Origin of the sequence: Priestia sp. SIMBA_032 (assembly GCF_046535215.1) — a bacterium.
In the GTDB taxonomy this organism is placed as follows: Bacteria; Bacillota; Bacilli; order Bacillales; family Bacillaceae_H; genus Priestia; species Priestia aryabhattai.
In genome coordinates, this window is the sequence record NZ_JAWRXD010000017.1 from 1 (window position 1) to 57,671 (window position 57,671).

59 protein-coding genes and 1 pseudogene (1 of these 60 running past the window's edge) are annotated in these 57,671 nt (G+C 33.9%); 25 read left to right on the forward strand and 35 right to left on the reverse strand.

What is annotated here, in order from left to right; genetic code table 11:
* Positions 1-992: 992 nt before the first annotated feature.
* The 10 genes from SB717_RS26980 to SB717_RS27025 form a co-directional block, all read right to left on the reverse strand.
* Complete coding sequence (locus SB717_RS26980) at positions 993-1,658, reverse strand: cyclase family protein (protein ID WP_410905561.1); 666 nt, start codon at positions 1,656-1,658, stop codon at positions 993-995.
* A 33-nt stretch (positions 1,659-1,691) separates the two neighbouring features.
* A complete protein-coding gene (locus SB717_RS26985; RefSeq protein WP_410905563.1) occupies positions 1,692-2,708 on the reverse strand; it encodes a zinc-dependent alcohol dehydrogenase in 1,017 nt (338 codons plus the stop codon).
* 199 nt (positions 2,709-2,907) lie between these two features.
* Positions 2,908-3,372, reverse strand: a complete 465-nt coding sequence (gene rpiB, locus SB717_RS26990) for a ribose 5-phosphate isomerase B (RefSeq protein ID WP_410905565.1) — start codon at positions 3,370-3,372, stop codon at positions 2,908-2,910.
* Positions 3,373-3,434: 62 nt separating this feature from the next.
* Positions 3,435-3,569, reverse strand: a complete 135-nt coding sequence (locus SB717_RS26995; RefSeq protein WP_410905567.1) for a GapA-binding peptide SR1P — start codon at positions 3,567-3,569, stop codon at positions 3,435-3,437.
* An 87-nt stretch (positions 3,570-3,656) separates the two neighbouring features.
* A complete protein-coding gene (gene pfkA, locus SB717_RS27000; protein WP_410905569.1) occupies positions 3,657-4,613 on the reverse strand; it encodes a 6-phosphofructokinase in 957 nt (318 codons plus the stop codon).
* A 107-nt stretch (positions 4,614-4,720) separates the two neighbouring features.
* Positions 4,721-6,052, reverse strand: coding sequence for an MFS transporter (locus tag SB717_RS27005; RefSeq protein WP_410905571.1), 1,332 nt, complete (start codon positions 6,050-6,052; stop codon positions 4,721-4,723).
* A 775-nt stretch (positions 6,053-6,827) separates the two neighbouring features.
* Positions 6,828-7,532: a FadR/GntR family transcriptional regulator gene (locus tag SB717_RS27010; RefSeq protein WP_410905573.1), complete on the reverse strand. Its 705-nt coding sequence runs from the start codon at positions 7,530-7,532 to the stop codon at positions 6,828-6,830.
* 220 nt (positions 7,533-7,752) lie between these two features.
* Positions 7,753-8,511 carry an SDR family NAD(P)-dependent oxidoreductase gene (locus tag SB717_RS27015; RefSeq protein WP_410905575.1) on the reverse strand — a complete coding sequence of 253 codons (759 nt, stop codon included), beginning with the start codon at positions 8,509-8,511 and terminating at the stop codon, positions 7,753-7,755.
* Positions 8,512-8,560: 49 nt separating this feature from the next.
* Entirely contained in the window at positions 8,561-9,508 is a 948-nt protein-coding gene (locus SB717_RS27020) for a transketolase family protein (RefSeq protein ID WP_071275826.1), read from the reverse strand.
* Positions 9,508-10,341, reverse strand: coding sequence for a transketolase (locus SB717_RS27025; protein WP_410905577.1), 834 nt, complete (start codon positions 10,339-10,341; stop codon positions 9,508-9,510). The genes SB717_RS27020 and SB717_RS27025 overlap by 1 nt, the downstream gene beginning before the upstream one ends.
* Before the next feature lie 500 nt (positions 10,342-10,841).
* Between SB717_RS27025 and tpx the strand changes: the two genes are divergently transcribed.
* Positions 10,842-11,339 carry a thiol peroxidase gene (tpx, locus tag SB717_RS27030; protein WP_410905579.1) on the forward strand — a complete coding sequence of 166 codons (498 nt, stop codon included), beginning with the start codon at positions 10,842-10,844 and terminating at the stop codon, positions 11,337-11,339.
* A gap of 125 nt (positions 11,340-11,464) precedes the next feature.
* Here tpx and SB717_RS27035 read toward each other — a convergent pair whose 3' ends face one another.
* Positions 11,465-11,794 (reverse strand): four-helix bundle copper-binding protein, encoded by a 330-nt coding sequence (locus SB717_RS27035; RefSeq protein WP_410905581.1) that lies wholly within the window; start codon positions 11,792-11,794, stop codon positions 11,465-11,467.
* A 375-nt stretch (positions 11,795-12,169) separates the two neighbouring features.
* On the opposite strand from SB717_RS27035, the gene SB717_RS27040 reads away from it, so the two are divergent.
* From SB717_RS27040 to SB717_RS27060, 5 genes are all read left to right on the forward strand, one after another.
* Entirely contained in the window at positions 12,170-12,451 is a 282-nt protein-coding gene (locus SB717_RS27040) for a YrhK family protein (protein ID WP_410905583.1), read from the forward strand.
* Between the two features lie 330 nt (positions 12,452-12,781).
* Positions 12,782-14,284, forward strand: a complete 1,503-nt coding sequence (locus SB717_RS27045) for a BCCT family transporter (protein ID WP_410905585.1) — start codon at positions 12,782-12,784, stop codon at positions 14,282-14,284.
* 437 nt (positions 14,285-14,721) lie between these two features.
* Positions 14,722-15,903, forward strand: a complete 1,182-nt coding sequence (locus SB717_RS27050) for a cation:proton antiporter (protein ID WP_410905587.1) — start codon at positions 14,722-14,724, stop codon at positions 15,901-15,903.
* A gap of 137 nt (positions 15,904-16,040) precedes the next feature.
* Positions 16,041-16,250, forward strand: coding sequence for a hypothetical protein (locus tag SB717_RS27055; RefSeq protein WP_410905589.1), 210 nt, complete (start codon positions 16,041-16,043; stop codon positions 16,248-16,250).
* A gap of 138 nt (positions 16,251-16,388) precedes the next feature.
* Entirely contained in the window at positions 16,389-16,862 is a 474-nt protein-coding gene (locus SB717_RS27060; protein ID WP_410905591.1) for a hypothetical protein, read from the forward strand.
* 103 nt (positions 16,863-16,965) lie between these two features.
* Here the strand turns inward: SB717_RS27060 and SB717_RS27065 are convergent, their stop codons facing one another.
* Positions 16,966-18,483: a glycine betaine uptake BCCT transporter gene (locus tag SB717_RS27065; protein ID WP_410905593.1), complete on the reverse strand. Its 1,518-nt coding sequence runs from the start codon at positions 18,481-18,483 to the stop codon at positions 16,966-16,968.
* A gap of 912 nt (positions 18,484-19,395) precedes the next feature.
* Between SB717_RS27065 and SB717_RS27070 the strand changes: the two genes are divergently transcribed.
* A complete protein-coding gene (locus tag SB717_RS27070) occupies positions 19,396-20,070 on the forward strand; it encodes a hypothetical protein (RefSeq protein WP_410905595.1) in 675 nt (224 codons plus the stop codon).
* Positions 20,071-20,239: 169 nt separating this feature from the next.
* Here the strand turns inward: SB717_RS27070 and SB717_RS27075 are convergent, their stop codons facing one another.
* From SB717_RS27075 to SB717_RS27110, 8 genes are all read right to left on the reverse strand, one after another.
* Complete coding sequence (locus SB717_RS27075) at positions 20,240-20,716, reverse strand: CBO0543 family protein (RefSeq protein WP_410905597.1); 477 nt, start codon at positions 20,714-20,716, stop codon at positions 20,240-20,242.
* 3 nt (positions 20,717-20,719) lie between these two features.
* Positions 20,720-21,202, reverse strand: a complete 483-nt coding sequence (locus tag SB717_RS27080) for a CBO0543 family protein (RefSeq protein ID WP_410905599.1) — start codon at positions 21,200-21,202, stop codon at positions 20,720-20,722.
* An 803-nt stretch (positions 21,203-22,005) separates the two neighbouring features.
* A complete protein-coding gene (locus SB717_RS27085) occupies positions 22,006-22,317 on the reverse strand; it encodes a hypothetical protein (RefSeq protein ID WP_410905601.1) in 312 nt (103 codons plus the stop codon).
* A gap of 381 nt (positions 22,318-22,698) precedes the next feature.
* Positions 22,699-23,169 carry a hypothetical protein gene (locus SB717_RS27090; protein ID WP_410905603.1) on the reverse strand — a complete coding sequence of 157 codons (471 nt, stop codon included), beginning with the start codon at positions 23,167-23,169 and terminating at the stop codon, positions 22,699-22,701.
* A 295-nt stretch (positions 23,170-23,464) separates the two neighbouring features.
* Entirely contained in the window at positions 23,465-24,310 is an 846-nt protein-coding gene (locus SB717_RS27095; RefSeq protein ID WP_410905605.1) for an STAS domain-containing protein, read from the reverse strand.
* A gap of 20 nt (positions 24,311-24,330) precedes the next feature.
* Positions 24,331-24,726 (reverse strand): SND2/TMEM208 family protein, encoded by a 396-nt coding sequence (locus SB717_RS27100; RefSeq protein ID WP_410905607.1) that lies wholly within the window; start codon positions 24,724-24,726, stop codon positions 24,331-24,333.
* 104 nt (positions 24,727-24,830) lie between these two features.
* Entirely contained in the window at positions 24,831-24,998 is a 168-nt protein-coding gene (locus SB717_RS27105; protein ID WP_410905609.1) for a hypothetical protein, read from the reverse strand.
* A 259-nt stretch (positions 24,999-25,257) separates the two neighbouring features.
* Entirely contained in the window at positions 25,258-25,452 is a 195-nt protein-coding gene (locus SB717_RS27110) for a hypothetical protein (RefSeq protein ID WP_410905611.1), read from the reverse strand.
* 1,215 nt (positions 25,453-26,667) lie between these two features.
* Between SB717_RS27110 and SB717_RS27115 the strand changes: the two genes are divergently transcribed.
* The 5 genes from SB717_RS27115 (at position 26,668) to SB717_RS27135 (ending at position 31,309) form a co-directional block, all read left to right on the forward strand.
* Positions 26,668-27,246, forward strand: coding sequence for a MerR family transcriptional regulator (locus tag SB717_RS27115; protein WP_253203276.1), 579 nt, complete (start codon positions 26,668-26,670; stop codon positions 27,244-27,246).
* Positions 27,247-27,753: 507 nt separating this feature from the next.
* Positions 27,754-29,055 (forward strand): replication protein, encoded by a 1,302-nt coding sequence (locus tag SB717_RS27120; protein WP_410905613.1) that lies wholly within the window; start codon positions 27,754-27,756, stop codon positions 29,053-29,055.
* Positions 29,056-29,164: 109 nt separating this feature from the next.
* Positions 29,165-29,953 (forward strand): ParB N-terminal domain-containing protein, encoded by a 789-nt coding sequence (locus SB717_RS27125; RefSeq protein WP_410905615.1) that lies wholly within the window; start codon positions 29,165-29,167, stop codon positions 29,951-29,953.
* A 19-nt stretch (positions 29,954-29,972) separates the two neighbouring features.
* Positions 29,973-30,269, forward strand: a complete 297-nt coding sequence (locus SB717_RS27130; protein WP_268587564.1) for a hypothetical protein — start codon at positions 29,973-29,975, stop codon at positions 30,267-30,269.
* An 815-nt stretch (positions 30,270-31,084) separates the two neighbouring features.
* Positions 31,085-31,309, forward strand: a complete 225-nt coding sequence (locus SB717_RS27135; RefSeq protein ID WP_410905617.1) for a helix-turn-helix domain-containing protein — start codon at positions 31,085-31,087, stop codon at positions 31,307-31,309.
* Between the two features lie 359 nt (positions 31,310-31,668).
* Here SB717_RS27135 and SB717_RS27140 read toward each other — a convergent pair whose 3' ends face one another.
* Entirely contained in the window at positions 31,669-32,505 is an 837-nt protein-coding gene (locus SB717_RS27140) for an STAS domain-containing protein (protein WP_410905619.1), read from the reverse strand.
* Positions 32,506-32,736: 231 nt separating this feature from the next.
* Complete coding sequence (locus SB717_RS27145) at positions 32,737-33,048, reverse strand: hypothetical protein (RefSeq protein WP_410905621.1); 312 nt, start codon at positions 33,046-33,048, stop codon at positions 32,737-32,739.
* Between the two features lie 315 nt (positions 33,049-33,363).
* Between SB717_RS27145 and SB717_RS27150 the strand changes: the two genes are divergently transcribed.
* A complete protein-coding gene (locus tag SB717_RS27150) occupies positions 33,364-33,603 on the forward strand; it encodes a hypothetical protein (protein WP_410905623.1) in 240 nt (79 codons plus the stop codon).
* A gap of 53 nt (positions 33,604-33,656) precedes the next feature.
* Here the strand turns inward: SB717_RS27150 and sinI are convergent, their stop codons facing one another.
* The 5 genes from sinI to SB717_RS27175 form a co-directional block, all read right to left on the reverse strand.
* On the reverse strand, positions 33,657-33,788 hold the full coding sequence (sinI, locus tag SB717_RS27155; protein WP_080743106.1) for a DNA-binding anti-repressor SinI: 132 nt from the start codon (positions 33,786-33,788) through the stop codon (positions 33,657-33,659).
* 413 nt (positions 33,789-34,201) lie between these two features.
* Positions 34,202-34,612: a YndM family protein gene (locus tag SB717_RS27160; protein WP_410905625.1), complete on the reverse strand. Its 411-nt coding sequence runs from the start codon at positions 34,610-34,612 to the stop codon at positions 34,202-34,204.
* A 273-nt stretch (positions 34,613-34,885) separates the two neighbouring features.
* Positions 34,886-35,887 (reverse strand): DUF3231 family protein, encoded by a 1,002-nt coding sequence (locus SB717_RS27165; RefSeq protein ID WP_410905627.1) that lies wholly within the window; start codon positions 35,885-35,887, stop codon positions 34,886-34,888.
* Between the two features lie 610 nt (positions 35,888-36,497).
* Positions 36,498-36,902, reverse strand: a complete 405-nt coding sequence (locus tag SB717_RS27170) for an NUDIX hydrolase (protein WP_410905629.1) — start codon at positions 36,900-36,902, stop codon at positions 36,498-36,500.
* Between the two features lie 133 nt (positions 36,903-37,035).
* Entirely contained in the window at positions 37,036-37,368 is a 333-nt protein-coding gene (locus SB717_RS27175; RefSeq protein ID WP_410905631.1) for a hypothetical protein, read from the reverse strand.
* Between the two features lie 590 nt (positions 37,369-37,958).
* Here SB717_RS27175 and SB717_RS27180 point away from each other — a divergent pair.
* The 3 genes and pseudogenes from SB717_RS27180 to SB717_RS27190 form a co-directional block, all read left to right on the forward strand.
* Positions 37,959-38,147, forward strand: coding sequence for a hypothetical protein (locus SB717_RS27180; RefSeq protein ID WP_410905633.1), 189 nt, complete (start codon positions 37,959-37,961; stop codon positions 38,145-38,147).
* A gap of 317 nt (positions 38,148-38,464) precedes the next feature.
* A complete protein-coding gene (locus SB717_RS27185) occupies positions 38,465-39,604 on the forward strand; it encodes an NADH:flavin oxidoreductase (RefSeq protein WP_410905635.1) in 1,140 nt (379 codons plus the stop codon).
* Between the two features lie 7 nt (positions 39,605-39,611).
* Positions 39,612-39,692: pseudogene (locus SB717_RS27190) on the forward strand (DinB family protein); the annotation flags it as partial.
* Positions 39,693-40,040: 348 nt separating this feature from the next.
* On the opposite strand, the gene SB717_RS27195 reads toward SB717_RS27190, so the two are convergent.
* From SB717_RS27195 to SB717_RS27220, 6 genes are all read right to left on the reverse strand, one after another.
* Positions 40,041-40,277: a hypothetical protein gene (locus tag SB717_RS27195; protein ID WP_410905637.1), complete on the reverse strand. Its 237-nt coding sequence runs from the start codon at positions 40,275-40,277 to the stop codon at positions 40,041-40,043.
* A gap of 92 nt (positions 40,278-40,369) precedes the next feature.
* Positions 40,370-41,065: a hypothetical protein gene (locus SB717_RS27200; RefSeq protein ID WP_410905639.1), complete on the reverse strand. Its 696-nt coding sequence runs from the start codon at positions 41,063-41,065 to the stop codon at positions 40,370-40,372.
* Entirely contained in the window at positions 41,062-42,195 is a 1,134-nt protein-coding gene (locus SB717_RS27205; RefSeq protein WP_410905641.1) for an FtsK/SpoIIIE domain-containing protein, read from the reverse strand. The genes SB717_RS27200 and SB717_RS27205 overlap by 4 nt, the downstream gene beginning before the upstream one ends.
* A 12-nt stretch (positions 42,196-42,207) precedes the next feature.
* Positions 42,208-42,495, reverse strand: coding sequence for a hypothetical protein (locus SB717_RS27210; protein ID WP_410905643.1), 288 nt, complete (start codon positions 42,493-42,495; stop codon positions 42,208-42,210).
* A gap of 619 nt (positions 42,496-43,114) precedes the next feature.
* Entirely contained in the window at positions 43,115-44,461 is a 1,347-nt protein-coding gene (locus SB717_RS27215; protein ID WP_410905682.1) for an oligosaccharide MFS transporter, read from the reverse strand.
* Between the two features lie 70 nt (positions 44,462-44,531).
* The gene (locus tag SB717_RS27220; protein ID WP_410905645.1) at positions 44,532-45,500 is read right to left on the reverse strand and encodes a glycoside hydrolase family 43 protein; all 969 of its coding nucleotides are present in this window, start codon (positions 45,498-45,500) and stop codon (positions 44,532-44,534) included.
* 724 nt (positions 45,501-46,224) lie between these two features.
* Here SB717_RS27220 and SB717_RS27225 point away from each other — a divergent pair.
* Complete coding sequence (locus tag SB717_RS27225) at positions 46,225-46,503, forward strand: MerR family transcriptional regulator (RefSeq protein ID WP_328251751.1); 279 nt, start codon at positions 46,225-46,227, stop codon at positions 46,501-46,503.
* Positions 46,504-47,047: 544 nt separating this feature from the next.
* Here SB717_RS27225 and SB717_RS27230 read toward each other — a convergent pair.
* Positions 47,048-47,200: a hypothetical protein gene (locus tag SB717_RS27230; protein WP_410905647.1), complete on the reverse strand. Its 153-nt coding sequence runs from the start codon at positions 47,198-47,200 to the stop codon at positions 47,048-47,050.
* Positions 47,201-47,351: 151 nt separating this feature from the next.
* Positions 47,352-48,794 carry a sigma-54 interaction domain-containing protein gene (locus SB717_RS27235; protein ID WP_410905649.1) on the reverse strand — a complete coding sequence of 481 codons (1,443 nt, stop codon included), beginning with the start codon at positions 48,792-48,794 and terminating at the stop codon, positions 47,352-47,354.
* A gap of 313 nt (positions 48,795-49,107) precedes the next feature.
* Between SB717_RS27235 and SB717_RS27240 the strand changes: the two genes are divergently transcribed.
* The 8 genes from SB717_RS27240 to lpdA form a co-directional block, all read left to right on the forward strand.
* Complete coding sequence (locus tag SB717_RS27240; RefSeq protein ID WP_410905651.1) at positions 49,108-49,893, forward strand: SDR family NAD(P)-dependent oxidoreductase; 786 nt, start codon at positions 49,108-49,110, stop codon at positions 49,891-49,893.
* A 15-nt stretch (positions 49,894-49,908) separates the two neighbouring features.
* The gene (locus tag SB717_RS27245) at positions 49,909-50,415 is read left to right on the forward strand and encodes a PPC domain-containing DNA-binding protein (protein ID WP_410905653.1); all 507 of its coding nucleotides are present in this window, start codon (positions 49,909-49,911) and stop codon (positions 50,413-50,415) included.
* Positions 50,416-50,442: 27 nt separating this feature from the next.
* Positions 50,443-51,411, forward strand: coding sequence for a bile acid:sodium symporter family protein (locus tag SB717_RS27250; protein ID WP_410905655.1), 969 nt, complete (start codon positions 50,443-50,445; stop codon positions 51,409-51,411).
* A 2-nt stretch (positions 51,412-51,413) separates the two neighbouring features.
* Positions 51,414-52,694 (forward strand): MFS transporter, encoded by a 1,281-nt coding sequence (locus tag SB717_RS27255; protein ID WP_410905657.1) that lies wholly within the window; start codon positions 51,414-51,416, stop codon positions 52,692-52,694.
* Between the two features lie 646 nt (positions 52,695-53,340).
* Positions 53,341-54,354, forward strand: coding sequence for a thiamine pyrophosphate-dependent dehydrogenase E1 component subunit alpha (locus SB717_RS27260; RefSeq protein ID WP_410905659.1), 1,014 nt, complete (start codon positions 53,341-53,343; stop codon positions 54,352-54,354).
* Positions 54,351-55,349, forward strand: coding sequence for an alpha-ketoacid dehydrogenase subunit beta (locus tag SB717_RS27265; RefSeq protein ID WP_410905661.1), 999 nt, complete (start codon positions 54,351-54,353; stop codon positions 55,347-55,349). Before SB717_RS27260 ends, SB717_RS27265 begins: the two co-directional genes overlap by 4 nt.
* 1 nt (position 55,350) lies before the next feature.
* Positions 55,351-56,574: a dihydrolipoamide acetyltransferase family protein gene (locus SB717_RS27270; protein ID WP_410905663.1), complete on the forward strand. Its 1,224-nt coding sequence runs from the start codon at positions 55,351-55,353 to the stop codon at positions 56,572-56,574.
* Positions 56,575-56,712: 138 nt separating this feature from the next.
* Positions 56,713-57,671 carry the 5' portion of a dihydrolipoyl dehydrogenase gene (gene lpdA / locus SB717_RS27275; protein ID WP_410905665.1) on the forward strand. Its footprint extends 454 nt past the window's final position, so only the first 959 of its 1,413 coding nucleotides appear in the window; its start codon is at positions 56,713-56,715; its stop codon lies beyond the right edge, outside the window.

Below are 57,671 nucleotides of genomic sequence, written 5' to 3' on the forward strand. Positions count from 1 at the left end.
ACCATATCCTGCTCGTACAACTATAGGCGTAGCATCCCTACCTCTAGGTGCACAGATTGAAATAGAAATGATAGCTAGAAGATCATAGAAATAACGAAGCAGCATCCCTTGATAAAGCAAGGAACGCTGCTTCGTATTAATTGTTTTTCTACAAGGTAAGTAACAGTAAAACTTTTTTTTACTAAAAAGTATTACTATTTACTTTTATAAATGATATAACAACAAATATTATCTATATTTAAAAATAAAAAATATTAATGATTTATTTAATAAGTTATTTTAAAATTATCTAACGTTTATTTTTTTATTTTGATGTACGTTTTGATAAAGTTATATATTGAAATATACAAATAGAAATTTCCTTTAACCCTTTTATTCAATAATTACGTTACAACTTTCTAAATATTTAAGATAGTTTATCTTTTAGCTTACTTCTACCTCGAGCAAGTCTTTTATGTTCATCCTCCTGAACTTTAAGAAAAACATGTAGTGGATAACTAATCTTTATATTTTATCAGTATTCAAACTAATCTCTACAGAATATTGAATGAATGGATTAAAACAAGAAAAATCTTGATTAAATAACTCTTTCAGAGATACAACTTGTTTAATAAATAAAAAAACCACTATTTTTATGCAGAAAAACATCAAATATGCAGAGAAACGCTCTCTGAGGAAATTATCTTTGATTTTATCTATACTGGATCATTTGATGCGAATTTCAGCGTTCTAGAAAATGTTATTTTCTTGCTATTATCGATTTTCAAAATGACTTCTTAATCTAGTCCAAATATATAACATACTATTATATAGAAGAAACTCATTAAAAGAAGCCTTTACTCAACGAGAGCAAAGGCTTTCTAAAAACTCAGGGATTGGAGAATACTTTATAAGTTTAAACCAATTTTAAAGCATACATACATTCCATGCAGCTTATAATCATAAGTCATTATTTATGTCTTAACCCTTCCTCAATCACTAAGTTATGTATATTAACCCTCACTAATAAATGCTATAGCTCGTCCAGGTGCTCCACCGCAGCCCTCAAGTTTAAGTGGTAAGAACATAAAATCCCATCTATCATATTCAAGCAATTCTTTAGGAAGGAAAAGTTCTTCAGCCAACCAAATTTCAGCCCCTAAAAGAAGTTCATGTTGTTCTAATCCTTCCCCATCCCTTGGCCCGCCAATACTTAAAGAATCAATAGCAATTCCTTTTACTTTTCTGTCATGAAGCCATTGAGCTCCGTCTATTCCAAGATAAGGCCAATTGTCAACATATTCTGTAGTCCAGTTTCTTTTATATCCCCAGCCTGTACAAAGAAGGATAATGTCTCCTTCTTTAATTTTATCGGCGTATGGTTCAAGATGTTCTACCCCAATTGCAGTATGTGCTTCGATATCGAAAAGATCAATTACAACAGCAGAACCTATGTAGCTCTCTATAGGTGTTTGGGCAATTGTTTTTCCATTTGGAAAATGATGATATGGGGCATCTACATGGGTTGATGTATGAGTATTTAAAGTAATTCTTTCTGATGTGTAACCATCTTTAGCTTTTAACGTTTCATAATTTATTTCCGTGAGACCATAATGAAGGTAGCCCGGATTATTGTGATAAAAAGTTTGTGATAAATCTAATAATTTCTTGATTTTCATTCAAGTTCCTCCACATAACATTGTTAAACAAAATTATAGATCAATAATTATTTTTAACGCTTGGTTTTTAGAGTTATTAAGTTCTTGCATGGCTTCATTAATCTCACTCAATTTCATATGATGAGTTACTATATGTTCTAAATCCTGAGCTCTTTCCGTTAAGATTCTTAAGGATTGGTTAAAATCTTCAGATGTATAGACATTAGAACCCTTTATTTCGATTTCATTTGCTTGTATAGCTCCCATATTGAGTGGTATATCGGAAGTAAATACGCTAACAATAATTACTCTTCCACCACGTCGCACCAGCTGTAATGCTTGGTTAATCACAGCTGGTGAGGTTACGCTGACTATAGCTATATCAAATCCATCCGGTGCATAAGAGTATGTCTTTGTCTCTATACTTTCTTTTTCAACATTAATTGTTTTTATCCCTAGACTGTTCGCTGTCTTTAAGCGAAAATCATTAATATCAGTACAAAAAACATTCTCTACACCCATTGATTGCATAGCTACTGCACTAAGGATGCCAATAGGGCCAGTTCCTAGTACAATAGCCTTCTCATGCTCTTGTACATTTCCTATCCTTGCCGCATGAACACCGACGGCTAGTGGTTCTGCGAGGACTCCAATATCATAGGATATAGATGATGGTAAAGTATATACTCGTTGTTCTGGAGCAACAAAATATTCCGCAAAGGTCCCTAACCATCCTCCTACCCCAGCCATAATCTTCGTCTTACATAGGTTGTACTCTCCATTTCGACAGTAACTGCACGTACCACAATTTTTTTGAGGCTCAACGGTTACACGATCTCCTACTTTAATCTTTTTTACCTCTGATCCAATGCTTACTACTTCTCCAGCAACTTCATGCCCTAAGATCATAGGAGCTCTCCGAAAAGGGTGCGTGCCATGGTAAGCATGAACATCCGATCCGCATATTCCGGCGACAACTACCTTTATGAGAACTTCTTCTCTACCAATTGAGGGTGTTTCAAATTCTTTTACTCGAACAAGGCCCTGTCTTTCTAGAAATCCCGTTTTCATTGTAAATTCCCCTTTACTTTTAATTAGTTAATCATGAAAATCTACATTAGTTGCTCTAGCGCTGTATGATCTTTACTTATTGTTTTACTGAAGATCCTCAGAAATAGTGCGCATTGTAGTCGTACCAATATAATACTATCCCATCAAACACAGGTACGCCATCAACGAATGAAGGAAAGAATCAGATTGATTCTTTCCTTTACTTTCTTTCGAGAGAGTTTTCTAATACGCTCTCATATTCGGCAATTTTATCAATTCGGTTTTCATGGCGGCCCCCAACAAATTGGGTCGTTAACCAAGTCTTCGTAATTTCACGAGCTAAACCTGGTCCAATTACTCGTTCCCCCATAGCTAAAATGTTAGTATCGTTATGTTCACGTGTCATTTTAGCTGAAAAAACGTCATGAACGAGTGCGCAACGAATTCCTTTTACCTTATTAGCCGCAATACTCATACCAATTCCTGTACCACAGATTAAAATTCCAAAATCTGCTTCTCCATTTGCAACTCTTTTTGCGACTGGAATCGCATAATCCGGATAATCAACCGAACTATTGCATTCACAGCCTAGGTCTTCGTATACTATAGACATTTCTTCTAATAGAGTTATAATCTCTTTACGAATATTTATTCCACCATGATCTGAAGCAATTAATACTTTCATAATGTTAACCTCCTTATTTAGCTATATTCATAATTAAACCTTTACCTATCTTTTTTAATACATTATTTCCTAGAACAATCCTCAGCGCACTTTCCATACCACGTTTTAACTCCTTCAGAGTTTTCTACATTCTCAATAACCTTCCCACATACCTGACAAATGATAGTTCCTTGTTTTACGTTAGTTTGCTTAGTCATGACCTACTCCCCCTTTTTATTTAGAGATGCATTAGTTTTATCTTTATTTCTATTATGAGAAATCATTAAGTTATAGAAAAAATATCTTTAAGCTAAAATCGTATCAAGTAGATTGTATTTATCATTATTACTGGATACTTTTGAATGAACTTTTTCAATATCTACATTAATTAAGTCATTTTCTTTAATTCCTACAGCCCTACCTGAATACCCTTTTAGTAATAATTCCACTGCCTTCATTCCCATTTTGCTTGCTAATATACGATCAAACGCGGATGGCTGCCCACCCCTTTGAATGAAACCTAATATACTTGTCCTTACACTAATATCCAATCGATCCTCCACATATTTTTGTAGTTCTTGAATGTTATACATGTTTTCCGTAATAAGAATAAGGTTATCTTTTTTTCCACCTTTAATTTTCTCGTTTAGTTTGGAACATATCTCTTCAAAATCCAATTTTCTTTCTGGTGTTGAGATAATTTCTCCCGAACCTGCTAAAGCAGAATACAGAGCTAAATCTCCACAATATCTCCCCATTACTTCCACAATGGTAGTCTTGTCATGGGATAAATCGGTATCCTTAATTTTACCGAGGCATTCTAATATCGTATTTAATGTAGTATCAAATCCAATTGAATAATCCGTATAAGATAAATCATTATCAATCGTTGCGGGTATACCAATGACGTTTACCCCTAATTCGTGTAATTTTTGTGCTCCTTTAAAAGAGCCTTCACCACCAATTACTACTAAATCATTAATTCCATGACCCTTTAATACATTTAATGCCTTGATTCTGCCTGATTCTTTCATAAATTCTGGACATCGGGAGGTTTTTAAAAATGTTCCGCCTTTATCCGCAATATAATCTACATCTGTAGAGGTTAATTCATGAAATTTACCTTCTATTAAACCCTGGTAACCGCCCTCAATTCCTATTACTTCTATATTGTAATAATGGGCTGTTTTCACTACTGCTCGAATAGCAGCATTCATTCCTGGCGCATCTCCGCCACTTGTTAAGACTCCGAGCTTCATCATTACTAAACACCTCTGCTATTCTGATCCATTTAAGAAAGGTGACTAACAGATATTAAAATCTAACTGTCAGTCCCTTCCGTTAACACAAACTTTCTTCCAAATAGGGATTAACTAGTTTTTTCTAGTTTATCTACTGTCCTTTTTTTAATAGCCTTCCCTGACTGTTTTAGTAAGAAGGCTACTATGAATGAACCTATAAACATGCTAATACCTAAAAAGGTCATGCTAGTATCAAAAGATCCTGTTAGATCTTTAATGTATCCCACGATGTAAGGTCCGAAGAACCCACCCAGATTACCAATACTGTTAATAAGAGCAATCGCACCTGCAGCAGCAGCTTCCGTTAGGAAAGATGGTGGAATCGCCCAAAATGGAGAATACGCACCAAATGCCCCACAAAGACTAATCGTCAAGAATACAAATGATAAAACAATGTTCTTATCTGCAACATAGCTACTAATAATCAGTGCAATCCCACTTGTTACTAAACAAGCAACTACGTGAAAACGTCTCTCATTTTTCTTATCAGAGTGGTTACTAACCAATATCATGGTGACCATTGCACACACATACATTAATCCTAAAATCCAGCCCATAGCATGCGTGCTAAGGGATGTGGTTTCAGATAAACCTTCTGAGATTGTCGGTAAAAACATTACAATGCCATAATAGCCAACCATCCAGAAAAAATAGCCTAAGGACAAAGTTAATACATCACGGTCTTTTAAAGCCTGACCAAAGGTATAATGTTTTGCTTCCTGTTTTTCCAACTTTTCTTTCGTGGTAACGTCGATTAACCATTTCTTCTCCTCGTTCGTCAACCATTTTACATCCTCAAGCTTATCGTCAAGATAGAAGAAACACACAATACCTAAGATTAGAGCTGGAATCGCTTCCAAAATGAACAACCACTGCCATCCAGCCATGTTTAACCAGTCAATACCTAATAAATAAGTAGAAAGAGGAGATCCTATTGCATTAGCACCAGGAATAGCAATCATAAATCCTGCAATCGCTTTTGCATGATGTTTTGTTTGATAAAAACCACTTAGATAAAAAACCATACAAGGATAAAAGCTAGCTTCAGCAACCCCTAAAAGAAATCGCGCTGTATAAAACTGCCATGGTGTTTGTACAAATGCTATTAAAATAGCAATCACAGCCCACGTAACCATTATTCTACTAATCCATTTTCTAGCCCCGACTTTCGTCATCATGGCACTACCAGGTACCTCTAAAAGGAAATAGCCAAGGAAGAAAATCCCTGCTCCTAATCCAAAAACAGCATTAGAAAAACCTAAATCTTCATTCATTTGTAATGCAGCAAATCCGATATTCACTCGATCAAGTATAGATATAGTAAAACATAAAAATAGAAATGGAATGAGCCTTAACGTTACTTTTTTGGTAGTTGAACGTTCTAAGTTAAGTGGATCCAAAATAATTCCTCCTAGGTTACCATCTTTCTCTTCTCTAACTTTAATTTCCTTAAGCTTTTAACCTGAACATCTATTCAAAGTTAATTAGCATAATAAAGGAAATAATGTTGATATAGAAAACGGTTAATCTATTTTTAATTCTTAAAAACATCTAGTTAACAAATTTTGTAACCCTTTTCAATTCATCTTATAAAAATGAATAAATTAAATGTTTTCTTACAGTATTCATTCGTTCTTTAAAATTACGATGAAATGAAAAATCTAGATGTATGTAGACTTTGTAAAATCTACTAGATAACATCATATACCAAAACCTTAATAGCAATATAGCAATACTATAAAATTACATCATTCACCAAACTAATCATCTACCCAATACTCAAAATCCTTGTACTAAACATCCACTAAAAAACGCTTACATTTTACAATTTCTTTTCCTATTCTTATCAAAATAATATTGAATCAGGAAAAAAACTTTAATAGTTTACATTACCTCCATCTTATAGACTTAGATACTTGTATACTAAGTTACCTTATATAAACAGTGTACTTATGTATCTACCAATTGTCAATATAATTATTTAATTAACTAGATTCTGAATATTATTAAATTCCGCACATGAAAACTGTTTAAAGCTTTTCTTTTTATTTTTTTATTATGGCAATGCTGGAGTTAACCACCTTCCTCCGTTCTATTCAGCATAAAAAAGACAGCTACTTTTAGCTGTCTTTTATCTTTATATTTGATATAAATACAATAAAAAATTAGTTAGAATTAACCTTTCCAATAGCGATCATATAAATTTTCCATATGAAAATTCATAATTCTCTCTGCTTCTTCTGCATCATGTTTTTCAATGGCATTAATAAGTAATTTATGTTCATCAAAATTGACTTCTCTGTAGTCGGGTCTTGTTACAGTTCTATCTCTTATAAATTTCCACATTTCCTGCTGTTTCATTGCGTTACTAATAGCCGCCATAATACTAATAAATAAATCATTGTGAGAAGCCTTTGCTATACCGTTATGTAGTGCTTCATCTGTTTCTGGTACATAAATACCAGCGTTTGTTTCTTCCTCCATTTTATTAATCGTTGCACGTAGATCCTTAATATCCTCTTCTGTAGCCCTCAAAGCCGCAAAACGTATAATAAGTGGTTCTATATTCATTCTAGCCTCAACAATGTCTTCAGGAGATGCTGATTCTGTTAAAAATGTTGATTGAGAGTTTTCGACTTGAACCTGCTTTACATATACTCCTTCACCTTGGCGGGAATAAATAAAACCATTTAAATCCAGCGCACTAAGGGCCTGTCTGATAGGTACACGGCTTACACCAAATTGTTCACATAGTTCTCTTTCAGCAGGAAGTTTATCCCCTACTTGAAACGCACCAGACTGAATCTCAGAAAGAATTTGGTTATAAATTTGAATATATAATTTGTTATTGGAAACTGGATTAAAACTAATGGAAATCACCTCTTTCTATAATTATTAACTCATTTTATTCATCATTAATTAGACGTCATTTATTATATACTGTTCTATTTATAGGGGCAACACGTCGCTCTCCTTCTCTTTAGAAGAACCTTACTTATATAGACAGAACCACCTTGCTATATAAGTGAGGAGTTGTGAATATAAAAACAATTATACAGACACACCATAATGGCATGCCTGTACAAGAGGAGTATAGATATTAATCCATATGTGAGCCACCGTTGATATCAATTTCTTCACCAGTAATATAAGAGGCTTCTTTTGAAGCTAAGAAGGCAATAGTGGCCGCAATTTCTTTTACTTCACCCGGTCTACCCATAGGAATACTATCAATCACAGCCTTTGCATCTTCTTCAGGAAGTGATTTCCAAATTTCTGTATTAACCAATCCAGGAGCTACGCAGTTAACTGTAATACCATCTAGGGCTACTTCACGTGCTAAGTTCTTTGAAAAACCTAGTACGGCTGCTTTCGATGCCGAATAGTGCGGTCCACCAAATACCCCTCCACCCCTTTTAGCTGAGACAGATGAAAGACTGATAATTCGACCATACTTTTGTTCTTTCATTGTTTCTAATACTGCTTGGGTACAGAGGAATAAACCGAACATATTAACGTTAAACACCTTTGTAATATCCTCAATTGTCATATCTTGAACGGTAACTTTTTGTGAAATCCCCGCATTATTAACTAAAATATCAATTCTGCCGAATACTTCAAGCGTTCTTTTTACCATGGCATCACATGATTCTTTACTTGTTACGTTTAACTCTACTCCTAGAGCTTTTCCGCCAGCTTCTTTTATTTCATTTACTGTATCTTGTACGCCGTCAAAATTGATGTCAGCTATAACAACCGCGGCTCCTTGTTCCGCAAGCGTTAGGGCAATTGTACGTCCAATCCCTTTTTTAGAACCACTACCAGTAATAATCGCTACTTTCTCTTTTAAATCGAACATATTATACTTCCCCCATCTTATCAACTTTATCTATTTCGTTTAATTAGTCTTAAATCAGTTCTTTAGCTGTTTTGATAATATTTTCTACAGTAATTCCATTTAACTCTAATAGTTTTTCATAAGGTGCCGATTGTCCAAATTGATCCTGTACACCAATTCTTCGAACTGTACCTTTTCCTTCTTCGGCAACTACTTCGCATACCGCACTGCCAAGACCATTTAGAATATTATGATCTTCAACTGTAATAATTTTGCCGATATTTAAACAATCAACCACTGCTTCTCGATCTAATGGTTTAATGGTATGCATATCTAGTAATTTCACAGATATCCCTTGTTTTTCTAATTCTTTCGTTGCTTCTAAAGCGAGTCGTACTGTATCGCCGTTGGCAATAATAGCGATATCGCTTCCATTTTTAATTTTTTTCGCTTTTCCAATTGTAAACTCTTCATTTTCATCGTAAATCATTGGAACCGTATCGCGAGTAAAACGAAGATATACAGGTCCGTACACTTTAGCAGCTTGTTCTACTAGCTTTCTAGTAGAATAATAGTCAGCCCCCATAATGACAGTCATATTTGGAACCGATCTCAATACACCCATATCTTCTATAGCTTGATGACTTCCGCCATCATTAGCTGGAGTTAGACCACCATGTGAACAAGCAATCTTTACATTTAAGTTAGGGTAACAGACTTCTTGTCTAATTTGTTCAAGCATTCTTAATGAACCAAAAACTGCGTAAGTGCTTACAAATGGAATTTTACCGGTTGTAGCAAGACCAGCTGCTAACCCAGCTGCATTCTGCTCTGCAATCCCTACATTAATATGCTGGTCAGGTAGTTGTTTGATAAAATTTACTGTTTTACACGACTTGGCAATATCCACATCAATTACATAAATATTTTTGTTTTCTTTCCCTAATTTTACGATTTCATCCCCAAAGGCTTCTCTCGTAGCTTTTTTTACTGTAAGATCTTTTTCTAGTATGCTCATTATTTTAAACCTCCCGCCACTTCTTCCATTGCTTGATGATATTGTTCTTCATTAGGAGCAACCCCGTGCCAATCAGCCACATCCTCCATGAACGAAACTCCTTTACCTTTTACCGTGTCACAAATGATACATTTTGGTTTTCCATTCTTCGCGATTCTTACTTCATCTAATGTTTCGACAATCTCTTCCATCGAGTGTCCATTAATTCGCTTCGTTTCAAAACCAAACGCATCAAATTTTTTCTCTAAATCTTGTAAAGGCATAATTTCATCACAAAATCCATCAATTTGAAGTCTATTATTATCCACGAACACAACTAAATTATCTAATTGGTATTTAACTGCCGTTTGAGCAGCTTCCCAAATTTGTCCTTCTTGACACTCTCCATCTCCTACTAAAGCAAAAACTCTATAGTCTTTAAAATCACGTTTTCCGGCTATTGCCATTCCAACTCCGCAAGAAAGTCCTTGTCCTAAAGAACCTGTAGAGATATCAATCCCTTTACATTTTTTCATATCTGGATGTCCTTGAAATGGAGAACCGTATTCTCTCAATGTGTATATCGTTTCGTAAGGAACAAAACCACGTAAAGCTAAAGCTGAGTACTGAATAGGACAAACATGGCCTTTGGAAAGTACGAATCTATCACGATCCGCCCAATTAGGATTGTTTGGGTCAACATTCATTTCCTTAAAATAAAGCGCTGCCATAATATCAGCTGCAGAAAGTGAGCCTCCTGGATGGCCAGATTGTGCTCCATAAATCATCGTAAGAGCTGTTTTTCTTAATTGAATAGCTTTTTCTTTTAATTCTTGAATACTAATGTCTTTCATTTTTAGTCACCTCATTAAATTATGACTTGCTATTTTGCTAAAGGATATATTGGTTATGATATAAATTAGTACACTTAGGTAACTTGTATACTAAGTATCTTTGTGACTTAAGTGTACATCTAGAATATTGATTCGTCAATAACGAGATTGAATTATTCGAATTTTTTATTTAAAATAAATTTATTTTTCTGGAGTTAAAGATAATAAAATCTCTGAATATATCTATATTTTGCTTTAAAACCTTTAAGTAAATTGTCTCGATTAAAGGTTAGAAATACTAATAACTTTATACCTTAATGAGGGCAACATTTATTTCTAAACATAAACTGTTAAGTCTCATTGAGTGAAAAATAACAGGTTAAAATAGGTGCCAAAAATTCTTTGTGAGCAACCTCTTTTACCACTTGATTTTATAATTTTTAAAAATAATAATTGTTGCATTATTCAAATATCGAGGTTAATATGAGCACGTATACATATCAAAAGAGGAGGAATTTTTTATGGGAGTAACATTTGCAGGAAATCCAGTAACATTGCTTGGTAATCAACTACAGGTAGGAGAAAAGGCTCCAAATTTCACAGTATTATCTAACGACTTATCTGAAGTGACTTTAAACGATTCAAAAGGATATGTACGCTTAATCAGCGTTGTTCCTTCAATCGATACAGGTGTGTGTGATGCACAAACGCGTCGTTTTAATGAAGAGGCGGCAAATCTTGACAACGTAAAGGTTTTAACAGTTAGCGTAGATTTACCGTTTGCCCAAAAACGTTGGTGTGGATCAAATGGAATCGAGAATGTTCAAACTCTTTCAGATCATCGTGACTTATCATTTGGTGAAGCATTTGGTGTAGCAATTAAAGAATTAAGATTACTAGCTCGCTCAGTATTTGTAGTGGATTCTAATGGTCTTGTGACATATGCAGAGTATGTAGGTGAGGTAACAGAACATCCAAACTATGAAGCTGCAATTGAGGCGGCAAAGGCAGCTAACTAATTAAATAATTTCTAAAATAACTTCAAAATATTAAACCAGCAGATATAAATACCAATAAAAAGCAGCATCCCGTATAAAAAAAGGATAGCTAAAAGCTATCCTTTTTTTATATGTTTTCTTTTTTATTATGAAGCCAGTCTTTTGCATTCTTCTGCACACTTTAAGCAAGCTTCTGCACACTTTTGACAATGATCATGGTTATGTTTTTTACACTCATTTCCACAAGCTTTACAAATCGTTGCACATACTTGAGCTAATTCAGACACAAATGGTGTATTTCTCCCTAGGGCTTGTTCTAAATAAGCACAAATATCTGCGCACTCTCGATCTAAGCGAATACATTCGGCCATCATTTTAACATCTTCTTCTTTTAGGCATGCGTCATAACAGTGATTACATGCCGTCATGCATTCGTGTAACGTTTTAATAACAGATTGATAATCTTCATGTGACATATTAAAGCTCCTCCTTCAATTTTATCTCTCTTTATTACAATAGACTTCCTATTCTTTTGTTAAACGTACAAATTCATAGATAAAAATTTTTTATTCTTTTATTTTAAATTCTAAAGAGGAAACGAATTGCAAGGGAGAAACAGATTTTTGGGTTATTAGAATGTCTTTATTGGTACGTTATAAGAAAGATAATATAGATTGAAAAAAAAGAAAAATTTATTTCTATTTCAAAAGAAGTTTATCCCCTGCTTAATATAGCCAAATGGTTATAAGCTTATAAATTTCATTTTCCATCCACTAGCTGTTATAAAAGACGTTTTTTTATCCCTAGTTAAGGGAAATAAAATAGAAATTTAGGAAAAAGAAGGAGTTAAGATGTCAAAAATGAGCAGGAAAGAAAACTATGGAGAGATTGAAATAGGTAAATACGAATTGTTCTTTAAAAAGAGTTATAAGATTATAAATACGATTAATGACTTCTTGATAGGTATCTGGTTCCTAATTGGCAGTATTTTATTCTTTTATGAGTCCTTAAAAAACATAGGGGTTTGGTTATTTGTGCTCGGAAGTGTGCAATTACTCATTCGCCCAACGATTAAATTAGTACATGATTTTCATTTACGCAAATATTTAAAGGAAGATTATCATAATAAATAATCTTTCTCATAGAGAACTATATTTTAAATTCTACATATATTCTTGTCACATTTTTAGAAATATGGATGGATATATAACTAAAGATTATAGGTAAACTAGTAAATCAGCTCCAATACTGCCTTTCAAAAGGACTAAGCACAATAACCAGCCACAAATATCCCTGACAAAAAAGGTTAATTCATTATATTGTCCTATAATTAAGACTCAAGGTTTGAATAACAGTAATATAAAAAGTGGTTTGAAATATTCCGAAAATTATGTTTAGAATTATAATAGTAAATTTAAGTCTGTCTGAAAGTACTTAATTTTAAAATATGAAGGAGGAAGATCGTGAAGAAAACAACACCTATTTTTTGGATATCTTTAATCATTAGCGTTTTATTTGTAGGCTGGGGTATATTAAAACCGAATAATCTACTTCACATCATGACCACCGCCGAAAGTTATTTGCTTAATCGTTTTGGTTGGTTTTATCAATTTTCTGCAACATTCTTTTTAATATTTGCCTTAGTATTAGCTTTTAGTCGATTTGGAAAAATAAAACTTGGCAAACCCCATGAGAAACCTGAGTTTAGTACCCCTACTTGGTTCGCTATGTTATTTAGCGCTGGAATGGGAATTGGTTTACTTTTTTACGGGATTTCTGAGCCAATCTCCCACTATGCTACACCTCCTTTTGGGAAACCTCAAACAACTGAATCTGCAAAACTGAGTCTAGAATATACATATTTACACTGGGGATTTCATGCTTGGGCGATTTATGCTGTAGTAGCACTTGCCTTAGCCTATTATAAATTTCGGAAAAACATGCCTGGACTAATGAGCGCAACCCTAACCCCTCTTATTGGAAATAAGAGCAAAGGACCAATTGGATACATAGTAGATATTATAGCTGTATTTGCTACTATATTTGGAGTAGCTGCTTCTTTAGGATTAGGAGCTTCACAAATAAATAGTGGATTCCATTACCTAACAGGCATGCCTATTAACTATAAAGTTCAACTTGTTATTATTGGAATTACAACTATTTTATTTATTACATCTGCAGGAACTGGTGTTTCAAAAGGTATCAAATATTTGAGCAATGCTAACATGGTTTTAGCTGTCATTCTATTTGTTTCTTTTCTTTTTCTTGGTCCTACACAATACTTAATAGAACTTTTCTCTACAACCTTTGGTTCCTATGTTCAACAATTACCAAGTATGGGGCTGCGATTTGCTCCATTTAATTCTGAAAATAATCAATGGGTAAAGGATTGGACTATTTTTTATTGGGCTTGGTGGATATCATGGACACCATTTGTGGGGACCTTCATTGCACGCGTATCTAAAGGAAGAACGGTTCGTGAATTTATTATGGCTGTATTAATCGTTCCAACAATTGTGTGCTCAATATGGTTTGGCGTATTTGGAGGTACCGGTATTTATTTTGATTTTGTGAAAGGATTAGATGTGGCCAAACAAAGCTTAGAAACTTCTCTATTCTTTGTGTATGATCAAATGCCTTTTGGAGGGTTTCTCTCTATCATCTCTGTAGCTCTTATTTTGACTTTCTTTGTAACCTCTGCAGATTCAGCGACTTTTGTTCTCAGCATGCAAACAACAAATGGGAGCTTAACCCCACCTTTCTTTGTTACATTAATTTGGGGACTAGTTTTAGCTGCTATTTCAGCAATTTTATTAGGTACAGGCGGCCTGCAAGGCATGCAGGCAGCTATTATTGTCAGTGCATTACCTTTAGGGATCGTTCTTCTCTTTATGTCCTATGCATTAATTAAATCCTTCCGACAAGAAGTTGCTGAAGATAAAAAGCAAAATAAAAAAACAGCTTAACTTATTTCAATGTGAAGCAGCTTTAAAAGGTTTATGATTTATTTTCAAATCAGTATTTATATCCTTTTTTTGAGGGAAACTTTATATTAAACATCATGTATGTAATCTTTGTTAAAGGTTGTTTCCTTACTAAGAGGAAACAACCTTTCTCTTCGTGCATGTTTGTAAGTACCAACTTATTTTTTATAATTGAGGCCGTATTTCAATTTATATTATTTAGCATCATATAAGTAATTTATTACCCACTAATGATCTCTTAGAAAAATATTATCTATAATAAAAAAAGGTATAAGGATCGCGCGTTATTGAAACGAGAATTAGTAACGCAGTACATCTCTCCAGTTAAACAGAAATCTATAAATAAAGAGAATGTCCCCTTAACAATACTTGGCACATGAAGTGTGATTTTAGTTTTAAAGAGACAAAGGAGTATAAGAATGGTTACATATTGGATTATCTTATTAGCTATCGCTGTAGGTGTAGTGTTTATCGCAGAAAAAATGAAACAGCCTTATCCCACTTTCCTTGTAGTAATGGGATTAATTATTGGTTTGACTCCAATTCCTGGATTGGGAGAAATAAAAAGTTATGCAGCAAATGATACCGTGTTTCAAACGACCGTTATTTTTATCTTTTTATCAGCTTTGTTAGGAGATGCAGCACTTAAACTGCCCTTTGATGAATTAAAACGTAATAAGAAATCGATTTCTTTATTAGCTTTTTTAGGTACATTGCTTACCTTCTTACTAGTTGCTGCTTCTACTTATTTTTTCTTACACCTTTCTTTACAAGAAGCCTTAATTTTTGGTGCACTTATGGCAGCTACTGACCCTGTATCTGTTCTAAGTATTTTTAAGTCAATGGGCCTAAACAAGCGCCTCTCCATTGTGGTCGAAGGAGAAAGTTTAGCAAATGATGGAGTTGCTGTTGTCCTATTTCAAATTGCTGTCGTAACCACTGCTCTGAGCTTAACAGGTACATTGAATGCTTTACTTGAATTTTTGAAAGTTGTATGTGGAGGCGTATTGATTGGGGGAGTTTTCGGTTTTCTAGCTTCTCGTATTACATCTAAAATTGATCATTATTTAGTGGAAACTGGATTATCTATGGTTCTGTTTTATGGTACGTTTCAATTAGCTGAACACTTTGAGGTTTCTGGAGTAATAGCTGTAGTAGTAGGTGGTGTAATCTTAGGAACTTATGGACGGAATGTAGGTATGTCTGACCTCACTCATGAAAAAGTAAATTCTTTTTGGGAAACGATAGCCTTTCTCTCCAATGCACTTATTTTCTTACTAGTAGGATTAGAAGTGAGTCGTATTGATTTCCTAGATAAAGGGTCGCTCATCGTTGGAAGTATTCTTATTGTCCTTTTAGCACGTTTTCTCGCTGTTTATATCAGCTTAGCCTTTGATAAATCCATTCCAACTTCATGGAAGCATATTATTTCATGGGGAGGGTTAAAAGGATCTCTTTCAATTGCGCTTGTTTTAGGAATTACGCCCGAATTTGAAGGGAGAAATCTTCTACTAGCGATAACCTTTAGTAATGTGGTCTTTTCTCTTCTTATCCAAGGAACGACACTAAAAAAATTAGTGGCATTTTTGAATGTGAAATAAATGCTCATAATACAAAAAAGTTAATGTTATTATTGAAACTTTTTTTGAAATTCCTCGTAGATACATGAGGAACTCTTACTCCTTTCTTAGTCGAAATACAATAAATACAACATAGAACGTGTACAGGGAGGAATCAGATGGAATCAAAAATGAGTTGGTGTATCAAAAACCCCTCTTTTTATTTAGGAGCAATTTTAATTCTCGTCTTTGGGATCCAATGTTTTATAGGGTATGTAAGGGAGCATAAAATATATGTTCTAGAGTCTATCTTAAGTATCGCGGGTGTTCTTTTAATTATTATACCTGGAATGGAGAAGCTTGCTCACCATACAAAAAAAAGCACTTAATTATGTAATTAAGTGCTTTTTTTGTAAATAATAATCCTTTCTAATTTAGGTAATTCCAGTTATAAGAATCCATTTTTCTGGTTAAAGTATAAAAACCATGTATAAAGGAACATCAAATAAAAAGCAGGAAGGGAAATTATGGTTGGTCTTATAATTGCTATTATCCTCTTTAATTTTATTGCATTTACATCAAGGAAAAAATTAACCTTAAATCAAGTTCTTCATATATGGACTTTCACTATAGCCTTTCAACAAACCTTCGATCTTTTAATTGAATATAAATATGAAGGGTATTGGTATTTTGATAAAGAAGTGGACTGGACAGGCCTCCTAGCTCATACAGTCCTTCTTCCTCCTGTCAATATGATGTTTCTGAATTGGTACCCTTTCAATAAAGGATTTAATCATAAGTTTAGTTATATTGCTATATGGGTCATCGCTATTATCCTTTATGAAACAATAACGTTATTACCTGAACCCTGGGGGTATTTTCATTATGGTTGGTGGAAGTTATGGCATGCGGCTGTCACAGATCCCATTCTGTTTCTAATTTTATTAGGATATTACAAATGGATACGTAAAGTAGAAATGAAACTTCTTAGTAATGAATAATTTCCTTAAAGTAATCTACTCTAAAAGATAAACAGTGATAAAATAAAAAATCATAACAAAAAGCACATTTGTTAACTGAAAGACAAACAAATGTGCTTTTTTATTACGATTTTTTATTTTGTTTTTTTAACTTTCCAATTCCGAATTCTTTCGCTTCTTTGTTAAGAGATTTAATGAGACTAACCGTCATTAAAGCCATAACAACCGAAAAAGGAAGAGCTGCAATAATCATGGTGTTTTGTAGAGCCTGTAGTCCTCCTGAATAGAGAAGAACAAGAGCTATAATTGTAAGTAACAAACCCCAGATGACCTTTACACTATTACTAGGATTTTGAGAACCATTCGTTGTCATCATTCCTAGAACATAGGTCCCTGAGTCAGCTGAAGTGATAAAGAAAGTTCCAATAAGGATAATAGCTAAGATTGATAAGGTTGTTCCCATTGGATAGTTGGCAAATACACCAAAGAGTGATTCTTCTGTTGCTAATTTTGAAATAGAAGCAATCCCATCATGTTCAAGTAACATCCCTGCACTACCGAATGTAGCGAACCAGATGAAACCGATAAGAGAAGGAATCAGTAAAACACATACGACAAATTCTCGGATAGTTCTTCCTTTCGATACCCGGGCAATAAAGATTCCTACGAATGGAGACCATGCAATCCACCATGCCCAATAAAAGATGGTCCACCCATTGATCCACTTACGATGTTCTTCATTAAGTGGAGCTATACGAAAACTCATAGTAACTAAATTCTGCAGATAAGCGCCAATTGTATCTGTAAATAAATTTAACGTAAAGAGAGTCGGGCCCAATATAAACGTTAATAGAAGAAGTGCCAATGCAAGAATCATATTAGCATTACTAAGAATTTTAATCCCCTTACCTAAACCTGTTAATGCTGAAACTATAAATAAGATAGTAACAACTAACACAATAAGGAATTGACTCATGAGATTGGAAGGAACGTTAAATAAATAAGATAATCCTCCGTTAATTTGAACAGCACCGAATCCAAGGGTCGTAGCAACACCGATAACAGTTGCAATAACGGCAATAATATCGATTATCTTTCCTATAAAGCCATCTGCTTGTTTTCCAATAATCGGCTTTAATGTAGCGCTAATTAAGCTACGCTCTCCTTTTCTAAAGGTAAAGTAAGCCAATGAGAGAGCAATAATTCCATAAATCGCCCATGCATGGATGCCCCAATGAAAGAAAGTATATCTCATTGCATCTTTCATTGCTTGATCTGTCCCTGTTTCCCCCGTTGGAGAGCTAATCGCATAGTGACTAATTGGTTCAGCTGTACCATAGAACACTAAACCGATCCCCATTCCTGCACTAAAGAGCATGGCTATCCAGGTTGGGCGTGAAAACTCAGGCTTGTCCTCCTCTTTCCCAAGTTTAATCCGACCAATAGGACTTACCAATAAGTACAAACAAACGATAACAAACAACGTCACAACAATTAAATAGTACCAGCCAAACGTATTTGTAATAGCATCTTGCAGGTTACTTGTTACATTTTCAAGTGTTGCAGGCATTGTAACTCCCACAAGAACAAGAAGAGCCAGTATGGCTACCGAAATATAAAAAACTATTGAAACATTTTTCATGTTAAATTAAAAACTCCCATCTTTGATTGATTCGTAGAGGGTATTACTTCGATTGGAGAACATTAAGATATGCAAAACCAATTTAGACATTATACTTTTTTATGAAGCAATAGTAACTAACCCTTAAAGATTGCGTTAATAAAATACCTTAATTAAATTATTTACACTTTACTTAGCTCATATTCCGTATTTAAAACAACTAAGTACTCAATAACTCTCGATCTGCCAATAGACTAAGGCATCTCCCTATAGCATTCTTTTTCTTATAATTTAATTAATACTCTTCATCTTTTTTGAAATGTCGTTTATTTGTCTGTTTTTTGTCTCGTGGACATGCTGCTCTGATGTACTTATTTCAGGGGATAATAGTAGGCTGTTTACTAGTATAACACTACTCATACACAAATGTCTTGTCACCTACTCTTTTATCACAATAATGTTTTTTTGATAAATATTAATTTCTAATACTGTTTGTGTCTAATTTAAATTAATAATGTCAGTAGGATTAAAGTGTAAACCTTACTGTATCCTATACATTCCTTCAATTCCTCTTAGCAATCCGAAAGGATTTGAAGTTTACAATAGAACGTACTTATCTTTAAAATAATTATGTCACTATATATATGGCCTAGAAATTCATCAGGGTTACGCTTGCCTTGAAGTGGAATCGTCAATAATTTTGTTTGTAAGTAAGTACTTTTTTGTTATATATTGTTAAAAAGGATATAATTTATTGAATAGCGAGGTAAACTAATAAGAGATTTGAATAATAAAAAAGTCAACTGGGGGAAAGAACTAACTCTTTCTATCATTGAATGAATCATATATTAACCCTCAGCTTTATAACAAATACTAAGCTATCAAAATGTTTGAAAATTACTTATATGCAACACCTGAAGGAGGAGCTAATTCGTGAAACTTTATCAGGTAAGAAAAGGACAATTTGTATATTATAATAATGAGTTACACAGGGTATATTCCGTGAAACCTTTATATAAACAGTCTGTTCATCTTATTAGGCTGAGAGATTTAACTCAGCATTTAACCACAGCTGCAAAAGTTGAAAGATACAAACCCAAGAGTCTTGATAGTTTTGTGTTTAACCGTCAATTATTTACGCTTTGTAATGATAGAAAAGCTGAAGAGGGAGATTATATTTTAATTACGAATCCACGTCCCGACTCTCTGGATTATTATTCGTTAAATGAAATTGAAGTGGTTTCAACTGTTGAAAATAATGGTGTCGTCACAACTAAGCTTAATGGAATTAGACATAGTGAGTATCTATTGATGGTTCCAGGACGTAAAGAGGGCAGTCATTCTATCGATTATCAAGATGGTGAAAATATGTTGAGCAAGGATTTAAGCACGTTTGAATCTGATCAACTTGAGACAAATCATCTAAATCTTGAAATGCCTAATATAGGCGATGTTTATAAAAAAAATAACAGCGATATTTTAATTAAAACAATGGTGATTTCCATACATGGCGAAACAATTTTTATGGGAGGCGATTTAAAGTTATCAAAAGAAGAGTTGACCGATACTTCCAAATGGCAGTTTTTATATAATCTCCAAGATACGTAACATCATATCTAAAATTACTCGATTGGAGTAAATACATTCTGATATCATCCCCTTTAAGTAAACTGAATAAGAGAAGGTCTCACTAATGTGGTCTTCTTTTTTAGTTTACAGGTTCCTGTAAATCACATTATGTTGACTAAGTTTATACAGCGTAGACATAAAAATATAGTTAGGTATTTGCTTCTTTCATTCCTTTTTGAAACCATCTATTAAAGTGATGCGCAACAAATAACAAAAAAGCGAATATAGGGATATTCAGAAACTCATTTTTAAGTGGCCTTGCAAGTTCTGTATAATGTCCAATGAAATAAGTATATAGATTGGTTATAACAACAAAAAAAGCATAATGAAGAATAATTTTTGTTCGGCTATTTGACGATGGATATGTTACTTCAAAAAACATAGCAAAAGCTGGGTAAATCAGATAATGAAGAGAAAAACTTAATTTTGTTGCATTGGGAAATTCTCTGAAAGGAAATTCAACACGCTTAAAATATACAGATAAAAAAACATACATCCATGCAATAGTTTGCCCAAGTAAGAATGCAATTTGAGCTCTTCCTTTTAAGCGAGAGGGAACTTTCCAGAAATACAAGCTAATTATTACTACCCATGAAAAAATTAATATGATAATTTCTTTCTTCATAATTCACCCTTTTAACCATATTTTTTTAAAGTACATATAATATTGATGGTTTAAAAATAAGGACACCCATACCGTGATAAAAGTCCAATACCATTTCCATTCATGATACTGAACAAGGTTTGTTTTCCATTCCAATAAGACTTCCATAAGTGTGAAAAATCCAATGATAACCGTATAATAAAGAAATCTGAACCATAATGGTTGTTTAGAAGGATAATTCAAACTAAATAAGATAGCTACCACAGGAAATAAGAAAAATTCAAAACTAAAGCTAGCTCTATTTACTTCATTTATCTGTGGTAATAATGCTACTGGGTAGCTAATCCATCTCATTTCTACAACAAAAAGTCCTGAAACCCACGTAATAACTTGGAGAAATAAACCTATAATCCAAGCCTCTCTTGCTCTCTCTCGGGTAATAAACTTCCATATCAAGAATACTCCAAATAATAAAGAAGCTAATAATAGCCAACGATCTAAGCTCATTATCTGCACCCTCTTACTTTAAATATCTATAGTTTTAGTCATATTGACGATTTTTATTTAAAACAAGGAGGATTTGTTCCTCTAACGCTGATTATGTTAACTAAATATGTATACCATATACAGCGTAAAAGCAGAAAAACCTACCTTGGAGTTGGAAAGGTAGGTTTTTCTGTTTCATGAATGGTAATCACCGGTTATCTGACGTTGCAGAACGTCTTGAGTAGTTTGCTCAAAGGAGTAAAAAATATGTACATATATAAAAAATGAAGTATATTTTAAATCGATGAAAACGTCGAAATTACCTTGAAGGGCGATTGTAAAAAACAGAATACGTGCTAGTTTCAATCACTATTAATCGTACTGCACCTTAGCTATGAAAAAGTTTCCCTGCATTTTCAAAGCAAAATATGTTATAATATATTTAACCAATACTTTAATTTCGAAAAAAGGTGCTTTTCCTGAGGAAAAGCACCTTTTTTTATTTTAATTAGTTCGGACTTTCAACTAAATATGAAGATTCTCAACCTATCCTTCTACGGGCACCTAGAATATGCTATAATCCAGATATCTTTTGATTTCAATGCACATGTTATCTTAGGAGGCCAGACTGTTTTTAAATAGTCTGGCTTTTTTCTTTACTTATCTATATTTTTTCTCCAATTACTTCTTTAAAACTATATATATTAAGTGTTAAATCGAAACCCTTTTTGTATTTCCCTCTGTTTAACGTGTCCAGTATGTCAACTTAGATCTAACCGTTAATATTCCCTTGACTGTACACAGTTTTTCAGAGTTATAATGGATTAATTGAAATCATTTTTGCTAGCCGATACCCATTCAGATATTTCATCAAAAATATTTTGAATTTGTTCTTTATTTAAAACTTCAACTTTTTCCCAAACGATGGAGAGATATTCCTCTAAGTGATTAGGATACGAAAGAGATTCAGTAACAAGGGCTTTATAAAATAATGGATTACCCCCTTTATCTACTTCACCTTTACATCTATAGTTTTCAAATTCCCATCCTCTTTTTGTTTTTTTAAAATGATAAAGGTCCTTATCCCCCCATTGAGGACTGTAAATCTGCATTTTGAATCTAGATGTACTACTCAATTGTAAATACCTCCTCAAAATATAATTTTAATAAGGTACTCTTATTATTACCCTTTAAACATATATTTTATTTACATCTTTTTTACCGTAACTTTGGCAGTTCTAATTATGTCACTCCCATAGGTCTCAACTCTACTATGATACTTATATTCTTTCATTTTTACGAGCTTTATTACTCCCTATAAGAGGTAGTATGATAACGAAAAATGCATGTAATATATAGTATAAAAGCAGAAAAATACTGCCTCTTCCCAGTTAAAAGAGGCAGTATTTTTCTGCTCGTTGAATGATAGTCGTTAAGTGACGCTCTATTACATCCCAGATAGTTTGCTCCAAATATAAGATTTTAAACATTTTATTAAGTAAAAAGAGCTCAGCATACTAAGATCTTTTGCTAGATAAAGTATTATCTTTTACATACATTTCATAATGTCCATTTATATAACTAGTTACCTTTAAATTAAGTAAAAGGGCTTTTAGGTTAACTAGTTCAAAATCTAACTCGCACTCTCTTGCCATATCTTCAATCTTCTTTTTGATAATTTGTATATTATTTTCTAAATCGGTTACCGTTTTTTCACTGTATTGGAAGGGAACTTCATCTACAACTTCCGTAATTAATTGATTTTGTCCTTCGTATTCTGATTTCCCTTTAATTGCAGCCTGTTTTCCAATCAATACAGCCTGCTCTTTTATGTCTGACAGAAGAATCATTAAATCAATTCGTTTACTCATAGGTATATGCTGCTTATCAAAAGTAGAGATAATTTTTGTTTGATAGTCATCCATAGTTGTATGTAGTTGATATTTTGCTTCTCGAATTACTTCTTCCTGATTTTTAATAAGTATCATTTAAAAATTCTCCTATAATCTTCATATATATATCTAAACTATGGTTATGAAGTTAGTGTTTTTCAATAAAAGGAAAGAAACAAATCTTTAATAAATAAAGACATGCTTCTTTTAAAATTCCAATCCAATGTATTACTTTACCCTTTGAGTCGAAAAATAAACACAAAAAAAGAAACTAATTATTACAGAAATAATGAAAGAATGAATATATGATTACCGATAACGGTGATTGCGCCAACTAAAGATGTATATGAAATTCATTTGCATTTTATGCATCCAAATTGGATAGGAACATTTATTCTAAAGTATCTATAGTTAAATTTAAACCAAGAAGCGCTTGCTCTAGATTTGCCTTTACAGTTATTTCACTAAAATTAATTCCAAGGTGAACCATTGTCTGAGCAACTTCAGGACGAATACCAATTAACATAGTTTTCACTCCAAGAAGCCTTAACGCATCTACAATATTAAAAATTTGTTGGGCAACCATGGTATCTACAATCATCACACCAGAGAGATCAAATAGCAAGTGTGATAATTTTAGTTCATTTGCTTTCTTTAATGTTTCCTCTAGTAAAAGCGTTGCTCTTTCCGTATCTACCTCTCCAATGAGTGGTAGTATAGCAATACCTTTGGTAATTGGAACCACCGGTACAGATAATTCAAGGAAAGCACTCTTTGCTTTTTTTAGTGTGTCTTGATGAATATTTACATACGTCAAACTAAAAACATAAACAGCTTTATCTAATAAAGGGTCAATGATAGTGATTAATTCAAATATTGTGTCTGTAGGTATATTATGATTTCTTATTTCTTCTTTAAGGACTTCCCATATGAATTTTCGGTAATAGGTTGTATCTTCTAAAGCCTCACTCAGAGAAATACCTAGATTTGATGCAAATTCTCCTGACTCTTTTGCCCATTTCACTATTTGATCAAAAATTGTTTTTTGATCGTTTTTTTCCATGAGAGCCTGCCCAAAATAACTGATGAAATTTGCTCTTAATTCAATAATTTCTTCTTTTGTAACATTGACGTCTTTTACCTCTGTAAGGTCAGTCATTCTATTCGTGTGTACCATTTGTGCAATTTCATATTTTTTTTCTAAAATTTTTTCTCCCAGAAAGCGTAAATTATCCATTTCAAATTAACCTCATTTCTTTAGCCATTTAGATTGCTATTTTTATTTTTTATTTCCAAGGATAAATTTTTAAAAATTTTTAACCTATCCTTTAAGCTACTTCTCAAGATAATATTTAAAATTAGTAGGGTAAATGTGAATAAAGATGCTATGAAAAATATAGGTGTAAAAATCGGAACAAAAATAAATACAGCAATTACTGCAATAATGGTGAAGGTTAAAAAATTAAGTATTTTCTTATTTAATTTATTTGTTCTTTCTAAAAGCTTTTCATTTCTCTTTATATACTCTTTAATTTCTTTTGGACTCTTCGCAATATAGTCCCTTTCCAATTTTTTATTCATCTTACAAATTCCTCGAAACACAATAATAATTACTAAGGTTACGATAAGAGATATAATAACATAGTTTGGCATTTAAATATCCTCCTGCCCTTTTTAACGTTCCTTTTCTTGTACTGTATTTCTTTTTTTGTATACTGTGCTCCCTTATTCCGTGCAAAAAAATTTACAAATCCATTTTATGATTTCTCTTTTCTTCCTTTGTTATAATTCTTTATCTCTCTCAGTACCTCCCTTCTTTCTAAACTAATTTTTAAAGAAATCCTGGCGAGAAATCCTTTTTTCTTTTCGATTTCATCTATTTTTTTAATGGCAATTGGATTAATGTTTCGTAAAAACATATCCATGATATTTCCTCTTTTCCTGTAAATTGTGGTTCCCCACTACAAAAGAGAGAAGAGCATAAGGGGTTTTTGCCCCCACCATAGGTGTGGGGCTAGGCAGAGCCTAGCAAAACCGTGGGTACAAGAAAACCTGTTGAATGTGAACCTACTGTTGACCTAAACCCTGCCATGTGAACCTACTGTGAATATGAAAAACTAATGATGTGAACCTACTGTGAACCTCAAAAAAACACATGTTGACCTACTGTTGACATGTGTTTTTTCACTTCATGGCTAAATCTTGTTGCTTTTCATTCAATTTTTGAAGCTTTTCTTGTAAACTTTTTTGTTCATCTTTATAGAGCTGAATGCTTTCATCACTTGACTGAATGGCATCCTTTTTCATCGCAATTTTTGATTCGGTATCGGCTTTTTCCTCGTTTACTTGGTACTGCATATCACGTTGTAACTCGTTCATTTCTTGTTGCGTTTAACGTTTATGTTTGGCTTCCACCGTGATTGCTTTTTCATAGTTTTTCATTTTCTTTTTGACAAACTGTTTCTCTAAATCATTGACCAAAAGCGCATATTCTTGTTTGTTTTTGATTCCTTTTCCTCTGAGAACAAAGAAAGTTAGCATCACCACGTAAATTTTAGGATAACCATCTTTTATAAGTGGGAAAGAAAACTACATACCGGGATTTCATATCCCTTAGATTTACAACCGCACTCTGATTTTTTTGCGTTTCATTTGAAGCAGAACTTAAAATACTTAAGTAAAGTTCCTGTTGTTTAAACTTCTAATTTACATAAAATTATGATTAACACATTTCTGTATTGTGTTTATTTTAAAAACGGGCATGTACTTTCCTATTAATATTAAAAATACAAGAGATGTTTTGATTCATAGTGAATATCTATCAAAACTGATATTAAAATACTCAAAAGATAAAAAGATCTTGAAGTAGTTAAAACACAGATTATTATTAAACCTAATAAATATAATAAAATACCCCTTATAAAAATCCCCTTTGCAGATTACCTACACTATTAATAATCCACCATGGTATCAACCGATAATAAGTTAAACCTAAGTTCACCTTATTATCGGTTGATATTGATTGTAAGATTAGTAGTTCTATTCAAGTTGGACTAAAGTTAAACTTATTAACTTTAGTCCAAAAGATTCTTCTACTTAGTTAGATGATCGGTAGATAGATTGATATAAGAAAAACACATGAATTCCAATATTTTTTAAATATTACTCACACTAAATAGCATAACTACCCCAAATGCATATCGACTAATATATTTAAGCTAATTAAGTGGTCGATAGATGGATAGATGGATGTTATTTTCATCTTGTTTTATTGTATTTTTCATTTATTATTATAAGAAACAAAGGTAAAATAGTGATATATGGAGAATTATCATTATTAAACAGATAGTGAGCAGATAGATAGAAAGATACTATTAATTGAGATCATCTTAAAATACTTACCTGGAAAATTGGTTAAAACTCATTATGCTTTTGTGTAATTATCACCTCATATTGACCATCTACACAACTTAGACAGGTGGATAATAGATAGGTAGATAGAATGTTTTATTTAAAATCAAAAAATATAAATGTTCTCTTTTTCTATGGATAGATGGTAAATTGATAGATGAACAGAAAAAGAAGGTGAGATTGATGGAAGAAGTACAAGAATGGTTCGCTGTAAGTGATTTAGTTAGTAAATTTGAAGTATCTGAAAACACTTTAAAACGCTATATTAGACGACATGAAGATTTTCTTGTAGTGAAACAGGGGAATAGAGGAAAATACTACATATATCATGATTCTTTAAAAGTCCTTAAACTTATTAAAAAACTTTATAGCGACAATAAAAATGAAATTGAAGTAAACGAGTATCTTGAAGAAAATGGAATAGCTATGGTTATCAATGTTTCTGACGAAGAAAACACTGATAATAGGGATGAAACGTTATCTGTAAATATGGTAGACATGGTAAAAACATGGAACGAACGGTTTGATCAGCTAGAAAAAATCAATCATGAACAGAATGAAGAATTAAAGCTATTAAAAGAAGTAGTTCAAAAACAGACTGAATACATTGATCATCGTCTAAATGAACGCGATAGAAATTTTATGGAATCTATAAGAGCATTACAAGAAGAAAGAAAATCAATGATTGAAACTGTAGGGACCTTAGAGCAAGCTATGGAAGAACAAAAAAAAGAGAATAAGAAATGGTGGAAGTTCTGGTAGTCCACTACAAATAAAAAGGACGGTTCTATGTGTATAGGAACGTCCTTTTTATTTGAACCTTTAAATATCATAAGAGAATAGAATTAAATACAAATAATTTTTATATGATAATGAAAAACAATAATTATATCATATGATTCATATATTAAATAAAAGACATAGTTAAAAATAATTGTTTTAACATATATTTTTAATTTTTATTGAATTATGAGAACAATTAACGCTATAATGTAACTAACAAAAATGATCGGAATAGAAAAAAGACTTCAACTGTTTAAGAAGTGCGGCTAACACTCTTAAACCGTCTCCCCTAACTACAGTAGGGAAAACACCTGTCGAAGTCCTTTGATTCTACATTAATTTTTTAGATAAAATAAATCTATAGGTTTATTTTATCCCAAAATGTAATGTATTTCAAGGGCTTAGTTCATCAAAAATACAGACATTGTTTTCCTTTTTCCAGGGAAACAGTGTCTTTTTTTGTTCCTAAAAGGAGAAGATGAACAAATGACAAAGATATTAACTTGCTATTTAAAAGATGTAGATACCTTCAATGGACGGTTCAAATGGTTATGGACCAATAAATCCATACTTCGTAAAAAGAAAGAAGAGTTCTTAGACATTCTTCGTACCCACTTTAAACAACACCAATCAGCTATACATAAAGAATTTCCTAAAAAGAGAATGGAAATGCTGGATCATGTCATCTATAACCTAGTGGCTACGGGCATTCAAGCGATCCGTTCTGAAACGCTTATGAAGAAATTTAATGTATCCAAAAGTACGGTTTCTCGTTTTGTACGCTCGTTAAAAGCGACTCCGTTTGTACTTGTCGCACGATACATTAAAGAGGATGCAACAGGTACTCATCCGGACAGTTATGTATTTATCCTTAAAAGTCATAAGAACTTTCATCACATTTGCGACGAAATCTTTTTTGCCCATGATACAACAGGGATACAAACGCTTCAACAAGAAGAAATGACCACTCCTGTGACACGTCCTGTGACGCATCCAGAAAGTGCTGAAAACGTTGATACAGCAAGCTTGGAGTCCGATAAATCATCTGATGCCTTTATTAACCTTGATTTACCTGTAAATCATATAAATAATCATTTAATATCTGCTTCACAGTCATTCAGCTATATCAAAGGTGTGCCTAAGAAAGTCAATCAAGTCTATGCAGGTAAATATGGACACCAACTACAAGACTTTTATACTCGTATTCAAAATGCTGCAAAAGCAGTAAAAAAAGATACAGAGATTAAGATTGAGAAAGAGCAAATCCATGAAATTGCGTATACATCCATTGTGGGGTTAGACAAATATGTCCATGAAGCCAATCAACAAGGCAACCCGTTATCCCTACGGGATATGTGTCGATTAATCTATCAAATTGCAAAAAATCAATTCTATGAATTGGTGACCCCTAAAGAGCAGGGTTATTCATCAGTATACGCAAATCAACAAGAAGTTATACATAACGAAAGCAAAGAAACAACATTAGCTACACCAAAACGAATTATCCGTAAGGAACTAGTTCCAAGTTGGTTAAAGGCTGAACAGCAACAAGAAGAGGGTACACAAAAAGTAGAGGTTTCTCTGGATCAGCAGCTTGAAATGATCCAGTTAAAGCAAGATTTAGGACAAGAACTCACGCCAGAAGAGGAAAACTTGTTGCAGGAACACAGCTCTACGTACAGTTTGTTAGAGATAGCTCAGGTAAAACAAGACCTAGGACAAGCTTTAACGCAAGAGGAACAAGAATGTTTACGTCAACATAATCAGTTAAAAGACACAGCTTCCTAGTCAAAAAAAGTAGAAATTCCTTAGAAGCTGATGTTTTAATAGATTATGTTTATTTAGAACTGTGTTCTAAATAAACAATAACTAATAATCTACGCAGGAGGAGACTATTATGCCACATAAAATTACCTTAACCGGATCAGCCACAGGACCACTACGAGAATATGATCGCTACGTTGCCTTTGATATGCGTGAAAAAGGGTCACCATCTGCGCCTAAAGGGTTGAAGAAGAGTACGTTTATTTCGTACACGGTATTTGTTGCAAAAAAGGCTTTTAATAAAACAGGGCTCACGAAGAAAAGCATCATGCATGAAAAGATTTTAATTCAAGGGGAACCAACGTTGGATATTCCCATTGATGAATGCCCTGGTGAAATAGGCGTGATCTGTTTCCAAATTACCGTTCTCCCGAATAAAAATGACAAAGAGAAGAATGAGTCAGAAGCGAAAAAAGAACCTAAACAAGAGGCTTCTGCGTCTTCTGAGGTACCACAGAAGACGGAATCTAAGAAACAGGAAGAAGAACAAGCACCTGTTTCTCAACCTATAGCAAAGGAAGAGAAGAAAGAAGTAAAGCCTATTCAGCCAGAAGTACAACAAGTGCCTACAGAAGAAAAAAAGGCTGAGGAAAAAAAGACAACACTATCAAACCAACCGAAGGGAACTCAGGATCTATTAAACTTTGATGATATTATCGTTCCTGAAGAGTTCTTAAAGACACTTCCAAACCCTGAAAAAACGCAAAAGGTTATCGATTTTGTGAAGCGTACAGGGCGCTTAGATGAGCCATTGACGATTGAAAAAGGGTCAAAGATCTTAAAAGATGGATACCGTCGTTATGTGGTAGCTAAGACTATCAAAATGGACAAAGTTCCGGTTGTCTATGAATATCAAAAATAAGGGTGTAGGAGTCTACTAAATGAATAATAAACAAAAAGCGATTGAATATATTCAAAAGGCGTCTGATGAATTGGAAAAGCATCGGGAGTTTCTTGCAAATTTAGGCCTGAATGTATCCTTTTTGAATACAGCTGATAGAAAGTTAGATCAAGCCATCCATTGTCTTGTTCATTCAATCGAAGAGCCCGAGGATGACAATGAAAAAGAAATTAAAGAAGTGTCCTTTCATGAAGGTGAAAAGGTTATTGTATTCAAAAACGGGGATATCAAAACGATTAAATATTTTAATCAAGCAGAGAATGTAGATAAAAATTAGATCATTTTAAGTAGGATTTAGATGGGAAGGGTAATTGGTATAGCTACGTCCAAAGGTTGCGTTACAAAGACATGCCCAAGCCATGCGGAAGCTTAAAAGGTCATTGAGTTCGTGAGGCCTACGGGACACTTAATGGAGGAGACGTTTGTTAAGCATTACATAATAGCAAGTAGCACCCAATAAAAAAGATTTTCCGCAAAAATTTTCTCCAAATAATAAAATGTTACACTGGAAGTGTATAATCTTTTATTCTAAAAAAACTCGGTTTCTATAAGAACAGGCTTATTGATTATAAGAACATTCATTTTAAAATTCTGGTTTACTATCCAATAAATAATATTAATTGTAACCAATTTCCTTGACGTGTACCATTTACATCCAATGAATTGATGTTATCGCCATATTCAATGGCAAGTATTCCTTTGATAAAATAAAGGGACAATCCTTTTTCATAGGTTTTTTCTTCATAGGTAATATCCCTATTATCTAATATTCAAGATTCTTTGTTAGTGTGCACGCATTTTATAATGCATGCCTTTTTTTGTGGTAATTATATATATCTATGAATATTCACAACAAAGACCGCCCAATATGTATTAGTCTATAAGGCGGTCTTAACTGTATTCATGCTATATGATTATGACAAAAATATCGACATTATTCTATAGAGATATTAGAAAAATATTTTGTTACCCATACATATGCTAAATATCTTAATTTTATTTCTTAATTTCGGTTTTTATCCTACAAAAATAGGATTTTTTGAATAGACTTATATATTTTTGTCAATCCTTTTGTATAAAGGGGTGATTGATATGCCAAGACCATCTATAAAACGAAGTAAGGTAGGAAGATTCCTTGAAAAATATGGATATACTCATGCTCATTTGACTAAAATGACTGGATTAAATAAGAATACGGTTACTAAAGTTTACACTGATTCTAACTATATACCAAATGGACAAACTATGAAAAAAGTAATGAAGGCACTTAAGCGATTAGATCCCAGTTTAAAAGCTGAAGACTTTTATGATGTATGAAAAGGCACCAATAATGTGCCTTTATTTATTTGCTTTCTTTTAAAAAATTGCCCCCCTATATCAATAGAAGGGCAAAGGTCTGTGCCTGCCTGTCACTAGTCAACCCTCGAAAGGTGACATCTCTATTCATATCCAACATATACACAATCTAAACTTTCTACTTAAACATATATTTTTATTTCCTATTTACATAACAAACATTATCGATACTATAGCAAAACAACCCTAGAGTTGTAACTCTAGGGTTATCTAAGTAATCATTGCTAAGATAAAATAAAACTTGTTTCCTTTTTCAATACGACTGTATTTTCATAAACTAATCTGCATTTCCACAAGTAGAGAAAACTTCTCTATTGCTTCTACAGTCGGTTCTGTTCTAGATATTCTTTTAAAGTTTGCTGTAATGTTCCTTTTGCTTCTGCTTTATCCTCAAAAGAGATTCCTGAGTGAATCATTGTTCGCACCAAGTCAGCACGTAAACCTGTAAGGATGGCTTTACTTCCCATCATTGAAATACCAGTTAATATTTTTTGAAAATGGTCAATGACATGCATCTCCATGTTAGCAATTCCAGACAGGTCCATAATTAATGTTTGAATCTTTAAATCTGAGATGCCCATCAACACTTTCTCCTCAATCGTTTGGATACGATTGATGTCAATCATTCCGATCAACGGTAGTACAGCTACAGATTGGCTAAGTGGTATAATGGGCACCGATAGATTTTCAACTAAGTCTCTCTGGGAGGCAATTAATTCATCTTTATACTTGGAATAACTAATGAGAAAAGTGTTAAGAAATTGATCAATCCGATCATTAATTCGTTTCTCTAAGGCATAAAATTCTTCACGACCATTAAAATGGTTATTTATTCGATCATATTGATAGAGAAAATGCCATAACGTTCGCCTAATGGCCTGTACCCATTCTAGTTTGAAAGCAAGAGTTAAGGCGTGCTCTGCCCAGGCTACTCCTTCTTGTTGAGCGAAAGCAATGAGTTGTTCTTCTTTTTGCTCTACGACATAGAGAGATAACTTTTGAGCATTTTTCAAAAGATCAATATTTCCAGTTTCTAAAATGTCGTTAATCTTAGAAGCTACGTTAACCGCCTCTGATAAGAGCTTATCCTGGAAATTCTGTTTGTTGTCCCTAATAAAATCGGTCATTTTTTCTCTCTGATTATAAATAGTTTCCATTTTGAATACACCCCTTATTTGTTTATTAATTATCGTTATCCTTAGTTAGTATCCCTAAATGAATGATTACCAATTTTCATTTTTAGTCTTTGTATATAAACGAATGTCTTCCTTCTTTGTACTAACGATATTAGATATGTTTTTAAATAAAAACCAACAGAGCTTTTATAATGAATCTTTAAATCTGGATCTATCTATGGCCGTACCCATTTATTTCGACATGATAAAGGGTTAATTAATATCATGTTCGCTAGCTGATATCCATTTAGATAGTTCATCAAAAATGTTCTGGACTTGTTCTTTATTTAACGTGTTAACATTCTCCCATGCACTAGAAATATAAGTCTCTAGATAGTTTGGATAGTAAATGGATTCAGTAAGAAGGGCTTTATAAAACAAAGGCTTACCACCTTTATCTACTTCACCTTTATACCTATAGTTTTCAAATGTCCAACCCTCTTTTGTTTTTTTAAACTGATACAGGTCCTTATGTCCCCACTGAGGGCTATAAATTCGCATTTTGAATCTAGATGCACTACTCAATTTTAGATACCTCCTATCTCCTCAAAATATCAATTTTAAATAAGACTCTTTATATTTTCACCCTCAAAACATGTATTTAAAATCCATCTTTTATGCCATATATATCCTTAGTTTCCACCTATGTTGCGTCTCTCATATAACATCTAATCCCCATACAAAATTACATTCTTTTGGTTTTTTACAAATTTATTTCATTTTTGAAATCTTTATTTCAATTATGGGAAGTAATAACTTATAATTATACCCTATGTTAAAATAGATTAAACTTTAATTTGCAATATTTCTTTAAATAGTGAGAAGGGGGCTCAGTGATAGATGACAATAATTAAAATTAAAGAGATGTTAGAAACTTTATTACAGTATGAAGATAGTGAAATTATTCATACCATTTATAGTGTACATAATACCTTTTCCCTTAGCTATTCTAAAGAACTAAAGACCTTTCAATTGAGGAATGTTGAAACAGGTGAGATTGAACGTTTTACAGATGTGGAGACTACATCTATAGCTCTGTATAAAATAATAAGTACTGGGGAAAAGGAAGTCACTGAGTAATAAACTATTTTTAAGGTTTAGATAATGAAATTTTTTTAAAAAAAGAGACTACATCATTTAGAGATAGGCTCTTTTAGATTTGAATATATAAATTCTTTTATTTCTACAATTGAAAGACCTAATTGATAAGCTTCCTTCATAAGACTAATCCATTCCTGGTCAAGCTTATTCTCTTCTTCTAGCACACGCTTCCTCCAACCTTCCTCATTCAGATTTATTAGATTTCAACACTCAATAACAGTACATGAGAAATTGATACTATTTATTCAACATATTTCTTCTCATTTCCTGCAATATAAGTCTTTTCATATAATTAATTAAGGTTTAGTGTAGAAAAAAGTAAATTTAAAGAATTATTATTGAGGTTTTGAGCAAACTAAACAAGGTGCAATACAGCATCATCTAATGACTACTGTTAATTCAACTTACAGCAAAAGACCATCTCTTTTGACTGGGAAGAGATGGTCTTTTTTGTATATAGTATGAACTCATAATTATCATAATCACACCTCACAAAATTAAAAAAGAGCCATTTATTATCATACGGCTCCTTTTACTAATTTATATACTTTTGATGATTGCTTCTCTTATCAATAAGTTATTTATTATACGTCGTATCGGTATCTCTATGATTATCAGTGTTAAGAACATGTTTATCTAGATACTTATGGAAAAACCATTCACCAATCGTTATAACAATTGCTGATATTATAGAGCCCTGAATAATAGTGCTGGTATTTCCAAAAAGAGATGCGCCCATTATCCAGATTACTAAAAAAGATAAAATAAGATCAGAAATTGTAGCGATAATGTTTCGTTTTTTGTAGTCTGAGTCATCAGCAGCATTTCGATATACTAACAAATCGCCAAGGGCGTAAGCGACAACTGTAAGGATCAAACTGATCAGCATGCTGTCACTAAAACCATAACTATAAATGCCTGTTAGTATGATACCTAAGACCACAGCACTCATTACAAACTTTATAATAAGAGCCTTTAGATGTTTCATTTTATCTTTCTCCTTCCTTTCATTAGCTTTTTAGGGTTATATACCCAATTTTAAGGAGAATACTCTCTTTTAGATTGAAGAAAGAGTTATCTATAATAAGCCTAATTTTTAGATGGCATAATATAATATCCTACGTCATCTAAATCAACATAATGTTCTTTATTATTGCATACAAAAAAGCCCTTTCAACAAGGGCCTTTTAAAGCATTTTTATATAACGAATTTTTAAAGTGTTCCTTACCATTATCAACTAGAATCTTTTTATTAATTGGGTTACTCTCCTTTTAAAGCCTTTCTATTTGGCGCCTGAGGCGGTTGTTCTAGCCATTGTCGGTTGACCATAATATTAAATCCCTTTTCGGCATAAATTAATATTTCTCCAATTACTTTACTATAATAAGTAACTAAATCCAGCCGCATAGATAAAGATAAAGCATGTCCGATAAGTGTCACATCAATGGAATTTAAAAAATGAAAAAGCGCAACGATAAGTTTGTCGGAAAAAGGAGAAACGGTTGAATTTGTTACTTCCATACTAACAGGAACCGTGCCAAGAAGTTCTTCTTTTTTTAAAAGCTCATTAAAGAAATTAATTTGTTTTTCTGATATTTCCATTCCATCTTTTATATAGTTTTTAATTTCTTTGTCTTTAATTACCTGTAATAAGCCCATACAGAGTAACACCGAGAAATAGTTACGCTCAATATTGAAGAATATTTCGGTAAGTTCGACCGCATTTAAAGGTCTCTTTTTTCCCATGGCTGCTATGATATAAGATTGTTTTTTTATATATTCAACTTTCTCAGGATAAGTAATCATAGGTGGTCGATCATAAATCCCTTTAGATAACATTAAATTTGTAGATTCTGCATAGAGCTCTGTAGCCTGGTTCAAAGCTTTAGTGAAGAAATCAAGAACATCTGCCCGAGCAACAGTAGAAGTAGCAAACCCTAAGTTAACCATCGCCATACGATTCATCGAGTACACAAAACTCAGAGCAAAAAGATCATAAAAAAGGGGAGGAGCTGATAAATTGATATCCTTTTCCGTAAATCCATCGGGTAAAGGGATACTTTCCTCAGAAAAAATGTTCTTAATTTGGTTTAGATGTGTTTGAGAGATATGTAAAGATTTTTGTAAAATAGGCTTTATTTCTTCATCTTGCAAGTGATGAAGAAAATACTTTAACAAACAAGTGGACATTGTTTCTTGAATATAAACTCCCCATAATCCTCCAATTTCCGGACTTGACAACCTTACATTACGCTTAACCATTGATGCCTCCTAATTACATGTATTTATCTTGAGTATTGCATTTCTTTCTCTAAATTATTCTTTTCCTAATCTTTAGCAGGATAAAGAACATCTTTACTTATAGTTACCATAATGGACTTTATAAGAAATGAAGATGATATACTTTAAGGGCTGATATGGAAGAAATTAAAAGTGAAATCTTAAATAGATTAAAATAAATAATTAGTACAACTAATACTAAATTCTACTGAATACGATTTTCTGCATAGAGCGCACTACTTGAGGCGCCAGTAGGCATCATAATGCTAATTCTCCAATTTCCTTGCGAGAATAGGAAAAGCTACTGTTGAGGCCAGTAGCTTTTTTGTTAACCAAATAAATTATCTTGGAAGAGATAGATACTATATTTTATGGTCTCTTAGATCTAGATAACAAAATGTCCCTGGAATTGAGGTAATGATTCATAAAGACTAAGTTATTCCTCATAGTAGTATGCATGACAATTTTCATTAAATTAAGGGTTGTATTAATCAATTATTTAACTTCCCCTCTATATATTTTTATAGTTTTTTTAAAAGACAACGGATCTCCATGCATCTGTATAGAGATAAAATAATATCCTTGAGCAAGATTAAATGAGTTGTTTTTTCTTTTTTATATAATTTAGTATGACTTCACGCTCATCTTCAAATAATAGGTTTAAATGATTAATTTTAGATATTGGTTGCCAAAAATATGAGTCTATAATCGGGACTTTCTTTTCTCCAGCTACTATTTTAACTTCAAAATAGATCATGTGAACATCAACATTATAGGTAGTAGACCTATTCTCGTGTATTTTTTTTACTATCTCTACTTGATAACCCGTTTGATTCCATACTTCTCGAATACAACAATCTTCAAGCCTTTCATATCCTTCGATAGCACCAGAAGGAACAGACCAACACTTGGGCATGTTGGGTTTCTCTTGGGAGACCATTAATAATTCATCTTTATCGTTTAAGCAAATTATTGCAAAACCACTACACGTATTCACTAAGATCTCCCCTTAACAAAACATTATAGGCATACAGGTGTTTCTTATAAATAGAACTCAATCAAACGCGATTATATTCTTAAGCAAATTCTTTAAAAAAGTTACAGCGTGAGCTTAAACACAGACGATTTCTTTATTTGGTAAGTGTAACTTTAAATACCACTTCTGTGTCATCTGCTACTTCAGCTCCTTGATAAAATGTACTATGGGAAACACTATGAGCTATAAATCTTTCACTCGTTTCAGGGATCATGAGAGTATAATGAGTATTCTCAAAAAAGGAATCGTATAATTGATAATCTTGTTTACCTAAAACAGAAAATGAAAACTTAATTTGATCTCTCCCCTTAGTCATTTGTCCATTATTAATAATTCTTTTTTCAAGTCCCACTTCTTCTTTGCTGACTGTAGACGTAGTAAGATATTTTACATTAAATACAACATCATTAATGACTAATTCTTTCACTATTAAGTCCTCCTTCTCTATTTGTTTCTTTTCCTTAATTCGCCAAAGCTTAATAGGTCACCTCTTTTCTAATATATATCTTTCTATAACCCAGCTTAAAAAAGAACTCTTGTTTTTGAACCTCAAATATTTTTGTAATGAGTCCATTAAATATCTAACTAACTGATTAACTAAGTTGTTTTATCTGAGCATGCACAAAAGGTGAAAAAAGAAGGAATTATAGGAACAAAAATACAGTATGAAGGTCGTATAGACGAATTAAAGAATATTTTGGAAAATAGAAAGAAGAAAAGATATTTAGAAACAAAAAACTTAGTAAGAAACCGTCGGAGGTAAACACGATTTATTTTATTAGCAACCGATAGTAAACACTAATATCCAGATACCTAAAGTGGAATTAGATAAAGTAAATAGAAAAGGAAATGGGTTGGGATATAAATAAGGGATTGAAGGTACCATGGGAGAGGAACTAGATTGGCCAAATAGATATTTAAAGAGGATCCCCAAAGACTTTACATCTATATGATAGTAGCAAAATGAGAGGCAGTAAAAAGAAAGAGAATAAAACAACATTTGAAAGGTGAATTCCGTTGAAAGAACGAGAACTTCAAGAAGTAACTCAACATCTAGATGAATTATTTGAAGATTTAATAAACGAGGATATCACAGAAGAGGAATTTAACTATTTTTCTGATGAGCTTTACAAAAGACAAACCAGACTTAGATATGAGATTGAGATTGAAAATGGGATATATTACAGGAATTATTTAAGATTTTAAAACTAGCTAACCAAAAGGACAAGGGTATCTTTTTTTAAGAGCTAGAAAATCATATATTTTATATATACAAAAAAATAGTTAGTTATAACATAAATTGAGAAATCGATAAGCTATTTAACTATTTAAAATAAGAGTAACCTTAAGCAAGAAAAGAGGTTGTTTCTTAGGGAAAGTAATTAAACTTAATAATTGAATCAAACATCTTATTGGTTACATAGATTGTTTAAAAATGACTTGCTATTATTTTAATTAAGGTTTTTGAGGTGTTTTTAAATTAAATAGCCTAAGGCTTTTTTGAGAAGAAAGGGGCTTTAACAATGACCAATCCAAAACTATTATTTAAAAATGTTACATTAGGCAATATAACATTAAATAACCGAATAGGGGTTGCTCCAATGGCACGCACAAGCGCAACTTTTGAAGGTGTGGCAACCAATCAGATGGTATCATACTACACATCGTTTGCCCGTGGAGGATTTGGACTTATTATTACGGAGGCAATTTATACTGATGATAAGTATAGTCAAGGATATTTTAATAATCCAGGTCTTATTAATGAAGAACAAACACAAGCATGGAAGAAGGTCGTCGATTCCGTCCATCAAGCAGGTGCTAAAATATTTGCACAAATAATGCATGCAGGAGCCCTTTCACAAGGGAATTGTTTTATTCACGAAACAATTGGACCCTCGGCTGTGCAACCAAAAGGAAAACAAATGGAATTTTATGAAGGGAAAGGCCTGTACCGTACTCCAAGGGAAGCAACGAAAGAAGACATCACAGAAGTAATAAACGGGTTTGTTAATACGGCTAAACATGCAAAAGCTGCTGGATTTGATGGAGTTGAAATTCATGGAGCAAATGGTTACCTACTTGACCAGTTTCTTACTGATTATACTAATAAACGTACAGATGAATATGGTGGTTCTACTGAAAATAGAGTCCGGTTATTGGTTGAAGTTTCTAAGGCAGTTCGTAAGGCTGTTGGAGAGCATTTTACCATTGGTATTCGGATTTCACAAGGAAAGGTAAATGATTATAATCACAAGTGGGCAGGAAAAGAAAAAGATGCTGAAATCATCTTTGGTCAGTTAGGGCATGCGGATCTTGATTTTATTCATATTACAGAGTATGAAGCATGGCAACCTGCATTTCCAAAAGATGAAGAAACAATTGGAACCAATTCAGGTCTGGATAACAGCGATTTGTCGCTTGCGGCTCTGGCAAAAAAGTATGGGAAAGTTTGTGTAATAGCAAACGGGCATTTAGAGGATCCTGTTAAGGCAAAAGAAATTATTGAAAAGGGAGAAGCCGATATAATTACCTTAGGTAAAGGAGCTCTTGCTAACCATGATTGGGTCAACAAAGTCAAAAAGGGGGACCCATTGGCAAAGTTTGATGAAGAAAAAGTGCTAAGGCCAGATGTTAAAATTAAGGATTTTGAGGTATTGCTTTAATCGTTGCTATCATGAATCCGTACATACTGGACAACTCTTACAATATCTAAGGATCATGGAGGTTGATCGCCCTAGAATATGGGATTAAACCAAGCAAACGCTATAAATATCATATACAATCTTAGTTATCATAATCACTCTTCAAGGAACCAAGCAAGCGAAAGAACCCTTATAGATAAGGGTTCTCGGAAGACTTTTTTTATTGAATATACAGTTTCTTATACATCTTTGGTATGACTGATTTTTTCCCGTTTATCAGTTGAGAGGAATATGTATAAAAAACCTACCTTTTATACATATTCCAGTACACCTAACCATTAGTCCTTATGGAAAAAATGTGCTATTGTTTACTTGCGGTTATATTTTGGTACTTTATAATTAGCAGTCCTAATAAAAAGCTATCTCATTCTACGAGATAGCTTTTTACTTTTATCTTTTACAGCATGCTTTCGGGTAATAAATCTATAGAAAAAATTAGAATAATAAGAGCTAAAAGAAAAGAAATAAGATTAATCCACCATTTATTTTTTGATTTAATACCCCAAATGCCAACTGGTATTACAAATAAATATTTTGCAACAGCCTCATTTACATTCATTACTTCAGGGAGAAAAACACTTGCTAAATAAAGACAAACAGCTATTATTAAAGAATTTCTAATTATGATTAACAAAATAAGTATCCTCCGTAAAACCTATCTTTTGTAATATTTTACCGTATCCTTAATAATAACTGAATTAGAAATTTTGCATATCCTAGAATATCTTATGTTAAGTTAATTCTAATCCCACCAGAAGAATGAGCTGTTTTTGTTCTTGCTTCTTTTTGAGATTTTGCTGAACTCTTGTATTTCTCCATAAGTTCATGAATACTGGCTACTTGTATAATGCGGATATGGTCAGAATTAACAGCATACCGAACAGGTGTAATCAAAATGACAGAAGGGAAGATAGGTGACCGTTCTTCTGGCTGCCAATACAAAGATCTCCACTCATCCGAAAAGAAAAACTCTTCATAGAGATTGATCTTCGCTTGCATGTTCTGTTCGGAATACTGATTGCGCTGAATTTCAATCCAAAAAGGAGATCCTTTAAAAATACAAAAGAGATCGGGTTCAATTCCTCCTTTTCGTCCAGTGGGCTTATCTTCCACAATGACGTGTTTAGGTACACTATACGTACACATTTGTTTATAGACATCCAAGATAGAAAGGAAATGTAATATTTTTTGAGAGTTCTTTTTGATTTTGGCATCTACAGGTAAATAGACCGTCGGAGAATACTGCTGTGTGCGTTCAATGAGTCCTAATCGATATAAACGTACCATGACGCTATTACAAGCATTTACGGGTGATTTGAGCTGTTTAAAGAAGAGGTTAACTAATGAGTCCCTATCCACAGCTCTAAACTGGTTAACAAACGCTATGATGTCTTTATCACGCTGAGATAGTCGAAAGCTCATCGCTGTTCCTCCTTCTCTAATAACCCGAAGATAGACTGTGATACCACTTCTAGTTTTGGTTCAGGATCTTTCACAAGTGTTTTATAAGGTAAAAGTATTTCCTTACAAGCTTCTTCATCTAAGAAGTAGGCTTGAAACTCTTTCACTTCATCAATTTTAATCTTCATGCGCCCTCTGGCTGCAGCATCAATTTCTTCGGCACCGATTACTCCGGCTACTTTTGCATTTATCGCATCGGCCTGCCTTCCAGAGATCCGAACCCGTAAGTTTGCTTTTAGTGCTGAATTCAACAAATCGGCATCGGGACGCTGCATGGCAATAATCGTATGAACACCTAACGCACGACCTTGACTCGCAAACTGTTGGATCATCTCTACAAGATCCGTTTCTCTTTTCACTATGGACATTTCATCAATTACCACAACGATACGAGGCAGCTTAAAAGGTAGCCTGCTGATATGCGTTACGCCATGCTCTAACAATAAATCGCCTCTTCGATACATTTCAGCTCGTAACAAGGCAAAAGGTTTTCGCATATCTTTCGCTTCAAAACAAAGCGCATCCACATGCTCAATCCCATGAAACAGTCCTAAATCAGCTCGCTTGAGATCGACTAATACTAATCGCAAATCATCAGGCGATGTATATTTCACCCATGTTGTGAGGATAACGCGCATAAGACTACTCTTTCCGGCTCCAATTTCACCAGATATCAATAAGGTTTCTAAATCGGCAAAATCCCATGAAACGGGGTTCCCATAGATATCTTGACCAATGCATACTGGAAGCTCCATTTTCTCAATATGGGGATGAATGGCTTCATACTTATAAGTAAGCATCTTAGGTAGGCTTTTGTGATGAACCGTAATACTAAAGTTCTTTAAGCTGCCATTCACTTCAATATTGCTCCCTAATACTTGCCGTAATGCCCACCTTTTTTTCGTTAAAAGCTCGGGATCGATCCCATTCAGTAAGGAAAAGGCGTACCGCGTATAGGTGTGATGATGATCGATTTGATGAATTTTCGGAAACAGATAGGAGGTACGGTCTCCACGTTTCACCATCCGGTAAATCTCTGCCGTACGAAACGCTTTAATAAGCTTTCCACGCAATTTTAGTTTCTCAAACATCTAGAACCCTCCTTAAAACATAAATGTCGCAAAGAAGTAAAATAAGGCTCCATAAAAAGTGACAGGCAAGATAAAGCGCATTACCTTTGCGAACTGATCAACCAGATCAATCACACCCCATCGCTCTAATATTCGTTCGATGAGGGCAATTCCTAAGACAATGCCTCCTATGGTCAAAATAGTGGGGTCAAGCATGGCTAGTGGACTAAAAGGAACAAAGGAATAAGCCCTGAAGGGACGAAGTCTCGTGAGAGGTGGAGGAAAGACTTTTCGAAAACGAAACCTTTGTGTTCTTCTCAAGTTGATACCTTCTTTCATTCGTTCAATTTTTGACTTTTGATTTATGCATAATTTCAGCTCAACGCATCCGGTCGCCCCCTTCGCCTCTTCGGCTCAGCTCCCTTACAGGTTCCATGAAGGGCTTCACTAAGCGTATACAGCTTGTATTAACGCGGTAGCGCTACTGAACTAGCTACTGATTACGTAATAAAGTTACAATTCCTTAGATACTATGTAGCTACTGCAGTAAGCTTGCCTGTCCGCTCGAAAAATAAAAAAGAACCCTTACTGCAGTAAGGGATCATTAGATGATGATGTAACAGATGTTGGGTTTTTATATGTTGGGGGTTGACCTAATGGCTCATCTTTTTCATAGAATAGACGAAAGATTCAAAGGTTTTCCAACATCTAAGGAAGAACGTAATGAGAAGCAGTAGCATCGTGAATTGTATGCCACAAGTTCAAAAAAAGAGAAAACACACTTGAATTAAAAAAGGGAAGGGCAAGCCCTTCTCTTTTTACCATAACCTTTATATTTTCCTCAAGTATCTATATCATAACCCTGAATAGTGAGATTTTATGAAACGTAGATGCAAATTTAAAAAATATAGAAGGATCTGATCCTCTTACTGAGAATGAATTACATAGTTTTTCTTGCTAATTGGGCATTTCTAAATTCAATTGCATTTTTCTTATCATTTTGCAATGTATATATTGATACTACAGTAATAATCAATACGATTGCACTTAGGATATAATACGTATTTTGGTAACCCGTCGCACTGTATAAAACACCAGCAACACTTGAGAAAATCATGACTGATGATTGCTTCGCAAAGTTGAAAGCTAGTAAATAGATTGTAGCTGAAAGGCGAACATCAAATACACTTGTAATATATTTAAAGATTGAGATTAGCAATAATGGCATTTCTACAGCTGCGATTAATCGAACTAATGAAAGAGAGATGGGGCCTACAGCAATGGCACTACCTAATATTCGAATGAAAGTAAGCCAACCAAAAAGAATTAATCCTCGTTTTGCTCCAATTTTGTTAATGAAAAATGGCATAAATACCATTAAGATTGCCTCTATACCGATTTGTAGGGTAACTAGCTTGCTGAATACATTTACTCCTTCACCAGGCGTTGTAAAAAAGTGTTTGTAATAATTGGGGAATTGTTGGTCGAATACATCATAAATGGTAGCTGTACCAATAATGAATAGACCTAACATCCAAAAATTCTTAATTTTAAAGATAGATAAGATTGTTTCTTTTGTTAATGGTTCAGACTTTTGCTTAGATTCTTGATCAGTATTATCAATGTTACTTGTGTTAACTTTTGCCGTGAATAGTAAAACAGCAAGAATTACTGCTGATAATGAGGAGATCCAGAAAATACTACCAGGATTCATTACGAATAGAACTCCACCCACAAATGTCGCAGTTGCACCTGCAATTGATCCAAATAACCGAGCGCGTCCATATTCAAATTTGTTCGTACGACTTGCCCTTTCGATATAGGATTCAACTACACCTACACCACCATAGAATACAAAGCTTAAATAGATACTGCCAAGGATGGCACCAACAAAAATATTAATGTCTAATAGAGGAATAAAAACATAGCTAAAGAATGGTCCCATAAACATTGCTACACAAACAACTGTTGCAAATAAGTTTTTCTTAAATACTAATTTATCCGAAATGATTCCGAAAAACGGTTGATAACATAAAGCAATTAATGACATAGCTGAAAAGACATAGCCAGATTCCTTAGCTGTTAAGCCTGCTTGTTCTTCCAACCAAATTGGTAAAAAGGTTAATACTGTAGCCCAGATGAAAAAATAGAAGAAAAATAACCCTCCAAAGTTCCAAAAATTCTTCTTGGTTCCCTGCATTTTAAACGCTCCTTTAAAGTTCGAATTGGCTTTCTCATATATAGACTGGCAGTAGAAACCATAAAATAATAATGAAAAGCAGTTCAGCTGCCATTATGTATCATAAAAATATATAAGATTGAAGTAAATCGAAGTATAGCTTCAATGATAGATAAGCTTATAAATCTGTATATGGTACAGGTTTGCCAAAATTAGGCGTTCCGTCTTCATTCCAGTGAATAGCTTGAGCTTTTGTATGACGATTTGGATCATACAGTGGATCACCGATAATTTCTGTATAGTCACGGCAATGATAGATAAGAATATCTTCTTTGCCATCTTCACTTACTGTAAATGAATTATGACCAGGTCCATATTGATGATTTTCTAAATCGCTTTGAAATACAGGCTGTGGAGATTTTATCCATGATTTTGGATCTAATAAATTTGCATTTGATTTAGCAGTGAGCATACCCATGCAATAATTTTCATCTGTTGCACTTGCAGAGTAAGTTAGGAAGATACGATCATGTTTCTTTAAAATAGCAGGTCCTTCATTTACCCAAAAACCTCTAATTTCCCAGTCAAATTCAGGTTTTGTAAGCATTACTGGGTTTCCTTTAATTGTCCAAGGGTTTTCCATTTCTGCTATATAGATATTTGAATTCCCTTTGATTTCTGGGTCCTTTTGTGCCCACACGTAATAAAGTAAATCATTATGTTGGAAAGTCGTTGCATCTAGGGAAAATGTCTCCATATTCGTTTTAACCTGTCCTTTTTCAATCCAATTTGGACTCATAGGGTTTTCTGAATCATTTTCAATTACATACATTCTATGGGTGAACATGCCATTTTCATCTAACTCTTCGGTATCCGTCGCTGCAAAATACACATACCATTTGTTATTAATAAAATGTAATTCTGGGGCCCAAATTAATTTACTCATTTCACCTTCATTATGCTTTAACCAAACTGTTCTCGGTCGTGCAAACCCTAATCCTTGAATCGTTTTTGCACGTCGAATTTCGATACGATTATAAGCTGGAACAGAAGCAACAAAATAGTAATAACCATCTGTATGCTTATAAATCCACGGATCAGCTCTTTGGATAACGATTGGATTCATATATTCGTAGTTAGTTTGCACTTTACATTCCCCCAATTTCAGATTAATCAAAATAAAGAAAACGCTTACTATTATGAAATATATAATCAATACGTACAAATGTCAATATTAAAAGAATTAATACGTACAAAAATGTACGTACAAATAAATGGTTTATTGTTATGAGAGCAGATTTATTTCGGAGAATTCATTTATAAAAACCGATGTTTTTTTGTTCAAACTATCGGAAGAAAAGAATAAAATCCTCCAATAATGGAAGGTTTACTTTAAATCGAATTTGTTGATTCTTGAATAACTAAAGGAATAGAAACTGTTTAGCTACTGCAGTAAGCTTGCCTGTCCATTCAAAAAATAACAAAGAACCTTTACTGCAGTAAAAGATCAGTAGTTGGGGAGGTAAGGTATGATTGTTTTTTATTATGTTTGGACTTTACCTAGTCGCATATATTCTTCATGAACTGGATGAGAGACCTAAAGGTGTCCCAAGGACTAAGTAGAACGACTGTGGGATCAGTACGAGGTTAAAGAATGAGATGTCTTATTTTTTAAAAAGGATGAGCACGAGTTCAATAATGGTTCCATTTATTATGTCAGGCATTATGACCAAGTTGTAGATATTTGTATATTATATTGCTACTGTAAAACATAATTATTTGAAAATTTAGATATATGTAAGTTCATTTCTACATTTATAAGAGTCTACGCATTACAAAGTTAGCCAAATAGCATAGAGGAGAGAAAATATTTGAAGAAAGATTACTCATATCGAGAGAAAAAAGTAATGACTATGAAAACTGTTACTGAAATGACTGGACTTTCTGAGAGGCAAGTTCGTTATTATGAAACTCAAAAGCTTATCTTTCCTGCACGTACTTCCTCTCGTACCCGTAGATATTCTTTTTCTGATATTGAAACACTAATGGATATTGCAGAAAAAATAGAGGAGGGAGTTCTTACACGAGAAATTAGGGATGATTTTGATAAGAAGAGAAAAAAAGGTAAGCATAAAACGAATATTAGTTAAATAAATGCTCGTTGTCTATCCACTTAAACCACTTTACTTGCTGTTAAAGAATAGCAGTCCTTATTAAGTTGTCTAAAATAAAGACCTTTCAATTTACGTAAGTTCCAAAAGAATGGGATATGGAGGAAAGGAGACATTAACATGAAAATATCTATAGGTGCGATTATAAAAAATTGTATTTGTACAGTTGAATTTATTTATCTGTATGTGTTGCTCTCTTTTGTAGAATTACAAGTTATTATGATAAAATCACTGCCAATGAAGTAGTTTTTTTCCCTAAAAGATGCAAAATATATATACTTTTAAAGATGTATTCATTATGCATTTTTTTGAAGTCAAACTATTTCTTTTAATGAAACAGATCTGAATCTCTCTTGTGGTCATACTCAAGTTTTTTACTTCTAACATAAAATTCATTTGTTTTCATAATGCTCATTTTTTAATAATTTTTAAAAGGTTAAATTATATTATATTAAATATAATTGATAAAATATCCAAAATTTAATTTAATCTTCCTAACGAAAAACAAAAAAAAGAGAAGGTTTTATCCTTCTCTTGCATTAGTTAATAACAGATTGTTCTTATATTGATTATATTCGTCAAAATACTTATCCCACATCCGAACGGTCATTTGTAAAATCGTGGGATCAATATTTTTAACATTTTTCATCCATTCTTCAAAAGTCCTATACGCCATAATGAACATCCCTTTTTTCTTTTTATTCAAAATTATATAACAATTTCGAATATATATTCGCATCTAATTTTTTACATATTGACATACGTTACCTTTTTTTACCGGAATCCAATCTCATTAACACTTTAGAGAAGGAACGTAGGTAAGTTAATCAAAGTTTATAACGTTTTTTCTTACGAGCCAAAGTAGTAAGATCAATTCCCAATATATCTGCACAATGTTTCATTGGTTTATATGTTGATAAATAATGAGAAAGGACTTTCTTTTCATATTCATTAATAAGGTGTTTCAGAGGGGTTTTATTAGTCGATTCAGGAATACTCTCGATTTCAGTAGGGACTATTTCACTTTTTTTAACGCGTAATTTAATTGGAATTAAGGGTTCATCAATTACATCCTCATCAGATATAATCATTAGTTGTTCGACTACATTTTTTAGTTCACGGATATTTCCAGGCCAATGGTATGAAAGTAAAAGGTCTACGGCTGAAGGAGAAAACGACCTGTTCATATTGTGTTTATTATTATACATATTAAGAAAATGGACTAAAAGGGCAAAAACATCTTCGGGCCTTTCCTTGAGTGTGGGGATATTGATGGGTAATACGTTTAATCTAAAATAGAGATCACGTCTAAACTTTTTTTCTTTTATCATTCCCTCTAGATTTGCATTAGTTGCAGCTATAACTTTCACATCTATTGGTATTTGTTTTATGCCACCTACTCTTTGAATCTTCATGTCTTGTAGTACCCCTAATAACTTCACCTGAAGTGAAAGAGGCATTTCTCCAACTTCATCTAGAAATATGGTTCCATTATGGGCCACTTCAAACAGCCCAACTTTACCTTGCCTTCCAGCACCTGTAAAGGCTCCAGCTTCATAGCCGAAAAGTTCAGATTCTAGTAGATGCTCAGGAATTGCTCCACAATTGATTTTCACGAATGGACCTTTATCCTTACGATCACTTATTGTGTGAATATAATTGGCTAGTACATCTTTACCTACCCCGGATTCTCCTAAAATTAAAACGGGTGTATCCACTGTAGAGAACTTGTGAGCAAGAGAGATAACTTTTTCCATTGAAGGGCTACGATAAATGATTTGATTACCGTCAATATTTGTTAGCTGAACCTCTTGTAATGTTTGTTTATAAGTCTCAGTAAGTGCAAATGTTTCATTTAATTGATGTTTTAGCTTATTAAGTTCTGTCAGATCCCTCACATTTCCAATACTATAAAGAAGTTGTCCTTTATCATTAAAAACAGGAGTTGCGGAGATTAAAGCTTCAATTCCTGTAGGATATGTAACTAATTTTGTAACAACCTCTCCTTTAGAGATTGAATCTAATGATGCAGAACCTTTTAACCAACCCCTTTCAATAATCTCATGAACCGTATAGTTGTCTAATTGAGAAGGGAGTAAACCTGACATACGTAAAAATGAATCATTGTACCAGGTTGTTCGGCCATCTGGATCTGTTATTGTTATGCCGTCATATGAACTGCCTATCAGTTTACGAAGTAACAACTCTGAATCCTGTTTTTCTTGAGAAAGCTTTTTACGATCTAGTGTAGGCTTATTAAGATTTTTCATTGATCTTCCATCCCCTTAATAAGTTTTATGGTAAAAATGCTATATATATTGCAATTTTACCATAGCAGAAATACCAATAGATGTTTTCAATGTCCAATTTAGTATTAATTTTTCAAATCAGAACGTGGATTAGGATGTCAGTTTTTAATTGGCATGAAACTTGCAGTTTATTTAATTAATAATAAAAGGAGGGATTATTTAACTAAACACTAAGACTGTTCAAACAGAAAGAATAAGATTCGACTTATCATTGTTCGTTTTATATTTAAGAAAATGATGTCTACTAATTGACACGATGGAGATGGGGGATTTTATGTTAACTTTGAGTGAAAAACACGACTTAACTGGACAACTTGCAATTATAACGGGAGCTGCGCGTGGCATTGGTTCGTCATGTGCATACGCATTAGCTCGAAATGGAGCAAATGTAGTGATTGTTGATTTATTACCAGCAGATGAAATCATTAATAAAATTCAAACAGATTTTCCTTATTGTGAAGCAACATCTTATAGAATTGATATTCGGAATAGAGAAGAAGTTCAAAAAGTTATAAATGAAAGCGTTAACAAATTTGGCGGAATTGATATTTTAGTTAATAACGCTGGTACTTGTGGGCGTAAAGGGCTTGAAAATATTACAGATGATGATTGGTCTCGGGATCTAGACACCAATTTGGGGGGAACGTTCTTATTCACTCAACTTGCGATTTATCCTCATATGATTAATCAAGGATATGGAAAAGTAGTAAATGTTAGTTCGATTTCTGGAATTATGGGTGGGCCAACCTCTAGCTATGAAGGAACTGATTCCGGACGTTCTGGTCCAGCTTACGCAGCTTCAAAAGGTGCAGTTATTGCTTTCACTAAATGGGTGGCCAAGGAAGTAGGTAAGTATGGGATTACTTGCAATAGTGTAGCACCTGGGGCAGTAAGTACGGAAATGACACAAAATTTAACCTATGCCTTAGACAATCAACCAATTAAGCGATTTGGAAAACCAGAGGATATAGCAGAAGCCGTAGTCTATCTTGCTTCTCCTGCCTCAAATTATACCACAGGACAAGTAGTTAAAGTATGCGGAGGACTTGCGATTGGATGAAAAAGGAGGAATACAATGATTACTGAAAAAGTTCAAAATCACTCTGTTTATGATAAAGAAAATGGCATTATTTTTGGGGCATTAGCAGCCGGATCTGACATTATGGAAGGTATTATACAGGAATATGAGCAGTATGGTGTTCAATCTGGTGTTGTTACTTGTATCGGTTCACTTGCTCAAGCTGGATACGTTTATCTTATAAATGATGATATGGAGAAACTTTCTTATAGTAATCTAATTGTTGAAAAAGGACCAATTGAGCTAATAAAGGGAACAGGCTTTTTATGTCGAAATGAGGATGGAGAAACTGACTTCCATTTACATGCCCTATTCGGAGATGACAAAGGAAATGTTTTTGGAGGCCATATTTTTCCAGGCAATAATCCTACATTAATTACAGTAGAATTCTCCATTCAAGTCGGTAAAAGTATTGAAGCAGTTCGTACTTTCAAACCACAGCTCGGTTTTAAAACACTTACTTTTCAGAAAGTAGCACCGGAAAATGGAAATGTTTCAGATTAAGCCTTTTGGTTCTATTAAAAATAATCGATGAATATTGTAACCTTTATTATCGCTCGCTTAATGCCGATTTGGATTGTTATATCAGCAGCTCTTGCTTTATGGATTCCTGAGGCTTTTCGCTTCTTAGGATCTACAACAGAATGGGCTCTTGCTCTAATTCTATTTATGATGGGTCTCACCCTAGAAAGAAAGCGCTTACTAAAACTTGCGCGCAAGCCTGTTCGACCACTGTCTGGTTCCTTAGGAAAATGGGTAATCGCTCCCTTGATTTCTATAGGGCTTGCCGTGTTATTTTTCGGGATGTCGGAACTATCATATGGAATCATAATGGCAGGCATTGTCCCTAGTGGTACATCTGCAAATCTAAATACTTTTATTGCAAAAGGAGATGTATCTTTAAGCCTTGCTATGTCAAGTTTTGATACCCTGGTCGGGCCCTTTATTGCGCCTTTTTTAATCAAGGTATTGATAGGCTCGAGTGTAGATTTTGATTACTTTTCTTTTTGGCTTAAGATGATTTGTGTTGTGTTCCTTCCCTTAATGGTGGGAATATCTCTCCAATCTATCTTTCCATATCTGAGTAAAGGTATAAAACCGTTTATACCCATCATATCTTCTTTGGCTTTATACACTGTCGTATTAGGTATTCTTTCTAATGCAAAGTCTGTCTTATTACAAGATATTTCAATATTGTTCCCCATTGCTATTTGCGTTTTTTTACAGGTAACACTCCAAATGGTATGCGGATATGGTTATGCAAAATTGCTACGCTATAGTGAAGCTGAATGCCGGGCGATTTTATTTGAAGTCGGGATTTGCAACTCTGCTTTGGCAGCAGTTTTAGCCAACGATACATTTGGTTCTATGGCAAGCGTAGCAGCAATGGCAAATATGGTTTGTAATTTAGTTATAGGAAGTTTTATAGCTGCTATATTAGCCTCAACAAAGAATTCAGCGTATAGTTCAATTACTATTATTGAAAACAAAGGAGAGTAAATATGAATATTCCAAAAGCACGTTGGTATCGAATTGGCTTTCTTCTCTTTCTAGTTTATCTAGTAGCTTTCATTGATCGCTCCAATATAGGGATGGCAGCACCTACAATGGTAAAATCCATGGGTCTTTCATCAACTGCTGTTGGAGTTTTACTATCTGCCTTTTTCTGGGGATATATAGTTACTCAACTTCCAGGGGGATGGGCTGCAGGGAAATATAGTGCTAAAAAAGTAATAATCTTTGCTTTATTATTACTAGGTATAGCAGCAGTTTTCACCGGGTTAGTTCACAGCTTTAAAGTACTTCTCTTTCTCCGTTTTGTTATGGGTCTTGCTGAAGGGATTTTATGGCCAGCATTTGCAATTTTCTTTGTAAATTGGTATGCCAATAATGAAAGAGCTAGAGCTATTAGTTTTTCTGAGATGGCACTACCTATCTCTTCTATTATCATGGCGCCGATTGCAGGATGGATGATTGAAAAATGGGATTATAAAATGATGTTTCTTTTGCAGGGAATCCCTCCTCTTCTCTTAGCTGTATTATTTACGTGGTTGGTTGCAGATTCCCCAGAGAAAGATCGTTACATCTCAAAAGAAGAACGTGACTACATTTTAAAGAATCGTGCAAAGGATGAACAAGAAAAAGGTTCCATTTTTAATGTTTTAGGAAACCCGCGTATCTGGGTTTTCTGTGTTGTATATTTCTTATGGATTACAGGAATGTATAGCTTTGGACTATGGTTACCCACTCTAATGAAGGAACTAAGTAATACAGGAATTGGTACTGTAGGCTGGTTAACAGCAATTCCTTTCGTCTTGGCTGGTATTGCTATGTACATTAATGCTACTTTGTCTGATCATAGAGAAGGAAATCATGCTTTGTTTGTAGCAGTTCCACTACTTATTGGTGGCCTTGCATTAATTGCTCAGGCTTTCGTTGGCTCAAGTCTTATAGCACATATGATTGTATTAGTAATTGCCGGTATAGGTATATATTCTGCATTTGGACCTTGGTGGGCATGGGCAATGTCGTTCGTACCACGCAATCAGGCGGGGACTGCAAATGGATTTATCAACCTATGCGGTAATTTTGGTGGTATTGTAGGACCTATAGTTGTTGGAGCAGTGTCAGATAACAATAATCTTAGTAACGGATTCACTCTACTTGGATTTTGCCTTATTGCTGCATCGCTTGTTGTTATTTTAGTTATTAGAAGATTTGAAATTCCAAAGACAGAAGCTGAAACGCCTGTGGATCCTTATTTGACTACTGAGACAAATTGATCATTCCAAAAGTTAATTATTGTTCGGATAAATATAATAAAGAGTAAAGTAACTATTTTCATCAAGCAATAAATAAAGGAATTCTGATACAAAATCTTTAAAATTAAAAGAAAAAGTACGGCATCAATTTGGTTCACCAAATGACTTATGAAGAGTTGATGAATTTTATATTCACTTTAGTGAACGTGCCTATAGTTGTAGTGAGTTTAGACATGCCTACATTTGATTTTTTATCCAATTAAATTAAAAAATAAACAAGCAGCCAAGAGCTTTTTAAGAAAGCCTTGGCTTTTTAGTATGCTTTTAGAACTCACTAAATATCAGTGTGAATAAGACTCCTGTCCCCTGTGAAACTTCAACAATGAAAAGAAGGTTTTCTAAGATTGTTTTAATTTCAGAAAGCTTTTTGTTATGTATTGGTAAAAATGCGTAAAATATGGCGTTTTCGCCAATGCATCTTTGCTATTATCTATAAAAATATAAATATTAACCAATGATTAAAATAAAGCAAATACTAGAGTTTATAAATAAATATCTAATCTATTTTACTTGGCATGGAACTTGCAAAGTAAATGAATAAGTAAGGTAATTTCAAATTTACTCATATTTTTGAAAGCGCAATCATTTCGCTTGAAGGGGTGGTTTTATGTCAATTTTGACTAGTAATAATCTGAAAGATCAATATTCAACAGAAATGCTTCTCCATATGTACGAAGATATGGTGAGAATTAGAAAATTTGAAATGCAAGCAACCGTATGCTTTTCAGCAGGAGAACTTGCAGGAAATATTCATACTTGCGTTGGTCAAGAGGCTACAGCTGTTGGTTCCTGTCAAGCACTAGAAAAAACGGACTTTATCACATCTACTCATCGCGGACACGGCCACTGTATTGGGAAGGGAGCCAAAACAGATAAAGTAATGGCAGAACTCTTTGGAAAGGTAACAGGTTATTGTCGTGGCAAGGGCGGTTCCATGCATGTTGCTGATCTCGGATTAGGAATACTTGGGGCAAATGGAATTGTAGGTGCTGGGTTACCAATTGCAACAGGTTCTGCATTAACATCGAAAATTAGAGAAAGTGGCGAAGTTACATTGGCATTCTTCGGTGATGCTGGATCAAATCATGGAACATTTCATGAATCTATTAACATGGCAGCAGCTTGGAATCTTCCTGTTGTATATCTTTGTGAAAACAATCTATATGGTGTATCGGTTGATATTCATTCAGTCATTAACACAGAAACAATCGCAGAACGTGCTCAAGCCTATGGTATTCCAGGTGTAACTGTAGACGGGAATGATGTTTTGGCTGTATACGAGGCAGTGAAAACTGCTGTACAACATGCTAGGGAGGGGAAAGGGCCATCTATTGTAGAGTGTCAGACCTATCGTATCCGTGGACACTATGAAGGTGACCCATCTAGCTATCGACCTAAAGAATTAACTGAAGAATGGAAGAAAAAAGATCCTATTGAAAGGTTTAGAGACCATCTCTTAAAACATGGAGTGTCGGAAGATGATTTATCTGCCATTGATACAGCAATGGATAAGGAAATAAAAGAAGCTTATGAATTTGCTAAATCCTCACCATATCCAGATGTAAGTGAAGTCACATTGGATGTATATGCCTCAGAAAACGAAAGGAGTGTTATTCGATGAGAAAATTAAGTATGAGTAAGGCCATTAGAGAGGCCATGCATGAAGAAATGGTAAGGGATGAAAATGTAATCGTTATTGGCGAGGATTTAGGAAAAATGGGTAGTCCATTTGGTGTCACCCTAGGATTCTTGGATGAGTTTGGTCCCAATAGAGTAATTGAAACACCTATATGTGAGTCAGGATTTACTGGGATGGCAGTAGGGGCAGCAATGCGTGGAATTCGTCCCGTGGTTGAATTAATGTATGTGGATTTTGTTGGTGTTGCTGCAGATCCTATCATTAACCAGGCAGCAAAAATGAGATACATGACAGGTGGCCAGGTGAGTATTCCAATGGTTATACGTGCACCTATGGGTGCTGGAAGACGTAACGCAGGTCAACATTCACAGTGTTTAGAAACATACTTTACACATATACCGGGTTTAAAGCTTGTATGTCCCTCAACACCTGCAGAGGCAAAGGGCTTGCTAAAAGCTGCTATTCGGGATGACGATCCTGTCGTTTTCTTAGAGCACAAGCTGCTTTATGCAGATAAAGGTGAGATGACTGAGGAGGAGCAAGTTATTCCTCTAGGTTTAGCAAACGTAAAGCGTGAAGGTAATGACGTAACCATTATTGCATGGTCCAGACAAGTGTTATTTGCATTAGAAGCTGCGAAAGAACTCGAAAAAGATGGAATTGATGTGGAGGTAATTGACCTTCGTACGCTTGTTCCATTGGACTGGGAAGCCATAAAAAAATCCGTTTGTAAAACACATAATGTAGTAATAGCACAAGAAGGTTATAAGAGAAGTGGCTTTGCAGGGGAAATTGCTACTCAAATTATGGAAGAATTGTTTGATGAACTGGATTCCCCTGTGGAACGTGTAGCAGGTTTGAATACGGTCCCACCATATAGCCCACCACTTGAGGACGTTTTCTTTCCTAACTCAAATGACATTGTGAGAGCAGTAAAAAAAGTAGTTAGCTATAAGCTGTATGAGGGGGCTCATTAATATGGCTACAGAGATTAAGATGCCTCAATTAGGATTAACAATGACGGAGGGCACAATTGATGAATGGATTAAGAAGGAAGGGGATATTGTAAAAAAGGGTGATGCTCTTGTAAGTATCTCTACAGATAAGATAGTTAGTGAGATTGAAAGTGAAGTAGATGGAATACTGCATAAAATTTACGTTCAGGATGGTGAAGACGTGCCTGTTCAGGGCTTGCTTGCCATCGTGGGAGATGCAGATGAACAAATTACAATAAACACTAATTCTCCAAAAATAGAGTCTCAAGATAATGTGGAAATAGAGGAAGAGAAGAACTCTCTTCCTATGGGTAAAATACAAGGTAATCGTATCAAGGCCTCCCCGTTAGCGAAAAAGATGGCTATAAAAATGGGAGCAGATTTAACTCAAATTACGGGTACAGGTTACGGTGGAAGAATTATACAGAGGGATATATTATCTCATGAACAAAACAGGGTGAAAAATGAACCTCAAGAAGACTTAAAAGAAACACATATTCAAGCAAAATCCTCTACAGAAAACATGGAAAATAGTGAGCCATTGACAAGTATGCGCAAGGTGATTGGAAAGAGAATGGTAGAAAGCAAACTTAACGCACCACACGTCACAATTACTACTGAGGCGAATGTGGACCAAATGGTTGCACTCAGAAATAAGTTTAATAAAAAAAATGGGGAAATCCGTTTAAGTTATACAGATATTTTAGTGAAAATGACTGCGACAGCTCTAAGACATATACCTATGATGAATACCTCTATTGAGGAAGATCGAATTATTATCCATGACAAGATAAATATTGGCGTGGCAGTCGCCTTGGATGGGGGATTAGTTGTACCTGTAGTAAGGGACGCAGACCGTAAGGGATTTATGGCTATATCTAAAGATGTAAGAGACCTAGCAGCCAAAGCAAGAGAGAATAAACTCTCTGGAGATGAGTTAACTGGGGGAACTTTTACCATCAGTAACCTTGGAAACTATGAGGTAGATGCGTTTACACCGATTATTAATTTACCTGAGAGTGCTATTTTGGGTGTAGGTCGAATCGTAAGAAAGCCTATTGTAAATGAAAACGATGAAATTGTTCCAGCCTCTATGATGGTACTTAGTTTATCCTTTGATCACCGAGTTGTAGATGGGGCATTGGCAGCACAATTACTTAAAATGATTAAGGGCTATTTGGAGGATCCTGATCAGATGCATTTATAAAAAAAGGAAATATGATTCGTGGACAGTGAGAAGCTGCTATTTTTCTATTTCATATACACATGGGAATAGTAGCTTTATTCTCGTTAAAATACACAAATTAAGTATCGAGTGTGGTTAAAGAAAGGAGGACAATTTATTATGGATAAAACAAAAGTTGTTGTTATTGGTGGAGGACCTGGAGGATATGTTGCTGCCATTAGAGCGGCCCAGCTAGGAGGCGAAGTTGTCCTAGTGGAAAAAGAACATATAGGTGGTACCTGCTTAAATATTGGGTGTATACCTACAAAAGCTTTACTTCACACTGCAGAGGTTTATGAAGAAGCCAAAAATGGCTCAGAGTGTGGAGTTGTCACAAATGTAAAACTAGACTTTCCTAAAGCACAGTCTAGGAAAAACGCAATTACCAAGCAATTAGTAGATGGAGTAAAAAGTTTACTCGCGGCAAATAAAGTAAAAGTTATTTCAGGATTAGCATCATTTAGTGGTAAGAATACAATCCACGTAAGGACGAAAGATGGAAAAGTTGAAGAATTAAGGGCGGATCGCTTTATTATTGCTACAGGTTCTGTTCCAGTAATGCCCCAGGTACCTGGAATTGATGCCAAGCAATGTATCGATAGCACAGGAGCTCTTGAACTTCAGGAAATTCCAAAAAGAATGGTTATTATCGGTGGAGGTGTAATAGGGGTTGAGTTTGCAACCTTATATGGCACGCTTGGCTGTCGAGTAACGATTATCGAAATGCAAAAAGAAATATTACCAATGATGGACGGAGAGCTTACAAAGATTCTTCGTTCGAAACTAGCTCAAAAGAATGTCAATGTTTATACAGAATCTAAAGTTACCTCTATCAAGGATGAAGAGACAGAAGCCAAGGTAACAGTTGAATTGAGCGATGGTACAAAGAAGGTGTTTAGCTGCGAGAAGGCTTTGATTTCGGTCGGAAGAAAAACAAATACAGAGGCTCTCGCATTAGAGAAGGCAGGAGTTTTGAATGACAGAGGAAGAATTACTGTCAATGAACAAATGGAGACAAATGTAAAAGGAATATATGCAATCGGTGACTGCACAGGTAAAAGTATGTTAGCTCATGTTGC

What these genes read in the sequence shown, in the direction of transcription:
- SB717_RS26980 (WP_410905561.1), bottom strand. Translation starts at nt 1,658, where the DNA reads ATGAAAATCAAGAAATTATTAGATTTATCACAAACTTTTTATCACAAT.
- SB717_RS26985 (WP_410905563.1), bottom strand. Translation starts at nt 2,708, where the DNA reads ATGAAAACGGGATTTCTAGAAAGACAGGGCCTTGTTCGAGTAAAAGAA.
- rpiB (WP_410905565.1), bottom strand. Translation starts at nt 3,372, where the DNA reads ATGAAAGTATTAATTGCTTCAGATCATGGTGGAATAAATATTCGTAAA.
- SB717_RS26995 (WP_410905567.1), bottom strand. Translation starts at nt 3,569, where the DNA reads ATGACTAAGCAAACTAACGTAAAACAAGGAACTATCATTTGTCAGGTA.
- pfkA (WP_410905569.1), bottom strand. Translation starts at nt 4,613, where the DNA reads ATGATGAAGCTCGGAGTCTTAACAAGTGGCGGAGATGCGCCAGGAATG.
- SB717_RS27015 (WP_410905575.1), bottom strand. Translation starts at nt 8,511, where the DNA reads ATGTTCGATTTAAAAGAGAAAGTAGCGATTATTACTGGTAGTGGTTCT.
- SB717_RS27020 (WP_071275826.1), bottom strand. Translation starts at nt 9,508, where the DNA reads ATGAGCATACTAGAAAAAGATCTTACAGTAAAAAAAGCTACGAGAGAA.
- SB717_RS27025 (WP_410905577.1), bottom strand. Translation starts at nt 10,341, where the DNA reads ATGAAAGACATTAGTATTCAAGAATTAAAAGAAAAAGCTATTCAATTA.
- tpx (WP_410905579.1), top strand. Translation starts at nt 10,842, where the DNA reads ATGGGAGTAACATTTGCAGGAAATCCAGTAACATTGCTTGGTAATCAA.
- SB717_RS27035 (WP_410905581.1), bottom strand. Translation starts at nt 11,794, where the DNA reads ATGTCACATGAAGATTATCAATCTGTTATTAAAACGTTACACGAATGC.
- SB717_RS27040 (WP_410905583.1), top strand. Translation starts at nt 12,170, where the DNA reads ATGTCAAAAATGAGCAGGAAAGAAAACTATGGAGAGATTGAAATAGGT.
- SB717_RS27050 (WP_410905587.1), top strand. Translation starts at nt 14,722, where the DNA reads ATGGTTACATATTGGATTATCTTATTAGCTATCGCTGTAGGTGTAGTG.
- SB717_RS27055 (WP_410905589.1), top strand. Translation starts at nt 16,041, where the DNA reads ATGGAATCAAAAATGAGTTGGTGTATCAAAAACCCCTCTTTTTATTTA.
- SB717_RS27060 (WP_410905591.1), top strand. Translation starts at nt 16,389, where the DNA reads ATGGTTGGTCTTATAATTGCTATTATCCTCTTTAATTTTATTGCATTT.
- SB717_RS27065 (WP_410905593.1), bottom strand. Translation starts at nt 18,483, where the DNA reads ATGAAAAATGTTTCAATAGTTTTTTATATTTCGGTAGCCATACTGGCT.
- SB717_RS27075 (WP_410905597.1), bottom strand. Translation starts at nt 20,716, where the DNA reads ATGAAGAAAGAAATTATCATATTAATTTTTTCATGGGTAGTAATAATT.
- SB717_RS27080 (WP_410905599.1), bottom strand. Translation starts at nt 21,202, where the DNA reads ATGAGCTTAGATCGTTGGCTATTATTAGCTTCTTTATTATTTGGAGTA.
- SB717_RS27090 (WP_410905603.1), bottom strand. Translation starts at nt 23,169, where the DNA reads ATGATACTTATTAAAAATCAGGAAGAAGTAATTCGAGAAGCAAAATAT.
- SB717_RS27095 (WP_410905605.1), bottom strand. Translation starts at nt 24,310, where the DNA reads ATGGATAATTTACGCTTTCTGGGAGAAAAAATTTTAGAAAAAAAATAT.
- SB717_RS27100 (WP_410905607.1), bottom strand. Translation starts at nt 24,726, where the DNA reads ATGCCAAACTATGTTATTATATCTCTTATCGTAACCTTAGTAATTATT.
- SB717_RS27105 (WP_410905609.1), bottom strand. Translation starts at nt 24,998, where the DNA reads ATGGATATGTTTTTACGAAACATTAATCCAATTGCCATTAAAAAAATA.
- SB717_RS27110 (WP_410905611.1), bottom strand. Translation starts at nt 25,452, where the DNA reads ATGAACGAGTTACAACGTGATATGCAGTACCAAGTAAACGAGGAAAAA.
- SB717_RS27115 (WP_253203276.1), top strand. Translation starts at nt 26,668, where the DNA reads ATGGAAGAAGTACAAGAATGGTTCGCTGTAAGTGATTTAGTTAGTAAA.
- SB717_RS27120 (WP_410905613.1), top strand. Translation starts at nt 27,754, where the DNA reads ATGACAAAGATATTAACTTGCTATTTAAAAGATGTAGATACCTTCAAT.
- SB717_RS27125 (WP_410905615.1), top strand. Translation starts at nt 29,165, where the DNA reads ATGCCACATAAAATTACCTTAACCGGATCAGCCACAGGACCACTACGA.
- SB717_RS27130 (WP_268587564.1), top strand. Translation starts at nt 29,973, where the DNA reads ATGAATAATAAACAAAAAGCGATTGAATATATTCAAAAGGCGTCTGAT.
- SB717_RS27135 (WP_410905617.1), top strand. Translation starts at nt 31,085, where the DNA reads ATGCCAAGACCATCTATAAAACGAAGTAAGGTAGGAAGATTCCTTGAA.
- SB717_RS27140 (WP_410905619.1), bottom strand. Translation starts at nt 32,505, where the DNA reads ATGGAAACTATTTATAATCAGAGAGAAAAAATGACCGATTTTATTAGG.
- SB717_RS27150 (WP_410905623.1), top strand. Translation starts at nt 33,364, where the DNA reads ATGACAATAATTAAAATTAAAGAGATGTTAGAAACTTTATTACAGTAT.
- SB717_RS27160 (WP_410905625.1), bottom strand. Translation starts at nt 34,612, where the DNA reads ATGAAACATCTAAAGGCTCTTATTATAAAGTTTGTAATGAGTGCTGTG.
- SB717_RS27165 (WP_410905627.1), bottom strand. Translation starts at nt 35,887, where the DNA reads ATGGTTAAGCGTAATGTAAGGTTGTCAAGTCCGGAAATTGGAGGATTA.
- SB717_RS27185 (WP_410905635.1), top strand. Translation starts at nt 38,465, where the DNA reads ATGACCAATCCAAAACTATTATTTAAAAATGTTACATTAGGCAATATA.
- SB717_RS27200 (WP_410905639.1), bottom strand. Translation starts at nt 41,065, where the DNA reads ATGAGCTTTCGACTATCTCAGCGTGATAAAGACATCATAGCGTTTGTT.
- SB717_RS27205 (WP_410905641.1), bottom strand. Translation starts at nt 42,195, where the DNA reads ATGTTTGAGAAACTAAAATTGCGTGGAAAGCTTATTAAAGCGTTTCGT.
- SB717_RS27230 (WP_410905647.1), bottom strand. Translation starts at nt 47,200, where the DNA reads ATGGCGTATAGGACTTTTGAAGAATGGATGAAAAATGTTAAAAATATT.
- SB717_RS27235 (WP_410905649.1), bottom strand. Translation starts at nt 48,794, where the DNA reads ATGAAAAATCTTAATAAGCCTACACTAGATCGTAAAAAGCTTTCTCAA.
- SB717_RS27240 (WP_410905651.1), top strand. Translation starts at nt 49,108, where the DNA reads ATGTTAACTTTGAGTGAAAAACACGACTTAACTGGACAACTTGCAATT.
- SB717_RS27245 (WP_410905653.1), top strand. Translation starts at nt 49,909, where the DNA reads ATGATTACTGAAAAAGTTCAAAATCACTCTGTTTATGATAAAGAAAAT.
- SB717_RS27250 (WP_410905655.1), top strand. Translation starts at nt 50,443, where the DNA reads ATGAATATTGTAACCTTTATTATCGCTCGCTTAATGCCGATTTGGATT.
- SB717_RS27255 (WP_410905657.1), top strand. Translation starts at nt 51,414, where the DNA reads ATGAATATTCCAAAAGCACGTTGGTATCGAATTGGCTTTCTTCTCTTT.
- SB717_RS27260 (WP_410905659.1), top strand. Translation starts at nt 53,341, where the DNA reads ATGTCAATTTTGACTAGTAATAATCTGAAAGATCAATATTCAACAGAA.
- SB717_RS27265 (WP_410905661.1), top strand. Translation starts at nt 54,351, where the DNA reads ATGAGAAAATTAAGTATGAGTAAGGCCATTAGAGAGGCCATGCATGAA.
- SB717_RS27270 (WP_410905663.1), top strand. Translation starts at nt 55,351, where the DNA reads ATGGCTACAGAGATTAAGATGCCTCAATTAGGATTAACAATGACGGAG.